The sequence below is a fragment of the Streptomyces sp. CBMA29 genome (genome assembly GCF_014596445.1).
Classification (GTDB): domain Bacteria; phylum Actinomycetota; class Actinomycetes; order Streptomycetales; family Streptomycetaceae; genus Actinacidiphila.
The window spans coordinates 1-51,552 of record NZ_MECL01000213.1 but is presented as its reverse complement, the minus strand read 5'-3'; the positions used below and the strand labels follow the sequence as shown (position 1 = coordinate 51,552).

The 51,552-nt window shown below is 71.2% G+C and carries 48 protein-coding genes and 1 pseudogene; 21 read left to right on the top strand and 28 right to left on the bottom strand.

The annotated features are described in order from the left end of the window. The 7 genes and pseudogenes from BGM09_RS28685 to BGM09_RS28655 all read right to left on the bottom strand — a co-directional run. Positions 1 to 411: P1 family peptidase (locus BGM09_RS28685; RefSeq protein ID WP_188284628.1), on the bottom strand; the 411-nt coding region annotated here is incomplete at its 3' end. A 228-nt stretch (positions 412 to 639) separates the two neighbouring features. Continuing rightward, positions 640 to 2,817 (bottom strand): glycogen debranching protein GlgX, encoded by a 2,178-nt coding sequence (gene glgX, locus BGM09_RS28680; RefSeq protein ID WP_188284627.1) that lies wholly within the window; start codon positions 2,815 to 2,817, stop codon positions 640 to 642. Between the two features lie 229 nt (positions 2,818 to 3,046). Continuing rightward, positions 3,047 to 3,538, bottom strand: a complete 492-nt coding sequence (locus BGM09_RS28675) for a DUF5709 domain-containing protein (protein WP_223187741.1) — start codon at positions 3,536 to 3,538, stop codon at positions 3,047 to 3,049. A gap of 123 nt (positions 3,539 to 3,661) precedes the next feature. Continuing rightward, entirely contained in the window at positions 3,662 to 4,702 is a 1,041-nt protein-coding gene (locus tag BGM09_RS28670) for an alpha/beta fold hydrolase (protein WP_188284626.1), read from the bottom strand. A 204-nt stretch (positions 4,703 to 4,906) separates the two neighbouring features. Continuing rightward, positions 4,907 to 5,242, bottom strand: a pseudogene (locus BGM09_RS28665) (YfcC family protein); the annotation flags it as partial. Between the two features lie 23 nt (positions 5,243 to 5,265). Next, positions 5,266 to 6,621, bottom strand: coding sequence for a M20/M25/M40 family metallo-hydrolase (locus BGM09_RS28660; protein WP_188284625.1), 1,356 nt, complete (start codon positions 6,619 to 6,621; stop codon positions 5,266 to 5,268). A gap of 267 nt (positions 6,622 to 6,888) precedes the next feature. After that, positions 6,889 to 7,179 carry a hypothetical protein gene (locus BGM09_RS28655; protein WP_188284624.1) on the bottom strand — a complete coding sequence of 97 codons (291 nt, stop codon included), beginning with the start codon at positions 7,177 to 7,179 and terminating at the stop codon, positions 6,889 to 6,891. 133 nt (positions 7,180 to 7,312) lie between these two features. Here BGM09_RS28655 and BGM09_RS28650 point away from each other — a divergent pair, with 133 nt between their 5' ends. Next, a complete protein-coding gene (locus tag BGM09_RS28650; protein WP_188284623.1) occupies positions 7,313 to 8,998 on the top strand; it encodes a glycoside hydrolase family 76 protein in 1,686 nt (561 codons plus the stop codon). A 236-nt stretch (positions 8,999 to 9,234) separates the two neighbouring features. Continuing rightward, a complete protein-coding gene (locus BGM09_RS28645; protein WP_188284622.1) occupies positions 9,235 to 10,194 on the top strand; it encodes a D-2-hydroxyacid dehydrogenase family protein in 960 nt (319 codons plus the stop codon). A gap of 22 nt (positions 10,195 to 10,216) precedes the next feature. Here BGM09_RS28645 and BGM09_RS28640 read toward each other — a convergent pair whose 3' ends face one another. Then, on the bottom strand, positions 10,217 to 10,645 hold the full coding sequence (locus BGM09_RS28640) for a nuclear transport factor 2 family protein (RefSeq protein WP_188284621.1): 429 nt from the start codon (positions 10,643 to 10,645) through the stop codon (positions 10,217 to 10,219). 336 nt (positions 10,646 to 10,981) lie between these two features. Here BGM09_RS28640 and BGM09_RS28635 point away from each other — a divergent pair, with 336 nt between their 5' ends. Further along, complete coding sequence (locus BGM09_RS28635) at positions 10,982 to 12,112, top strand: nitric oxide synthase oxygenase (protein ID WP_188284620.1); 1,131 nt, start codon at positions 10,982 to 10,984, stop codon at positions 12,110 to 12,112. Positions 12,113 to 12,119: 7 nt separating this feature from the next. Here the strand turns inward: BGM09_RS28635 and BGM09_RS28630 are convergent, their stop codons facing one another. The 6 genes from BGM09_RS28630 to BGM09_RS28605 form a co-directional block, all read right to left on the bottom strand. Continuing rightward, positions 12,120 to 12,884, bottom strand: coding sequence for a ribonuclease H (locus tag BGM09_RS28630; RefSeq protein WP_188284619.1), 765 nt, complete (start codon positions 12,882 to 12,884; stop codon positions 12,120 to 12,122). 63 nt (positions 12,885 to 12,947) lie between these two features. Further along, positions 12,948 to 13,451, bottom strand: a complete 504-nt coding sequence (locus tag BGM09_RS28625) for a GNAT family N-acetyltransferase (protein WP_188284618.1) — start codon at positions 13,449 to 13,451, stop codon at positions 12,948 to 12,950. A gap of 93 nt (positions 13,452 to 13,544) precedes the next feature. Continuing rightward, positions 13,545 to 14,141, bottom strand: a complete 597-nt coding sequence (locus BGM09_RS38060; RefSeq protein WP_223187740.1) for a hypothetical protein — start codon at positions 14,139 to 14,141, stop codon at positions 13,545 to 13,547. 123 nt (positions 14,142 to 14,264) lie between these two features. Beyond that, the gene (locus BGM09_RS28615) at positions 14,265 to 14,582 is read right to left on the bottom strand and encodes a hypothetical protein (RefSeq protein WP_188284617.1); all 318 of its coding nucleotides are present in this window, start codon (positions 14,580 to 14,582) and stop codon (positions 14,265 to 14,267) included. Positions 14,583 to 14,758: 176 nt separating this feature from the next. After that, positions 14,759 to 15,523, bottom strand: a complete 765-nt coding sequence (locus BGM09_RS28610; protein ID WP_188284616.1) for a G1 family glutamic endopeptidase — start codon at positions 15,521 to 15,523, stop codon at positions 14,759 to 14,761. Between the two features lie 323 nt (positions 15,524 to 15,846). Next, the gene (locus BGM09_RS28605; RefSeq protein WP_188284615.1) at positions 15,847 to 18,573 is read right to left on the bottom strand and encodes a ricin-type beta-trefoil lectin domain protein; all 2,727 of its coding nucleotides are present in this window, start codon (positions 18,571 to 18,573) and stop codon (positions 15,847 to 15,849) included. A gap of 407 nt (positions 18,574 to 18,980) precedes the next feature. On the opposite strand from BGM09_RS28605, the gene BGM09_RS28600 reads away from it, so the two are divergent. Then, positions 18,981 to 19,874 carry a helix-turn-helix transcriptional regulator gene (locus BGM09_RS28600; RefSeq protein ID WP_188284614.1) on the top strand — a complete coding sequence of 298 codons (894 nt, stop codon included), beginning with the start codon at positions 18,981 to 18,983 and terminating at the stop codon, positions 19,872 to 19,874. A gap of 31 nt (positions 19,875 to 19,905) precedes the next feature. On the opposite strand, the gene BGM09_RS28595 is transcribed toward BGM09_RS28600, so the two are convergent. Next, entirely contained in the window at positions 19,906 to 20,757 is an 852-nt protein-coding gene (locus tag BGM09_RS28595) for a helix-turn-helix transcriptional regulator (RefSeq protein ID WP_188284613.1), read from the bottom strand. A 174-nt stretch (positions 20,758 to 20,931) separates the two neighbouring features. Here BGM09_RS28595 and BGM09_RS28590 point away from each other — a divergent pair, with 174 nt between their 5' ends. After that, positions 20,932 to 21,684, top strand: a complete 753-nt coding sequence (locus BGM09_RS28590) for an SDR family NAD(P)-dependent oxidoreductase (protein ID WP_223187739.1) — start codon at positions 20,932 to 20,934, stop codon at positions 21,682 to 21,684. A gap of 93 nt (positions 21,685 to 21,777) precedes the next feature. Here BGM09_RS28590 and BGM09_RS28585 read toward each other — a convergent pair whose 3' ends face one another. The 6 genes from BGM09_RS28585 to BGM09_RS28560 form a co-directional block, all read right to left on the bottom strand. Beyond that, the gene (locus BGM09_RS28585; protein WP_188284611.1) at positions 21,778 to 22,119 is read right to left on the bottom strand and encodes a DUF5713 family protein; all 342 of its coding nucleotides are present in this window, start codon (positions 22,117 to 22,119) and stop codon (positions 21,778 to 21,780) included. A 193-nt stretch (positions 22,120 to 22,312) separates the two neighbouring features. Continuing rightward, on the bottom strand, positions 22,313 to 23,341 hold the full coding sequence (locus BGM09_RS28580; RefSeq protein ID WP_188284610.1) for a polysaccharide deacetylase family protein: 1,029 nt from the start codon (positions 23,339 to 23,341) through the stop codon (positions 22,313 to 22,315). 51 nt (positions 23,342 to 23,392) lie between these two features. Further along, the gene (locus tag BGM09_RS28575; protein WP_188284609.1) at positions 23,393 to 24,472 is read right to left on the bottom strand and encodes a glycoside hydrolase family 11 protein; all 1,080 of its coding nucleotides are present in this window, start codon (positions 24,470 to 24,472) and stop codon (positions 23,393 to 23,395) included. 312 nt (positions 24,473 to 24,784) lie between these two features. Beyond that, a complete protein-coding gene (locus tag BGM09_RS28570) occupies positions 24,785 to 25,846 on the bottom strand; it encodes a hypothetical protein (protein ID WP_188284608.1) in 1,062 nt (353 codons plus the stop codon). A 281-nt stretch (positions 25,847 to 26,127) separates the two neighbouring features. Continuing rightward, complete coding sequence (locus BGM09_RS28565; protein ID WP_188284607.1) at positions 26,128 to 27,810, bottom strand: lectin; 1,683 nt, start codon at positions 27,808 to 27,810, stop codon at positions 26,128 to 26,130. Between the two features lie 503 nt (positions 27,811 to 28,313). Beyond that, positions 28,314 to 28,592: a helix-turn-helix domain-containing protein gene (locus BGM09_RS28560; protein WP_188284606.1), complete on the bottom strand. Its 279-nt coding sequence runs from the start codon at positions 28,590 to 28,592 to the stop codon at positions 28,314 to 28,316. 87 nt (positions 28,593 to 28,679) lie between these two features. Between BGM09_RS28560 and map the strand changes: the two genes are divergently transcribed. From map to efeU, 10 genes are all read left to right on the top strand, one after another. Continuing rightward, a complete protein-coding gene (gene map, locus BGM09_RS28555) occupies positions 28,680 to 29,447 on the top strand; it encodes a type I methionyl aminopeptidase (RefSeq protein ID WP_188284605.1) in 768 nt (255 codons plus the stop codon). A gap of 328 nt (positions 29,448 to 29,775) precedes the next feature. Then, on the top strand, positions 29,776 to 30,537 hold the full coding sequence (locus BGM09_RS28550) for a DeoR/GlpR family DNA-binding transcription regulator (RefSeq protein ID WP_188284604.1): 762 nt from the start codon (positions 29,776 to 29,778) through the stop codon (positions 30,535 to 30,537). A 140-nt stretch (positions 30,538 to 30,677) separates the two neighbouring features. Then, positions 30,678 to 32,042 (top strand): ABC transporter substrate-binding protein, encoded by a 1,365-nt coding sequence (locus BGM09_RS28545; protein WP_188284603.1) that lies wholly within the window; start codon positions 30,678 to 30,680, stop codon positions 32,040 to 32,042. A 103-nt stretch (positions 32,043 to 32,145) separates the two neighbouring features. Beyond that, a complete protein-coding gene (locus BGM09_RS28540) occupies positions 32,146 to 33,111 on the top strand; it encodes a carbohydrate ABC transporter permease (protein WP_188284602.1) in 966 nt (321 codons plus the stop codon). Beyond that, a complete protein-coding gene (locus tag BGM09_RS28535) occupies positions 33,111 to 33,989 on the top strand; it encodes a carbohydrate ABC transporter permease (RefSeq protein WP_188284601.1) in 879 nt (292 codons plus the stop codon). The genes BGM09_RS28540 and BGM09_RS28535 overlap by 1 nt, the downstream gene beginning before the upstream one ends. After that, positions 33,986 to 34,975: a zinc-dependent alcohol dehydrogenase family protein gene (locus BGM09_RS28530; protein ID WP_188284600.1), complete on the top strand. Its 990-nt coding sequence runs from the start codon at positions 33,986 to 33,988 to the stop codon at positions 34,973 to 34,975. The genes BGM09_RS28535 and BGM09_RS28530 overlap by 4 nt, the downstream gene beginning before the upstream one ends. A 76-nt stretch (positions 34,976 to 35,051) precedes the next feature. Then, positions 35,052 to 35,585: a GNAT family N-acetyltransferase gene (locus BGM09_RS28525; protein ID WP_188284599.1), complete on the top strand. Its 534-nt coding sequence runs from the start codon at positions 35,052 to 35,054 to the stop codon at positions 35,583 to 35,585. 238 nt (positions 35,586 to 35,823) lie between these two features. After that, a complete protein-coding gene (gene efeO / locus BGM09_RS28520; protein ID WP_188284598.1) occupies positions 35,824 to 36,966 on the top strand; it encodes an iron uptake system protein EfeO in 1,143 nt (380 codons plus the stop codon). 120 nt (positions 36,967 to 37,086) lie between these two features. Then, complete coding sequence (gene efeB / locus BGM09_RS28515) at positions 37,087 to 38,499, top strand: iron uptake transporter deferrochelatase/peroxidase subunit (protein ID WP_188284597.1); 1,413 nt, start codon at positions 37,087 to 37,089, stop codon at positions 38,497 to 38,499. Between the two features lie 55 nt (positions 38,500 to 38,554). Next, positions 38,555 to 39,412, top strand: a complete 858-nt coding sequence (gene efeU, locus BGM09_RS28510) for an iron uptake transporter permease EfeU (protein ID WP_188284596.1) — start codon at positions 38,555 to 38,557, stop codon at positions 39,410 to 39,412. A 42-nt stretch (positions 39,413 to 39,454) separates the two neighbouring features. Here the strand turns inward: efeU and BGM09_RS28505 are convergent, their stop codons facing one another. Continuing rightward, on the bottom strand, positions 39,455 to 40,435 hold the full coding sequence (locus BGM09_RS28505; RefSeq protein WP_188284595.1) for an aldo/keto reductase: 981 nt from the start codon (positions 40,433 to 40,435) through the stop codon (positions 39,455 to 39,457). 131 nt (positions 40,436 to 40,566) lie between these two features. On the opposite strand from BGM09_RS28505, the gene BGM09_RS28500 reads away from it, so the two are divergent. The 4 genes from BGM09_RS28500 to BGM09_RS28485 all read left to right on the top strand — a co-directional run bounded on the left by BGM09_RS28500 (position 40,567) and on the right by BGM09_RS28485 (position 45,701). Continuing rightward, positions 40,567 to 41,604 carry an NAD(P)/FAD-dependent oxidoreductase gene (locus BGM09_RS28500; protein ID WP_188284594.1) on the top strand — a complete coding sequence of 346 codons (1,038 nt, stop codon included), beginning with the start codon at positions 40,567 to 40,569 and terminating at the stop codon, positions 41,602 to 41,604. Between the two features lie 178 nt (positions 41,605 to 41,782). Next, positions 41,783 to 42,439: an SAM-dependent methyltransferase gene (locus BGM09_RS28495; RefSeq protein WP_188284593.1), complete on the top strand. Its 657-nt coding sequence runs from the start codon at positions 41,783 to 41,785 to the stop codon at positions 42,437 to 42,439. Positions 42,440 to 42,597: 158 nt separating this feature from the next. Further along, positions 42,598 to 43,341, top strand: coding sequence for an HAD family hydrolase (locus BGM09_RS28490; RefSeq protein WP_188284592.1), 744 nt, complete (start codon positions 42,598 to 42,600; stop codon positions 43,339 to 43,341). Continuing rightward, positions 43,338 to 45,701: a glycoside hydrolase family 65 protein gene (locus BGM09_RS28485; protein WP_188284591.1), complete on the top strand. Its 2,364-nt coding sequence runs from the start codon at positions 43,338 to 43,340 to the stop codon at positions 45,699 to 45,701. The genes BGM09_RS28490 and BGM09_RS28485 overlap by 4 nt, the downstream gene beginning before the upstream one ends. Before the next feature lie 155 nt (positions 45,702 to 45,856). Here the strand turns inward: BGM09_RS28485 and BGM09_RS28480 are convergent, their stop codons facing one another. Then, positions 45,857 to 46,213: a PRC-barrel domain-containing protein gene (locus BGM09_RS28480; protein WP_188284590.1), complete on the bottom strand. Its 357-nt coding sequence runs from the start codon at positions 46,211 to 46,213 to the stop codon at positions 45,857 to 45,859. Between the two features lie 82 nt (positions 46,214 to 46,295). Further along, positions 46,296 to 47,738, bottom strand: coding sequence for an NADP-dependent phosphogluconate dehydrogenase (gndA, locus tag BGM09_RS28475; RefSeq protein ID WP_188284589.1), 1,443 nt, complete (start codon positions 47,736 to 47,738; stop codon positions 46,296 to 46,298). Between the two features lie 308 nt (positions 47,739 to 48,046). Here gndA and BGM09_RS28470 point away from each other — a divergent pair, with 308 nt between their 5' ends. Then, complete coding sequence (locus BGM09_RS28470) at positions 48,047 to 48,706, top strand: DNA polymerase ligase N-terminal domain-containing protein (RefSeq protein ID WP_223187742.1); 660 nt, start codon at positions 48,047 to 48,049, stop codon at positions 48,704 to 48,706. Between the two features lie 18 nt (positions 48,707 to 48,724). Here BGM09_RS28470 and BGM09_RS28465 read toward each other — a convergent pair whose 3' ends face one another. Together BGM09_RS28465 and BGM09_RS28460 are read right to left on the bottom strand one after the other, a co-directional pair. Further along, positions 48,725 to 49,174 carry a MarR family winged helix-turn-helix transcriptional regulator gene (locus BGM09_RS28465; RefSeq protein ID WP_188284588.1) on the bottom strand — a complete coding sequence of 150 codons (450 nt, stop codon included), beginning with the start codon at positions 49,172 to 49,174 and terminating at the stop codon, positions 48,725 to 48,727. 123 nt (positions 49,175 to 49,297) lie between these two features. Continuing rightward, on the bottom strand, positions 49,298 to 50,092 hold the full coding sequence (locus BGM09_RS28460; protein WP_188284587.1) for a GNAT family N-acetyltransferase: 795 nt from the start codon (positions 50,090 to 50,092) through the stop codon (positions 49,298 to 49,300). Between the two features lie 92 nt (positions 50,093 to 50,184). Here BGM09_RS28460 and BGM09_RS28455 point away from each other — a divergent pair, with 92 nt between their 5' ends. Next, a complete protein-coding gene (locus BGM09_RS28455) occupies positions 50,185 to 50,691 on the top strand; it encodes a GyrI-like domain-containing protein (protein WP_188284586.1) in 507 nt (168 codons plus the stop codon). A gap of 12 nt (positions 50,692 to 50,703) precedes the next feature. On the opposite strand, the gene BGM09_RS28450 is transcribed toward BGM09_RS28455, so the two are convergent. Further along, entirely contained in the window at positions 50,704 to 51,168 is a 465-nt protein-coding gene (locus BGM09_RS28450; RefSeq protein ID WP_188284585.1) for a VOC family protein, read from the bottom strand. A gap of 58 nt (positions 51,169 to 51,226) precedes the next feature. Continuing rightward, on the bottom strand, positions 51,227 to 51,552 hold a 326-nt coding region (locus BGM09_RS28445; protein WP_188284584.1), incomplete at its 5' end, for a helix-turn-helix domain-containing protein.

Sequence of the window (51,552 nt, the reverse complement as noted above, 5' to 3'; positions counted from 1 at the left end):
CGTCTCCGCTCCCGGGCGCGCCGTCCACGAGCCGCCGCGGCCGAGGTCGAACAGCGCGGCGGCGGGCACCACCGGCACCACCTGGCCGGGTCCGCCGACCCGGAAGCCCCGGCCCCGCTCCTCCAGCCAGCCGACCACGCCGCCCGCCGCGTCGAGCCCGAAGGCGCTGCCTCCGGTGAGCACCACGGCGTCGATGTACGGCACGAGATTGCGCGGGTCGAGGGCGTCGGTCTCGCGGGTGCCGGGGCCGCCGCCGCGTACGTCGACCGCGGTGACGGCGCCGCCCTCGGGGGCCAGCACCACCGTCGTCCCGGTGAGCCAGCCGTCGCCGGTCCGCTGGGCGTGCCCGACGCGCACCCCCTCGACATCGGTGAGGCCGTTGCCGGGACCCGGCCGTTCGCTGCCGCTCATGTCGGTCCTCCGTGAGGTAGCCACGATCACGCGGGCCCGCCGGCATCCGCGTACCCGCGGCCCACTCCCTCACCGTACGAGACCGCGCCCGGACGTCGGTGTGCTCCGGCGCGTGTCAGGGCGCGCCGGAGCAAGGGGTATCCCATCAGAACAGCGACGTAAACTTCAATGCTTCTTACGCAACAAGTTGACCGAAAGATGAAATCGACGGTCACCGCTTCCCCGGCGTCAGGTGCGCGCTCCTCGGCGTCTCGGCAGCCGGGACGCCTTGATGGCGCGCCGCAGGCGACCGCCCACGGGCCGCTGTACACCCATCAGCACGATCATGCCCCGGTCCTGGACCCGGATCCGGCCGCCGGCCTTCACCTCTGACTCGTCGGTGCCGTCGGCTTCGGCCGCGGTGTCCACGGCGACCTGCCACAGGCCGCCGTACTCGCGCTCCGGGATCACGAAGTCGAGCGGTTCGTAGTGGCTGTTCAGCAGGATCAGGAAGGAGGTGTCGGAGATCCGGCCGCCCTGCGGGTCGGCCTCGGTGATGGCGTCGCCGTTCAGCAGCAGGGCCACGGCGTGCGCGTCGCCGCGGTGCCAGTTCTCCTCGCACATCTCGCCGCCGTCCGGCCGGAACCACACCGCGTCCGCGACGGCCGACCCCCCGGTGTCGCCGCGGAAGAACCGGCGGCGGCGCAGCACCGGGTGCTCCGCGCGCAGCTTGATCAACCGCCGCGTGAAGTCGAACAGTTCGCGCTGCTCGGGGTCCAACGTCCAGTTCACCCAGGCGGTTTCGTTGTCCTGGCAGTAGACGTTGTTGTTGCCGCGCTGGGTGCGGCCCATCTCGTCGCCGTGCGCGATCATCGGCACGCCCTGCGAGACCAGCAGCGTCGTCAGCAGATTGCGCTGCTGTCTGGCGCGCAGCGCGAGCACACCGGGGTCGTCGGTCTCGCCCTCGGCGCCGCAGTTCCACGAACGGTTGTGGCTCTCGCCGTCGTTGCCGTCCTCGCCGTTGGCCTCATTGTGCTTGTCGTTGTACGAGACCAGGTCGCGCAGCGTGAAGCCGTCGTGGCAGGTGATGAAGTTGATCCCGGCGCGCGGGCGGCGGTTGTCGTCCTCGTAGAGGTCTGAGGAGCCGGTGAGCCGGGAGGCGAGGCCGGGCAGTGTGCCGTCCTCGCCGCGCCAGAAGTCCCTGACGGTGTCGCGGTATTCGCCGTTCCACTCGCTCCACAGGGACGGGAAGTTGCCCACCTGGTAACCGCCCTCGCCCAGGTCCCACGGCTCGGCGATCAGTTTGACCCGGCTGACCACCGGGTCCTGCTGGACCAGGTCGAAGAACGAGGAGAGCCGGTCCACCTCGTGGAACTGCCGTGCCAGCGTGGCCGCGAGGTCGAAGCGGAAGCCGTCCACGTGCATCTCGGTGACCCAGTACCGCAGGCTGTCCATGATGAGCTGGAGGACGTGCGGATGCCGCATGAGGAGGCTGTTGCCCGTGCCGGTGGTGTCGAAGTAGTGCCGCGGGTCGTCGTCCACCAGCCGGTAGTACGAGGCGTTGTCGATACCGCGGAAGGAGAGCGTCGGCCCCATGTGGTTGCCTTCGGCGGTGTGGTTGTAGACCACGTCGAGGATCACCTCGATGCCCGCCTTGTGCAGGGCCTTCACCATCTCCTTGAACTCCGTGACCTGTTGGCCGCGCACCCCGCTCGACGCGTACGCGTTGTGCGGCGCGAAGAAGCCGATGGTGTTGTAGCCCCAGTAATTCGACAGGTCCCGGTCCCGCAGATGGCCGTCCTGCGCGAACTGGTGCACCGGCATCAGCTCGATCGCCGTCACGCCCAGTTCCTTCAGGTGCTCGATGACCGCCGGGTGCCCGACTCCCGCGTAGGTGCCCCGGATCTCTTCGGGAAGGCCCGGGTGAGTCATCGTCAGACCCTTCACGTGCGCCTCGTAGATCACCGACTCGTGGTACGAGTGGCCCGGCGCGCGGTCGTCCCCCCAGTCGAAGGACGGATCGGTCACCACCGACAGCATGGCGTGGCCGAGGCTGTCCATCGTGTTCTGCTCTTCGGGCGCGTGGAAGCGGTGGCCGAACGCCGACTCGTCACCGTCGACCTGGCCGTCCACGGCCGTGGCGTACGGGTCGAGCAGCAGTTTGGCCGGATTGCAGCGATGCCCCTCGTCCGGCCGGTACGGCCCGTGCACCCGGTAGCCGTAACGCTGGCCGGGGCCGACGTCGGGCAGATACGCGTGCCGGACGAATCCGTCCACTTCGGTCAGCGTGAGGCGCTGTTCCCGGCCCGCGTCATCGACGAGGCACAGCTCGACCTTCTCCGCGACCTCTGAGAACAGGGCGAAGTTGGTGCCCGAGCCGTCGTACGTGGCTCCGAGCGGATAGGGACGACCGTTCCACTGCTGCATTCACTGACCCTCTCGACCCTGCCTGAGCGACGATCCGACATCCTCCCACTCATACCCCGTTGATCTCAGGCCATGGGTTCGCGAAGTGAACGGTCGGCGAAGGCCCGCGCGGACCGGTCGCGGGCCGTACGACAGCGACCTCCGGCGGTGGCCGGAGGTCGCAGGGCTTCAGGAGTCGGGGGCTTCAGGAGTCGGGGGGCAGGGGCCGGCGGGGTTCGGGGGCTGGGGTTCAGGCGTCGTCGCCGGGCAGGGCCTCCGGGTCGTCCAGGAGGTGCACGGCGGCCTCCTCCGCGGAGGCGGCGCCGCCGTCGATGCCGACGTCGTCGGCCACACCGTCCTGGACCGGGCTGTCCACCCACTGCTCCGGGCTGGTCAGACGGCCCGCACGCAGGTCGCCCGCCTCCGGGTCGAGCAGTTCCCCGTCGGTGTCGGAGGCGTCCCCGAGGCCGTCCCCGTCGGGGAACGGCGGGGCATCGGGGCGCTCCCTGGCCAGCCGCTGGTCCAGCGAGTCGCCGTTGTGCTGTTCCTCGGCGGTGGTGCCGTTCTGCTCGACGGCCAGGGGCCTGTCGGGCGGCGAGTACCCCTCGTCCAGGACATCCTCGACGCCCCGGTCGACCAGGGTGTCCTCGGGCTCCAGCGGGCCCGCGTCCTCCTGGATCTCGCTCCCGTCCGGCTGGTAGACGTCGTCCCCCATGCCGTCGTCCGTCATGCGGTCGGACATCGTGTCCTCTTCCTGGTCGGTCGGCGGATCCGCGATGCCGGTGGTGGCATCACGGACGGTCGCCTGCCCGTGGCGCGGCGGCGGAAACGGTGGATATCCCACCGCGGCCGCGCGGCGTACCCCTCAATCCTCGCGCGGTGCGGGCAGCGCGGCCAGCCAGTCGGTCAGCAGGCCGCTGACCTCCTCGGCGCGCTCCTGCTGGATCCAGTGCCCGCAGCCCTTGAGGATGTGCGAGGAGACCAGTCCGGGCAGTGTGCTCGGATACGCGTCGATGGCGCCGGCCATCCATGTGGTGGAGGCGTCGAGGTCGCCGCCGACGAACAGCGAGGGCTGCCGGATCGGCGCGTTGTCCCAGGGCGCGAGGTCCGCCCAGTCGCGGTCGACGTTGCGGTAGCGGTTGAGCGCCCCGGTCAGTCCGGTCCGTTCGAACTCGCCCGCGTAGAAGTCCAGGTCCCGCTCGGTCAGCCAGCCGGGCAGCCGGCCGGTGGGGAAGCGGTCGGAGAGCTTGGCTCCGGGCGGTACGAAGTGCGGGTCGCTCTCCCCCGCCGGAGGCATCGTGTCGGCCGACAGCGCCGCGTAGAAGCCCGCGAGCCAGCCGCGCACGTCCTGTTCGATCTCCGCCTCGGCCCGTCCGGGCCGCTGGAAGTAGCTGACGTAGAACTCCTCGTCGCCGCCGATCGCGCCGAACGCCTCGGTGGGCCGGGGGCCGCCGCGCGGCGCGTAGGGCACGCTGAGCAGGCCGACGGCGCTGAAGACGTCCGGCCGCAGGAGCGCCGAGTTGGCGGCGATGGGCGAGCCCCAGTCGTGGCCGACGACCGTCGCGGTCCGCTCGCCGAGGGCGCGGACGACCGCCACGTTGTCGGCGACGAGCTGGAGCATGCGGTACGCCTCGGGCTCCGCGGGCTTCGACGAGCGGCCGTAGCCGCGGACGTCGACCGCGACGGCGCGGTAGCCCGCCGCGGCGATGGCCGGGAGCTGGTGGCGCCAGGAGTACCAGGACTCGGGGAAGCCGTGCACGAGCAGGACCAGCGGTCCCGCGCCCTGCTCGACCAGGTGGATCCGGCCGCCGGGCACCTCGACCAGCCGGTGCCGCGCGTCGGGCACGGGGTCCTCGATGGCCGCGGAGTGCGGACGGGTCGGCTGTGGACGGGTGGGCTGCGCCATTGCTTCCTCCCGGAGCTTCGGGCCGCGCCAGCGCACTCGCGGCAACGGCGGTCTGACCTGCGGCGTACGTCGTACACGGGCTCGTACACGGGCCGCTGGGCACGGGACCCGGTACGCCGTGAGCCGTTGTCGCGAGTGTGCGGGCGCGGCCGGAGCGGAGGCCAATTCCGTTGCCGTTTCGGCAAAACGGCGTCCTGCCGGGCGTCAGGTGACGACGGCGCCGACGGCGACGAAGCCGCAGATCATCACGAAGAGGATGGCCAGCAGCGGCCAGATGAAGCGCAGGTACTGGTCGTAGCGGACCTTGGCCAGGGCCACACCACCGATGGTGACGGCGGTGGTCGGCACCCAGAGGTTCATCCACCCGCTGGCCGACTGCCAGGCGGTGACGACGACCGAGCGCGAGACCCCGGCGAAGTCGGCCAGCGGGGCCAGGATCGGCATGGCGAGGGTGGCGTGCCCCGAGGTGGACGGGATGAGGAAGGCCAGCGGGAGGTTGACCAGGAAGACGATGATGCCGAACACCGAGTTGGACGTGCCGGCGCCCGGCGTCGTATCGCCGCTCACCGCGCACCGCCCGCCGCGCGGAAGTCCGCCGCGTACTCCCGGAGGAAGGCCGCCTCCGCGATGACGGCGCCGCGCAGCTCGGAGAAGAGCACCCGCTCGTTGGGGGCGTGCAGATTGCACATACTGTCCTGGGCTCCAAAGAGCAACACCTCTGCCTGGGGTACGGCCTTGGCGAGGCCGTTGACCAGCGGGATGGAGCCGCCGCTGGCGGCGAACTGGGCCTCCTCGCCCCAGCCCTCGCGCAGCGCGGCGCGGGCGGCGCGGTAGGCGGGGCCGTCGGTGGCCGGTTCGAAGCCGGGGCCCGCGTCGCTGGGGGTCACGGTCAACTCGATGCCGAAGGGCCGGTGCTCGCGCAGGTGCCTGACCAGCGCGTCGGTGGCCTCCCTCGGGTCCTGCAAGGGGTGCACGCGCAGATTGAGCTTGGCGCGCGCGTACGGCACCACGGCCGACGCGGCGCCGTCCACGGTGGGGGTGTCCATGCCGATCACGGTGACGGCAGGGCCGCTCCACAGCCGCTCGCCGAGGCGGCCGGTGCCGATCAGCGGCGTGCCGTCGGGTACGGTCGCCAGCTCGCGGAACTCCTCCTCGGTGTACGAGGCCCCGTCCCACGCCTCGCGGCGCAGCCCCTCGACCGTGACGTCACCGGCCGCGTCGTGCAGCGAGGCGAGCGCCTGGATGAGGGCCAGCAGCGCGTCGGGCGCGGCGCCGCCGAATTCTCCGCTGTGCCGGGCCTCGGCGAGCGTCCGTACCTCCACCACGACCTCGGCGACTCCGCGCAGGCCGGTGGTCAGGGTGGGGGTGCCGGGCCGCAGATTGCCCATGTCGGCGATGACCATGGCGTCGCAGGCGAAGCGTTCGGGGTCGGTCGGCGGGTAGTCGTCGAAGGCGCTGCCGTACTCCTCCTGACCCTCCAGCACGATCTTGATGCCGGTCGGCGGCCGGCCGCCGTACGCGCGCAGGACGCCGAGGTGGGCCATGACGTTCGACTTGTCGTCGGCGATGCCCCGGGCCCGCAGGCCGCCTTCGATGGGGGTGGGCTCGAAGGGCGGCGACCGCCAGGCGGACTCGTCGCCGGACGGCTGGACGTCGTAGTGCCCGTAGAGCAGTACGGTCGGCGCGTCGGGGGTCGGCGGCGGGATCTCGGCGTAGATGACCGGTGCGGTGTCGGGCAGGTCGATCCGCTCGATGTGCTCGACCCCGGCGTCCCTCAGGAGATCGACCAGCAGGTCGTGCGCACGGTTCACCTCCGCGGCGGGATAGCCCGGGAAGGCGATCGAGCGAATCTCCGCGAGCCGCACCAGGTCGGCGGTGAGCTGTTCCATCAGACTGTCGACGGTGGCGGCCAGATCCATGCCGGCGTGCTCCTCATCCCGAGTTCTCTGTTGTCCGACCGCTCCGTGGTGCGGTCACGCTGTCGTGCGATCGCTCCGTGGTCCGACGCGCCCTGCCGTCCGAAATCCCCGGTGCTGTCAGGGCCGTGACGGTCCTTTCGAGCACTCTGTCGACTGTCCGGGTGACGCGCAGCCGGTAATGGGCCGAACGGGCCACGGTGGCGGCGGCGGACGGTTGCCGTGAGACGCAGGTGACCCAAGGGGTTGACTGTGCATGACAACGCTGTCTCAATGTGGAATTGCAACGTGAGAAACGGTGAAGTGCCCGTGCTTCGCGCCGAGTTGCCGTGCCGCGCGGTCGAGCGCGGCGTGACCCGTTCCGCCCGGTCCCGGACAGGGGTGTCGTGTGAGCAGACGGTGGTTGTGGCGCGTTCTTCTTCTCGCCTTGCTCGTCCTGGCCGCGCAGCCGGGCATCGCGTCGGCGTCGCCTTCGGGCGGCTCGGCGCCCACTGCGGATGCGGGGTCGTCGCACACGAGGTCGGCGTCCGCGAGGTCGTCGTCTACGGGGTCTTCGTCCACGGGGTCTCCGTCTACGGAGCCGTCGCTGGCGGCGTCATCGGACGCGCTCGCCGCGCCGAGTGACGCCACGTCCGTGTGCGCGGTCTACTGCGACACCCGCGACCCGTCGCTGGCAGGGCAGGAGACCTTCCCCGTGGCGGACAAGACCCTCAACGGACGCCGGGTCTCACTGCACGTCTCGGACGCCGACGGCATGGCCTGGGCGTCCATCGACGTGGGGCGGCTCAACGACTCGGTGTGGCTGGACCGCTCGTGGGACGGCGGCACGACCTGGGACGGGCTGCTGGGCAAAGCCTCGATCCCGTCGACCTGGACCGGCACGCGCACCTTGATGTACAACCTCTACGACCCCACCCACCACCGGCGCGCCGTGCTGCGGGCGTGCGGTGACGCGCAGGGCGTGGGCTGTACGGACTGGGCGCGGCTGAGCGTGTGTTCCGCGCGCTGCGACGGCGCCGATGTGTCCACGGGCACCGGTGACACCCGGCCGGTGGCGGACGCGACGCTCAGCGGGCGGACCATCGCGCTGCACATGGACAACTCGGGGATGGCCTGGGGCACGGTCTCCGGCGGCGCGGCGGGCGACGAGATCTGGCTCGACCGCTCGTGGGACGGCGGCGCCAGCTGGCCCGACGGTTCGTCGAAGGGCCGGACATCCGTGCCGTCCGGCGCGTCGGGCACCAGGACAGCGGAGTTCAACACCTCCGATCCGCTCGGCAGGCTCTACGGCGGCGCGGTGCGCGCCTGCGGCCGGGCCGTCGAGGGCCAGAACGGGAGCTGCACCGCGTGGGCGCGGCCGACGACGGCCCGCAGCGCGGCGGCGGCCGACGCCCTCATGTACTCCTACGACCCGAACACCGCCTATTGGCCGTCGAGTTGGTGGAATTCCGCCGTGGCGCTCAGCACGGTCATCGACTACATGCGGCAGACCGGCGACACCCGCTATCTGTGGGTGGTGGCGCGCACCTTCCAGGTGAACAAGGCCGCCTTCCCGGCCGGGGCGCGCAGTTCCGACCCGATCGACGGCGACTTCATCAGCCGGGCCACCGACGACGCCGAGTGGTGGGGCCTGGCCTGGATCGACGCCTACGACCTGACCGGCGACATCACCTATCTCCACGAGGCCGTCACGATCGCCACGTACGTCAACGGGCTGTGGGACACGAGCACGTGCGGCGGCGGAGTGTGGTGGGACCGCGAGCGGACGTACAAGAACGCGGTGACCAACGGGTTGTACGTGCGGCTGACCGCGGAGCTGCACAACCGGATCAGCGGGGACACGACCTGGCTCGGGCGGGCGACCACGTCCTGGAACTGGTTCAAGAACAGCGGTCTGATCAACGCTTCCGGGCTGGTCAACGACGGTCTGACCGGCGGCTGCGCCAACAACGGCCAGACCGTGTGGAGTTACAACCAGGGCCTGGCGATCGGGGCCGCGGTGGAGATCTGGCGGGCCACGGGCGACGGTACGGCGCTGACGAAGGCGCGCCAACTGGCCGACGCCGCGGTCTCGGCACCGTCACTGGTGACCTCGGGGCTGCTCACCGAGCAGTGCGACGCGCTGAGCGCGACCTGCGACGACAACGCCAAGCAGTTCAAGGGCGTCTTCATGCGCTACCTCCAGGACCTCAGCGGCGCTGCCGGCGGCGCCTATCGCGGCTTCGCCACCACCCAGGGCAACTCGATCTGGTCGGCGGACCGCGACTCGCTCAACCGTCTCGGCGAGCGCTGGTCGGGCCAGAGCAGCGCGGACCATCCCAATGTGCGCGACTGGCGCACGCAGGCCAGTGCGCTCAGCGCGCTGCTGGCGGCGGGCTGAGCGGCACGGGCCTCAAGGCTCCGGGCGGGGTCGCGGTCCTCTCAGGCACGGTCATCCCAGGCACGGTCATCCCAGGCACGGTCGTCCCAGATATGGTCGTCGTCCCAACTTCGCCGCGACGGTCCGCGAGACGCTGGAAGTGCCGGCCAGCGGGCTGCTGGCGCGCCGCCTGCCCGAGTAGCCTCGGGGCGCCGTCCAGGGCCTCGACCCCGCACCCTGATGGAGAGAAGACCGCGATGCGACTGCGCTGCGCCGTGCTGGACGACTACCAGGGCGTCGCCACGACGCTCGCCGACTGGTCGTCGCTGGCCCCCCAGGTCGAGGTCGTCGGCTTCCCCGAGCACGTCGCGGGCGAGGCCGAACTCGTCGCGGCGCTGGCCGACTTCGACATCGTCGTGACACTGCGCGAGCGCGTATCCTTCCCCGCCTCGGTACTGGCCGCACTCCCCCGGCTGAAGCTGCTGATCGCCTCCGGCATGCGCAATTCGGTGATCGACTACGCCGCCGCACGGGAGCACGGCGTGACCGTGTGCGGTACGGAGAGCGCCGGCACCCCGCCGGTCGAGCTGACGTGGGCGCTGCTGCTGGGGCTGGCGCGGGGCATCGTGCCGGAGAGCGCCAACCTCGCCGCGGGCGGCCCCTGGCAGACGACGGTCGGCGCCGACCTGCACGGGGCGCGGCTCGGTCTGCTCGGGCTCGGCAGGATCGGCGGGCGGGTGGCGGCCGTCGGGCTCGCCTTCGGCATGGACGTGGTGGCCTGGAGCGGGAATCTGACCGACGAGCGGGCGGCCGAGGTCGGTGCGACGCGTCTGGCCACCAAGGAGGAGCTGTTGGCCACCAGCGACTTCGTCTCCGTCCACCTCGCCCTGGGCGAGCGCAGCCGCGGCCTGATCGGCGCGGCGGAACTGGCGCTGATGAAGCCGACCGCGTATCTGGTGAACACCTCGCGCTCGGCGATCGTCGACCAGGCGGCGCTGCTCGCCGCCCTGCGCGAGGGCCGGATCGCCGGAGCGGGCGTGGACGTCTTCGACACCGAGCCGCTTCCGGCCGCCGACCCCGCGCGTTCCACGCCCCGGCTGCTGGCCACGCCGCACCTCGGCTATGTCACCGAGGCCAACTACCGTACGTACTACGGGCAGGCGGTCGAGGACATCCGGGCGTATCTGGCGGGCGCGCCCGTCCGTCGCCTCACCTGACGCCGAGGTGAAGGGGGTCGGCTCAGGCGCTCGCGCGCGGCTCCCGGCCGACACCGTTCAGCGGGATCCGCCGGGCCAGCAGCGTACGGTGGCTGATCCGCCAGCCGTCCGCGCCGCGCGTCACCCGGTCGTCGTACGTCAGACTCCCGCACGTGCCGTCGGTGTTGACGCCGAAGCCCTTGGACCGGACGCGGACGGCGCCGTCGGGCAGTTCGGTGATGACGACGTTGGTGACGTGGTGGGCGACGGGATTGCGGTCGCCGAGCGTGAGCGCCGCTTCCCGGACGGCCGCGATGCCGACCAGTGCTCCGCCGCCGTAGTCGCTCACGTCGTAGACCACGTCGGCGGTGAACAGCTCGTCCAGCCGGTCGAGTTCGCCGCCGTCGAAGAGGTGGCCGTGCAGGTGGATCAGCTCGGTGACGGCGATGCGGTCCTCGGTGGTGAGCGGCAACGGGACTCCTCTCGGGCCGGGCCCGTCCCGACCGGTCTGCCAGCGTAGTGCGCACGGGACCGCCGCCGTACGGTCCGGCGGCGGTCGGACCCGGGCGTGCCGGAGGGCAGAAGGCGACGCGGTTCGGACGGAGTCCGGCCAACTGTGATCACTGCCGACGGTCGTGTCACACCGGGGAGTGAATTCCGGGACCGTCGATCGAGGTCAGCCCTTCGTCGAACCGAGGTGCCTGTGATACTCAGAATCCTGAACAGACCGGGTCTCCGGCAGCGCGACACGGCAGGGCATGACGACGCGGGGCGCGAGACACCGCCGCCGAGGGCCCCCGTCGACGTGATGGCGGGGCGCGCGAAGCTCAGGGCGGCGCGTGAACTCGGGCGCGAGGCCGAGGAGTTCCTGCGGCTCTACCACGGCGAGGAGCCCACCGCCGGCGACCTGGACAGCAGGCTCACCGCGGTGCGCGCGGAGATCGGCGACACGGGCACGTATCACCACACCTCGGCGGAGCTGGCGTTCGGCGCGCGGGTCGCGTGGCGTAACAGCAACCGTTGTATCGGACGGCTCTATTGGCGGTCCTTGCAGGTGCGCGACCTGCGGCACGTCACCGAGGCGGAGGAGATCGCCGAGGAGTGCGCGACGCATCTGCGGATCGCCACCAACGGCGGCCGGATCAGACCGCTGATCTCGGTCTTCGCCCCCGACACCCCCGAGCGGCGCGGTCCGCGGATCTGGAACGAGCAGCTCATCCGTTACGCCGGATACCGCGCGGCCGACGGCACGGTCACCGGTGACCCGCGCACCGCGGACGTCACCGCCCTCGCGACGCGGCTCGGCTGGCCCGGCGGCCCGCACACCGCCTTCGACGTGCTCCCGCTGGTCGTCGAGGGCGTCGGCGACAAGCCCCGGCTGTTCGAACTGCCCTCAGACGCCGTCCTGCACGTGCCGCTCGACCACCCCGAACGCCCCTGGAGCTCCCAGTGGGGACTGCGCTGGCACGCGGTTCCCGCCGTCTCCGACATGTGCCTGGAGATCGGCGGCGTCTGCTACGGGGCGGCGCCCTTCAACGGCTGGTACATGGGGACGGAGATCGGCGCCCGCAATCTGGCCGACGTCGACCGCTACGACCTCCTGCCGCGCGTCGCCGACAGTCTCGGCATCGACACCGGCAGCGTCCGCTCCCTGTGGAAGGACCGCGCCCTGGTCGAACTCAACCGCGCCGTCCTGCACTCCTTCGACCGCGCCGGAGTCACCCTGGCCGACCACCACACCGAGGCGGAACGTTTCCTCCAGCACCTCGACCGTGAGCGGCGCAAGGGCCGCGAGGTCCAGGCCGACTGGGCCTGGATCGTCCCGCCCATGTCCGGCGCCACCACACCGGTCTTCCACCGCACCTACGAAGACCGCGTGCTGCGCCCCGGCTTCGTCCGCCACCCGCGCGAAGCGGCGGACGGCGCCTCGTACGCCTGATCCGGCGCTACCGCGTTCCGTCCTGGTCGCGGCACTCCGGGTGGCCCCAGCCGTCGGGGTTCTTGGCAATCGGCTCGCCCGCGGCGTAGGAGCGGCCGCAGCGGCAGCGGCCGGGGAATTTCGCGTTGAGGGTGCGCGAGGAGGTGGACTTGGTGCCGGCGGCGCCGCTCGCTGTCCCGGTCCCGCTGCCGTTGCCGGTCCCGCTGCCGGTCCCGTTACCGCTTCCGGCGGGCTTGCGCTTGGGGGCGGACGAGGCGCGGGGGGTGTCGGGGTTGCGGGGCGGCGGCGGGGAGTCGTAGCGGGTGCCCGTGGCTTGCTGGGCGACGGCCGTGTTGCTGGCCGCGCGGTCGGCGTAGTCGTTGAGCCGGTCGCCGTCGACCTGGTGGGCGGGGACGTACCTGAACTCGATGTCACGGCCGGTGAGCAGCGCGTCGATGCCCGCGACCAGTTCCTGGTTGGCTACGGGCTTGCCCGCGGCGGTCTTCCAGCCCTTGCGCTTCCAGCCGGGCAGCCAGGTGGTGACCGCCTTCATCGCGTACTGGGAGTCCATCCGGATCTCCATCGGCACGGCCGGGTCGACGGTCTCCAACAGCCGCAGCAGGGCGGTGAGTTCCGCGACGTTGTTGGTGGCCGTGCCCAGCGGGCCCGCCTCCCAGCGGTCGGGCTCCCCCGTGCCGTCGGCGATCACCCAGGCCCATGCGGCCGGTCCCGGATTCCCCTTCGATGCCCCGTCACACGCGGCGATGATGCGTTCTGCCATGCCAGAGATCATGCCAGCCCGCGGGCGGGCGTACGGCCCCGGCCCGAGGAGGCGCCCGGCCGGGGCGAGGCGGGGCTACGGCTCGGGCGAGTGGTCCGGCAGGGCGATCCACTCCTTCCACGACAGGTCGCGGCCGATGTGGCGCGGGCGCTCGAAGGGCCAGTCCTCCGCGATCCAGCGCGGTACCAGGGCGTCCAGCGCCCGTTCCAGGCCGGTGCCCACCCGGTCGTCCACCACCCACCACGAGATCTCGGCGTCGGCGCCCGCCTTCTGCGGCGGGTCGATGTAGACACAGCCGAGCAGGGCGGTGTTCGCGTCGTCGAAGAGCGCGTAGTTGAAGGACTCGTGCGCGGCGATCTCGGTCTCGTGCCGTTCGAGGTCGGCGAGGTCGGCCTCGTACGTCATGTCGGCGGGCGGCCAGCCCCAGGCCGGGCCGAAGATCGACCAGAGACGGTCGCGCGAGCCCATCACCGCGGGGTAGTCGAGAGCGGTGTCGGATCCGGCGATCGGGCGCAGATGGTGGCCGCCGGGCAGGGGGACGCGGACGGGGTGGACGAAGTCAGCGGGCAGCCAGGTCATACGGCGGAGGCTAACGCGGCGGACCGTCGCACCGCCCCGGATTTACCGCTGACGCGGCGCGGCGGCGGACGGCCCTCACGAACCCGTGGACGTTCAGTGACCGCCCTTCGGCTGCTGGCAGCCGGCGCCGTCGGGGTAGCCGGCGAAGGCGTCGATCTCGGTGACGGCCGTGTTCAGCGCGCCCTTGAGGCAGATCGGGGTGTGGTCGACGACGAAGCCCACGTAGGTGGAGCCGTAGGCCGAGACGCTGATCGAGTCGGGGGCATAGCCGAGGGCGACGAGGCCGGCGCGGACGTGGTCGGCGCTCAAGTCGCCCTTCTCGCGCAGGGGTTCGAGGGCCGCGGTCACGCGGCGGACCTCGGTCAGGCCGTCGCAGCGGCGCTGTCCGTGCAGCGGCAGGGGCGCCATGAAGCCGTGGTTCTCGGCGTAGTGCCCGTTCTCGGGGTTCTCCGTGACGGCCGGGGCCATGGGCGTCGGCGACGGGGTCTCGCCGGGGCAGAGCGCGTCGGTCGGCGAGGCCGAGGCGGAGGCGGAGGTCGCGGCCACTGCGGGCCGCCCGGACGGCGCCTCGGCCCCCGTGCTGTCCACGGTCCGCGTGCCGCAGCCGGCCAGCGCGAGCGCCGCCACGACGGTCAGCGACGGCGGGAGGACAAGGGCGGCTCTGCGGCCTCGGGCTCGGACTCGGGTCATGCCCACGATCATGCCCGCCGGGCGGTGGCGGGCGGGTGCGTTCCCGTACTCAGATCCGCGGGCGTGCGGTCAGCGGCGGCGGATCGTCGTCAGGGACCGGCCCGCCGCGCCCCGCGGGCCCGTTCACTCCGCGTCGATGCCGGTGATGACCGGGTCGCCGAGCCGGGCGGTCTCCTCGGTGAAGCCCGCGACGCCGAGCGCCTCGTTGACGAGGTCGCGCGCGGCCCCCTCGGCGGCGGGCGGATTGTCGGCGTCGACCGCGACGCGCACGCTGAAGGCGCTGGAGTCGCCGTACATCGTCAGGATGTCCAGCTCCTCGTCCTCGCCGAAGTCGGTGCTCTGCGGGTCGACGGGGCGCAGGGCCCGTACGAGCGTCGAGCGGGCCTCGGCGGTCGGCGCGTCGAGGAATGTGCCGGGGACGGTCACAACATAGGTGGTCATGAGGGTTACGTCTGCCCGTTCCGCCGCCCGCCATCCCACCCGCGAGGTGCCCGGCCCGCCGACGTGCGGCGTGTCGGGCACCTCGCGGTACGGCTGACGTGGGTACGTCATCCGGACGGAGGAGCCGTGCGGGGTGCCGGATTCCGTACGGCGCGGGCGTCCGCGCGGCACTGGTCCTAGCTGTGGTTCCAGGTGACGCTGAAGGCGTTGCCGCCGGAGAGCGCGGAGGTGGTCGCCTTGGTGGTGCTGCCGGAGGCCATGTTGATCTTGTCGGGGCCGTAGTTGCCGATCGCCTGGCCGTTCGCGGTGGCGTTGGTGAAGGACGCGGTGCTGAAGTGCGCGAGCGGCAGGACACCGGTGGAGCTGGACGGTGCCTCGGCGATGATCTCGGCGGAGGCCAGGGAGGCGCCCTGGAGCGTCTTCGTGGTGGTCTTCGTCCAGTTCTTGGTCGTGTCGCTGAGGGTGAGCGTGAACGAGCCGCTGCCGTTGGTGGAGACCGTCGAGGTGAAGTGGTCGCCGGGGCTCACCGCGTTGGAGTAGTTCACGGGATAGGCCGGGTACATCTCGTACCACGAGGAGTACACGGCGCGACCGCCGGAGCAGTCCGCCTCGGTGCCAGTTTGCTCCACGGAGTTGCTGCCGTCGCCGTCCAGACCTATCCAGAACGAGGAGTACGTGGTGGCGCTGGTGCAGGTCACCGACGGCTGGACCCAGCTCGCGGAGACGCTGGTGAAGGTGGAGCCGGTGGCCGCGTAACCGGCCCAGTTGGAACTGGTGCTGTGCACGATGCGGCTGTTCGGGCCGATCAGGCGGTGGCTGCCCATGGGGGTGAGGCGGACCGATGAGTCGGCCGAGGCGACCGCGGACGGCGCGGTCGCGAGGGCGGACAGGACTGCTGCGGCCACGGCGGATACGGCGGTGATGCGCGTTGTTGCCGACATGCTGCTCCTTCTCGCGGGTCTCGCGGTACAGGTGTCACCGGCGCGACCGGAGGGGTGTGTGGCCCCTGAGGGGTGCGTGGCACCAGTGGTGCTTGACAGTGTGCTGACAAGCACGGCGAGTAGGTGCAGGCGGAATCAAACGATCGGCAAAACTCACGCCAAGTCGCCTTGCGGGCACGTCCAGTTGATCTCCGCGGCGCTCGAACAGGGGCAAGAAGGGGCCGTCCCGGCGTCTGGGTGTCAGACGCCGGGACGGCCTCACGCGCGGCGGACCGGCCGGAACCGGCCTTGGGCATCGGGGCTTCGGGGCATCAGGGCATCGGTCAGTCGCGCGCCCACTTCTGATTGCCGCCGTTGTTGCAGGTCCAGATGTCCAGCGGCGTGCTGTTGGCCGTACCCGTGCCGACGGCGTCCAGGCAGGTGCCGGAGGCCACGTTGACGACCGTGCCGTCGGAGCGGACCCGCCATTGCTGGGCGGCGCTGCCGTCGCACGCGTTGATCTCCAGGCCGGTGCCGTCCGCGGTGGCGTGGCCGATGGCGCCCAGGCACTTGGTGTCGTAGACGGTCAACTGGTTGGTGGCGGTGGACGTCCAGGTCTGCTGATTGCCGCGGTTGCAGTCCCACAGCGCGGGTTTCGTGCCGTCGGCCTGACTGGCGGCGGGCACGTCCACGCAGCGGCCGGAGTCCTGGCCGGTGAGGGAGGCCGCGACGGCGCCGCGGTCCCACTTCTGGTTGGCGCCGTTGTTGCAGGTCCACAGCTCGAGCGGGGTGCTGTTCGCGGTTCCCGCACCGGTCACGTCGAGGCACTTGCCGGAGCCGACGTTGACGACGCTGCCGTCCGCGGTGACGTTCCACTGCTGACCGGTCCCGCCGGTGCAGTCGGAGATGTCGACGGCCGTGCCGTCCGCGGTGCCGCCGCCCGCCGCGTCCAGGCACTTGGTGCCGTAGACCATGAGCTGCTTGGCGGGGGTGGCGGTCCAGGTCTGGTTGGTGTCCCCGTTGCAGTCCCACAGGGTGACCACGGTGCCGTTGGTCTGGCTGCGGGCGGGCACGTCGGCGCAGATCCCGGAGTGCCGGTCCTTGAGGAAGCCGCTGACGTTGCCCGCGGCCTTCGGGGTGATCGAGAGGTTGTCGAACTGGTCGGTCTGGTAGCCGACGACACCGAAGCCGACCTGGCCGCTGGTGTACGAGCTGTCGTTGACGGTGCCCAGGGTGGCGCCGTCGAGGGTCGCGGTGATCTGGTCGCCGGAGAAGCCGATCGTCACGGTGTGCCAGGTGTTGAGGGCGAGCGCGGCGTGACTGCCGGACGTCAGCGTGCTGAGGTTGCCCGCGCTGGTGCTCTTGGCGATCGACCAGGCTCCGGTGTTGGAGATCCGCAACTGGTAGGCGGCCTGGTGGCTCTGGGGCCGCGACTGGGTACCCGCCCGGCCCAACAGGGTCACGGTGCCCGCCTGTTGGAGGTTGACGTCGACCCCGGCCGTGTAGTTCGACCAGGTCGTGTCGCCGACGAGGGTGAACGCGTCGGAGTCCTCCTGCCATTCGATCGGCTTGACCGGCGCCACCTGCTGCACGCACTGCCCCGACCGTCCGCCGGCGCAGGGCCGCGCCTCGAAGGAGCCCTGCATGTCGGAGAGATACCGGGCCTCGGTGTTGGTGGCGACGGCGTCGAAGGTGTCGGAGTACGGCAGCGGCAACGCGTGCGCCGCAGGGCCGGTGGCGGCGCCCTTGCCCTGGCCGGTGGTCGTGGTGACCGTGTAGACGTAACCGGGTTGCAGGGTCAGGGAGTACGAGCCGCCCGACGGGGTGATGTCCTGCGTGTGGACGAAGGAGGTGGCCGCGCTCGGCGCGTTCACCTGGGTGGCCCAGACGTGCACGGCGCCGGTGGACAGACCGCCCTGGACGTGGAAGTTCGCGGTCTGCGCGGCGGTGGCGGTCGTGGTCTCCAGCACGGTGGAGTAGTCGGAGGTGGTGTTCGACTTGATCGTCACATAGGTGCCGTTGGACTCGGCGCCGCCGAGGTAGCCGGAGGCGGAGTCGATGAACTTCCAGCCGGGCTGGGTGAACTGGGTGACCTGGGCGGTCGCCCACGTGCTGGCGCCGATGGTGTAGTTCCCCGACCAGGGCGAGTTGGCGGTGGCCAGGCCGACGGTGTTGTACGGCAGATTGGGGTAGATCGCGGCGAGCAGCGGCCAGTTGAAGTAGCTGACCATCTTGGCGTCGGTGTAGCCGCGGGTGATGGCCCTGATCAGGGCGGGGGCTCCGGTGTTCATGTCCTGCGAGCCGTTCTCGCTGTCCCACAGCGGCTTGCCGTTGCTCTGCGCGGCGGCGGTGCTGCTGCACGTGTCGGCGCTGCCGCCGTCGCCGCCCGCGCAGGAGTAGTGCGTGCCGATGATCGAGACGGCGTTGTTGAACGCGGCGTTGTTCGCCATGTCGTCGGCCACGCCCCAGCCGCTGTCGTCGGCGACGAGTCGCACACCGGAGTATCCGGCGGAGTTCAGCGCCGCACGCAGTTGGACGTACCAGTTGGCGTCGTGCCCGCGTTCGTTCCAGCCGCCGAGGTACGTGATCGTCAGCCCGTGCTGTTTGGCGCAGCCGAGCCAGGAGATCAGGTAGTTGATCGTGTCGGTGGACCAGAAGCCGCCGTTGATCCAGCCGGGCGCGGCCCAGGCGAGGCCGTAGAGACCGATGTTCGGATTGCGAGCCTTGGCCTGTTCCGCGAGCCAGAATTCGTATCCGGCGTCGCAGTTGATCTGGCCCTTGACGTGTTCGATCGACGGTTCCGAGCCGTCGGTGGAGTTGGCGTCGCCGCCGATCTCCAGTTTCAGCAGTTGCAGGTTCGCGCCGTAGCCGGGCTTGAACAGGTAGTCGAGGATCTGCGCCTGCTGCGCGGCCGGGTAGTCCGTCAGCAGCCGGGAGTTGCCGCCTCCGCCGCTGATGGCGCCGATGCCGTCGAAGGTCCGGCCGCCCTGTGTCCCGTCCACCGTGATCGTGGTGGTGGCCGCGTTCGCCGGGGCGACGCCGACGGTCAGCAGTGCGATGAGCAGCCCCATGACCCACAACGGGGCAAATCTCCATGTTCGTAACATGACTGAACCCTTCACCGTGGGGGGATGGCGTTCAGTGTGTTGTCATGTTCACTTCTTGGTCAATATGGCGAACGAAGAAAACAGAAACAAACGTCGACAGTCGTCGTCAGCGGGCCGCGCTCGTCGCACCGCGCCCGGAGTGGATCAGCGGCGGGCGGGAGCGGCGAAGACCGGAGGGACGAAGGCGGGAGCGGTGAAGACGGGAGCGGCGCAGGCGCGCGGCGCGGTCGGCCGGGCACGGACAAGGGCCTTCGGCGCGATCATATTCCTCACGGGAATACGGAAAGAGAGCACCGGCACACGGGAAGAGAATATCCGGGGAGGAATCTCTCCCCCTCACGCGGCGGGCCGTCGGTGCGACAATGGCTGGCATGACGGGCGACGCGCACATGAATGAGCTGGGCGAGTTCCTCAAGGCCAGGCGGGCCGAGCTCGGCCCGCGCGCCGTGGGGCTGCCGGACCCCGGTACACCGCGGCGGGTGCCCGGACTGCGCCGGGAGGAAGTGGCGCAGCTCGCCGCGATCAGCACCGACTACTACACCCGGCTGGAGCAGGGCCGTATCCATGCCTCGGTGTCCGTGCTGGGCGCCCTGGCCTGGGTGCTGCGGCTGGACGACGACCAGCGCGACTACCTGTTCGGGCTGGCCGGGAAGACACCCGCGCGACCGCGCCGCCGCACCCGGCAGAAAGTCCAGCCGCAATTGCGAAGGCTTCTGGACGACCTCGGTGCGACACCCGCCGTTGTCATGGGCCGTCGTATGGATGTCATCGCGTGGAATTCGCTCGCCGCTGCGCTCATCACCGATTTCTCGGCCATCCCGGAAAAGCACCGGAATTACGTGCGGATCATCTTCACCGATCCGTCGATGAAATCGCTCTACGCGGACTGGGAGAAAGTGGCGCGCACCTGCGTGTCGCAGCTGCGGATGGAGGCCGCCAAGTACCCCGACGACCCGGGGCTCGTCGAACTGGTCGGTGAACTGTCCGTGCAGGACGAGCAGTTCCGCCAGTGGTGGGCCACCCATCAGGTCGCCACGCTCAGCGTGGGCACCAAGGCCCTGCGCCATCCCGTCGCAGGGGACCTCAGTCTGGACTGGGACACCCTGACCGCGAGTACCGACCCCGACCAGCAGCTCATCGTCTGGACAGCGGAGCCGGGCAGCCGAACCCACGAGGGCCTGCGCTTCCTCGCCTCGTGGGCCGCCTCCCACTTCCAGGCCGGTGACACCCCCGAACCGGCCGCTGAGGAACACCCGCTCGGATGACCGCCCGGCCCGCACGCGGCCGGGCGGTGGCTCAGCCGGTCACGTCCATGCGCTGGGTGCCGATCACCGACAGCAGCCGCAGCGCCTCCTCGGACGGCGAGCCGGGCGTCGCGGTGTAGATCACGACCTGCTGGTCCCGGTCGGTGATGTCCAGGACGTCGCAGTTGACGGTGACCGGCCCGACCAGCGGGTGCTGAAACGTCTTACGGAGGGTGGGCTCGCTGCGCACGTCGTGGGAGGCCCACAGCTCCCGGAATTCCGCGCTCCCGGCCCGCAGCTCGGCCACCAGCTCCGTCACCTCGGGGTCGTCGGGGTAGCGGGCTGCGACGGTACGCAGGCGCTGGGCGGCGTTACGCGCGAAACGGTCCACGTCAGACACCCCGTACAGCCGCTGCCCCTGCCGGTGCGGTCCGAGGAAGGCGCGGCGGACGAAGTTGCGGTCGCGACGCGGCAGGGCGGAGAAATCCTCCATGAGGGCAGCCGCCAGGTCGTTCCAGGCGATGACCTCACCGGTCGCGGACATCACGGTCGCCGCCGCCTGCGGCAGGCGGTCCAGCAGGTCGAGAATGCTCTGGCGCACCTCGCGTGAGGGTCCGGCGGGCGGTCCCGGCGGGGCGCCCGCGAGGTGGTGGAGGTGGTCGCGCTCGACGTCCGTCAGCCGCAGGGCACGCGCCAGTCCGGCCAGGACCTCGCGGGACGGGCGGGGGCCGCGGGCCTGTTCCAGCCGCGTGTAGTACTCGGTCGAGATGAAGGCGAGCTGGGCCGCCTCCTCGCGGCGCAGCCCCGGTGTGCGGCGCCGGGTCCCGGCGGGCAGCCCCACCTCGGCAGGGGTGATCCGCTCGCGTCTGCTGCGCAGGAAGTCGGCCAGTTCTCGTCTGTCCACCTCTCCAGTGTGCTCGTGTGCCGCCGGGCGCAGCCAGGTACAGCCGGTGCCTGGTTGCGCCCGGCGGTCCGGCGCACGCTCGATGCCATGAACACCACACCCACCACCGACACCACGACGACCGCCACCGCCACCGCCACCACCGCGACCGGCACCGCCACCACCACCGCCGGAATGCTGGCGGGCAAGGTCGCCTTCATCACCGGCGCGGGTCGCGGCATCGGCGCCGCCGCGGCCCTGCTCTTCGCCCGCGAGGGCGCCCGCGTCATGCTCGCGGCCCGTACGGAGGCGCAGCTCAAGGCCGTGACCGAGCAGGTCCGGGCTGCGGGCGGCACCGCCGACCACGTGGTGTGCGACCTGGCCGACGCGGCGAGCGTACGCGCGGCGGTCGACCGTACGGTGGAGCGGTTCGGCCGCCTCGACGTCGCCTTCAACAACGGCGCCACGAACGCGTCGCCCGGCCCGCTGGACCAGGTACCGGAAGCCGACTTCGACCGCCTCTACGCCGTGAACCTCCGGGGTCCGTGGCTCGCGATGGCCGCCGAGGTCGCCGCGATCCGGGCCACCGCGGGGACCGGCGCCATCGTCAACAACTCCAGCGTCGGCAGCCTGCGGGGCAACCCCGAACTGCCCGCCTACGGCGCGATGAAGCGGGCGGTCAACAGCCTCACCGAGTCGGCCGCCGTCACGTACGGTCCCGAGGGCATCCGCGTCAACGCCATCGCTCCGGGCGGCACCCTGACCGAGATGATCCACGCCTGGGCGGCGGAGTCCCCCGGCCTGCTCGACCGGATCACGGCGCACACCCCGCTGCGCCGGGCCGCCGACCCCGCCGAGATCGCGGAGGCCGCCGCCTGGCTGCTCAGTGACCGCGCGTCCTACGTGACGGGCACCGTCCTACGGGTGGACGGCGGCGCGGCGGCCTGAACCGCGCCGCCCGCAGGCGTCACCGGCTGGCGTCACCGGCTGGCGTCACCGGCTGGCGTCACCGGCCGGCGGCGGGCGCCGCCACTCGCGCCGTCACCACTCGCGGGCGGCGATCAGCTCCTCGGCGTCCGCGTCCTCGAAGCCGTAGGACGTCGCCACGAACCAGATGTCCCCGCCTATCTCCTCCCGTGCGACGGTCTCGATCTCGCTGCCCGCGGCGTCGAACTCCGCCTCCAGCGCGTTGAACCGCTCCGTCGCGACGGCCGTCAGCGCGTACAGCGCCTTCAGGTCCGCGGGCCGCTCCGCCTCGATCCGCTCGCACAGGTCCAGCAGGATCGCCTTCCCCTTGTCGAGGACGTGGTCGGGAAAGTACTCGTCCTCGTACAGCACCTCCAGGAACGCCCGTGCCTTGACCTGCTGGTTGGTGATCGTCATGGCGACGCCCGCCCCTTCTGCCCTGGATCAGCCCCGCATCCAGTGTGGAATGTCCGACGTCCCCGATCCTGCACCACACCACTGACAACGCCGGTGGCGCGACGGCCGACGGCCGCCGCGCCCCGGTGGCGTGAGCCCGTGTTTCAGCGCGGTCAAGCGCCGCTCGGCTCAGGCCGATTCAGGCCACCTCAGGTCAGCTCGGACTGCACGAGACCGTCGGCCAGGTCCAGGCGCCGTTGGTCTGGATCGTCACGCCCCAGTTGTTGCCGTTGCCGTTGGGCTTGGCGGTCAGGACCTGGGCACTGGGATACGTGGCGTTGATGTTCCACGTCGCGATGATCTTCTCCGGCGCCGGAACGTTCATCGTCACCGTCCACGCACTCGACCCGGACACCGCCACGTTCAGGTTGTAACGGTCGCTCCACTGCTGGCCGGCGGAGAGGGTCGCGGTGCAACTGCCCCCGCCACCGCCCCCGGTGGTGCCTCCCGTGGTGCCGCCGGTGCCGCCGCCGCTCGTACCGCCGCTGTCGGGGGCGACGGCGCGGCCGGTCTGCGGCGAGATCATGCCCGCGCACAGGCCGCGGCTCGCCAGGCCCTGCGCGATCCGCGGGATCGCGGCGAGCGTGTTGGCGGGCCACTCGTGCATGAGGATGATCTGGCCGTTGGTGAGCCGGGCGTTGGCCTGCACGATCGCGTCGGTGCTCGCGCCGTTCCAGTCCTGCGAGTCGACGTCCCAGATGATCTGGGTCAGACCGTACTTGGCCTCGACCGACTGCAAGGTGGCGTTGGTCTCGCCGTACGGCGGACGGAACAGTTTCGGTGTGCCGCCGCCCGCCGCGGCGATGGCCTGCTGGGTCCTGGAGACCTCCGAGTCGATCTGCGCCTGGCTCTCCTGGATCAGGTGGGGGTGGGTGTAGCTGTGGTTGCCGACCCACATCCCCGCGTTGATCTCGGCCTGGACCTGGGACGGATAGGACGCGGCGAACTGGCCCTCGTTGAACATCGTGGCCCGCAGGCCGTTCTGCCGGAGGGCATTGAGGACGCTCGGGGTGTGGTCGTTGGACGGGCCGTCGTCGAAGGTGAGTCCGACGTACCCGTTGCAGGTGGCGGCGTGCGACGGGGTGGCGTCGACGGTGAAGGTGACGACGCTCGCCACCGCAGTGGCGGCGACGGCAAGTCCCGTGATCAGGGAACGTAACGACATGTGCGGTCTGGTTCGCATGTGGGGGGCCTCCTTGTGGTGGCGTTGCGAACTCGGTGGGGGGGTACGGCGTCAGTTCGGACTGCACGAGACCGTCGGCCAGGTCCAGGCGCCGTTGGTCTGGATCGTCACGCCCCAGTTGTTGCCGTTGCCGTTGGGCTTGGCGGTCAGGACCTGGGCACTGGGATACGTGGCGTTGATGTTCCACGTCGCGATGATCTTCTCCGGCGCCGGAACGTTCATCGTCACCGTCCACGAACTGGAGCCCGAGACCGAGACGTTGAGGTTGTAGCGGTCACTCCACTGGTCGCCGGCGGACAGCGCGGCCGTGCAACTGCCCCCGCCTCCCGTAGAGCCCCCGGTGGTGGACCCGCCGGTGGTCGAACCGCCCGTGGTCGAACCTCCGGTGGTGCCGCCGGTGCTTCCCAGCGTGATGTTGGAGTTGCCGCTGCTCTGGTAGCCCTCGGTGGCGAGGATCATGTAGTTGAAGCTGCCGAGGCTCATCCCGTGGCTGGCCCACGCGTCGAAGTGGTTGCCCGTGGTGATGGTGCCGCCGGTCCGCTTCGACTGCCGGACGCTCCAGTACTGGTTGAAGGTCCGGGTGCCCTCGATCGACGGGGCGTTGACCCGTGTCGTCTCGTAGATGTCGTACGTGCCGCCGTCGCTGGTGACCGTGCCCTTGTAAGTGCCGGTCGGCCGGTAGGTGCCGTAGTTGTCGACGACGTAGTACTCGACCAGCGGATTCGTCGTCCACCCGTACAGCGACAGGTAGGCGTTGCCCGAGGGGTTGAAGCTGCCCGAGTAGGCGACGCTCTGGCGTCCGCCGGTGGCCCAGCCCTTACCGGCGACGAAGTTGCCGGCATTGCTCCATGAGGTGCTGTAGTTGCCGCCGGAGCCCAGGTTCATGGAGACGGATCCGCCGCCGTCGGTCCAGAACGAGTAGTAGTAGCCGTTGTTGGTGCCGGTCTGGTTCGACGTGATGATCGTGTCGGCGTTCGCGGTGCCGGGCAGGATGAGCGCGGCCACGCCGACCAGCGCTATCGCGCAGGCGCCGCTGATGAGCAGCCGAAAACGGCTGAGCAGCCCTGACGGGCGCCGTCTGCGGCTCGTGTCGTGTGCGGGTGCGGGTGCGGGTGCGGGTGCGTCGTTCATGTGCGTGCTTCCTCCTCGTCTCGTGAGGACCGTCTGCCGCGACAGTGTTGAGCGGAGCACGTCACGTGTCAACACTTTCGGCACCGATTACGAAAGCTTCGCTACCGGCCAGGACTGCTATGGCAGTCATTCACGCAGGCAGACGCGCATCAATGGCCGGCGAGATGAGTTGACCCATAAAACCGCTCGCCCGCAAGATCACATTCAAGGGGATTGAAATTCCGAATGTTTCGGAATGTCTTCCGAGTGCGTGCGCGAGGTCTACGACCGGCAGGCGGCGGTCGCCGTCACCGCGGCTCGCTCGCCTCCGCCTCACACCAGCGAGCGCGCCAACGACCTTCCCCACATGCCCATATGGCCGAACGCCTCGGGGTGCCACATCCCCACTCCGAGTACGGGCACCACCAGCAGGATCGCCAGGACGAGTGAGGTCTCCCCCAGGGTGGACAGCTCATAGCGCTCCACGAGGGTGCCGAGCACCATCAGGCCGACGAAGACGACGACGCACAGGGCGAGCAGGTCGCCGATCGCGTACCAGGTCACGGCCTCGGCGCCCGGGTGCTCCCAGCGGGCGTACGTGAAGCTGGTGCCGGCCAGTATGGCCGCGAGCAGCAGGCCGCAGCCGGTCAGGACGGTGCACCAGGTCGTCCAGACCGGGGCCGGCGGCTTCCGGTCCTCCGGCGGGTCCGCCTCGTCCGTCTCCCGGTCGTCGTCCGAGTAGCGGTCCGCGTGGCCATCCGCCGCAGTCGGCGCCGCGGCCGACTCGGTCACAGCGTCGGCGGTGTCGTCGGTGTCGTCGGTGTCGGCGGCCGGGCCCGGTTCGGGGCCGGGCTCCACGAGTACGCGTACGGCGGCGGCCCGCGCGTCGTACGCGTCGAGTTGTTCGTCGGCGCTCTCCAGCGCGAGGTCGAATTCCCGCAGCCGGGCGATCGCGGCGCCCACCCGGGAGCCCTCGTCGGCGCCGGAGCCGGGACCGTCTTCCACGACCGGGGTGCGGGACGGGACAGGCCGGTGTCGGGCCCGGCCCCGCTCCACGGCCGACCGCCGGACGCCGATGGCCAACTCCTCCGCCGCCTCACGCTCCCTGCGGGCTCTGGCCAGCAGGGACTCCGCGGCGACCAACCGGTCCTGGTGGTCGGCCAGTTCGCCGCGCCGCGGCGAGGCGTCCATGCCGGCCGCCTCATTCGCCCGGCGCTCCAGGACCGCGCACCACGCCTGGAGGTCGGCGACGAGTCCCATCAGCGTCTGGACGACCGCGCCGATGACCGAGAGCGCTTCCCGTACGAGCAACTGGCTCTTGTGCTCCTCGTCGGTCCCCGCGCCCGGTCGCGGTTCCAACTCCGGCACCGCTCCGGCAGGATCCCCCTGCGACATCGACCCGCCCCTGTCCTCGACCGGCTCTTCGGCGCCGCCGCGCCCCCGCGTCGGCAGTCCCCGACGTCCATCAGATCACCTGCTCCGGCGATCGGCCACCCTGTTTCGCGCGCCGCGCCGGGAGGGATTCCCCATGGGACGGCCGGACTCCGCCGCCGCAGCGGGCGGAATCGGAACGTCCGCCCGCGCGGGCCGCCAGTGCCCGGACACGGCGGCGCGCCTCCCTGCCCGGGGATGGCGGTGCCGGGGCAGAAAGGCGCCAGGTGCGGCAGTCGCCGCCGCTAACCGGTGATCAGGTCGAACCTCTCCCAGGCGCCGATGGCGGCCCGGTCGGCGACCAGCGGCGCGGCGCCCGCGTTCTCGGCGGTCACGTACTGATGGGTGGCCTGTGCGCGGAGGCTGACGCTGCCGTCGGAGTTGCGGAGGAGGGTGAAGGTCTGGGCGGCGCCGACGGTCGCGGAGTCGGCGATGAGATCGCCGGAACCGGCGCTGACGTAGCGGTTGTTGGCGTGGGCGCGCAGCGCGATGTCGCCGCCGCCCGCGTCGGTCATGTCGAACTGCTCCCAGACGCCGATAGCGGTCCTGTTGGCGATGAGGGCCGCGGCTCCGGCGTTCTCGGCGGTCACGTAGTGGTTGTTCACGCGGGCGCGCAGGCTGATCACGGTGCCGGTGCCGCCGCCCGGTGTGGTGGTCGTCGGCTGGGTGGGGCGGGTCGCGGTGAGGGCGATCTGGCCCTTGAGCATTTTGCCGCCGTCGCCGGTCAGGCGCAGGTAGTAGTCCGAGGAGCAGGCCGTGCCGTCCTCGTCCAGTGCCAGGAAGCCGGAGTTGGTGGGCGTCCACGCCTGGGACTCGGCGGTCTTGGCGATCTGGTTGCCCTCGTTGTACTCGTCGAACATCGAGATGTAGATGCCCTGCACCCCGGCCCGGCACATGTTGTAGAACTGCCGCCACATGAAGTCGCCGTGCGCGCGCTGGCGGAGTGTGACGGCGCCGGGCAGGACGCACGGCTGGTAGTCGATGCCGTGGGCGGCGCATTCGGCCAGGTCGGGGACGGTCGCCACGTTGTAGAAGTTGTCGGCGTCCGGGACGTTGCCGATCCGGCCGACCATCCACGGCGAGATCATGTGGAACGCGTGGTAGACGTCGCTGAATCCGGCGCGGGAGTCGCGGTCGCCGGTCCGCCACCAGGTGGGTACGCCGCCGATGACGTAACAGCCTTGGGCCTTGAACCAGTTGACGACGTCCAGGCAGGGCGCGGGCGCCCAGGGGCGTTTGTCGTCGTTGAAGCCGAAGCCCCAGATGCAGACGACCGGCTTGCCGTTCTGGGTGGCGTAGGCGGACGAGGCCGTGTGGGCCCTCATCTTGTCAGTCCAGTCGGTCTTGATCTCGGACTGCATGTTCGTCCAGTCGGTGACGTCGTACATGATGTAGAACTTCCGGCCGTGCGACTCCGCCGCGCTGCGCACCTTGGCGGCCATCGCGTCGCGCGTCGGGCCTTCCCCGCCGGTGGGGTTGAAGCGCTGGAGCGCCGCGGTGTCGATGGTGTTCTGCTGCATCCACTGGAAGTGGGTGTCGACCGTCTGCTGGTCGTAGGACGAGAAGAGCGTCGCGGGCTGGCCGTTGCCGAGATTCGCGTAGGCGGTCTGGTACGTCTTGGTGTAGTCGCGCATGTCGGGCCAGGCGACGATGCCGGTGTTCGACGGCGACGGGGGCTGGCTGGAGTTGGGGCTCCAGTGCCACCAGGCGTTGATCGGGGCGCCGTCGCCGACGCAGGCGAACCAGCCCTGATAGCCGACTGTGACCTTCCCGACCACGTCTCCCGGGCCGCTCGCGGCGGGGGCGGCGGACGGGGACGGGGAGACGGCGGACGCCGAGGCGGTTCTGGCCAGACCCAGGGCGCCGAGGGCGGCGGCGGACGTACCGGCCGCGGTGACGCTCACGAACGTGCGACGTGACACTGCCATGGATGACTCCGAACGGCGACGCGCGGCGGGACCGCCGGGCGTATCGGTGGACTGAGTGTGGGGGTTCATGCTGTTCGGCCTGTTCAACAGATGAACTCAGTGTTCCGTGGTGCGCCGCGTGGGGCGTGCGCGGCCCGCCCGGTGAATTCCGCTCGAATTACGTTGGTTTTTGGTGGGGTCCGGCGCGCACAGTCCCTTGACACGCACCGGCACGCCGATCTTTCGTGCACCAGCGGTATCGGACGCGCGTCGATTCAACTGCTGAATCCAATGACGCGTCAAGGGTCCAGACCTGATTGCCGGTTCATTCGGAATTCTCCCGAATAGCCTCCAGGAAAGGCGCGTTGAACGTCCGAATCGGGCACCAAAGGTCGGAGGGGATGATTCAGATAGTGTCAGGCATCGTCAAATATCTCGGCTGACAATCGGCCCCTGCGTACGGCCGGACGCGCGTCCCCGTATGGCGCCGGTCGTGCCGCCCGCCCAGGGCGCGGCCCGCGCCCTCACGCCGACAGTGCCCGCGGCTCCTCCCCGATCCGCTCCGGGGCGCAGGCCGTGGCCAGCACGTCCAGGGACAGGCCGAGCGCCGCCGCCAGGGCGACCACGGTGAAGAAGGCCGGGGTCGGGGCCCGGCCGGTCTCGATCTTGCGCAGGGTCTCCGCGGAGACTCCGGCGGCCGCCGCCACGTCCACCATGCTGCGGTCACCGCGGGCGTCGCGGAGCAGTGCGCCGAAGCGTTCGCCGCGGGCGCGCTCCTCGGGGGTCAGGGGTGTTCTCACCATGCCCGTGATACTAATACCGGTATAAGTATTGGGCGAGGCCGCGGCCGGAAGGAGTCCGGCCGCCCGCACAACGAGGAGTCACAGCACATGGTGGAGATCAAGACCGACGCGGCGCTCGACGCGATGCGCGAGGCGGGGCGCGTCGTGGCGCGGGCGCTCGCCGCCGCACGGGAGGCGGCGGCCGTCGGCGTATCGCTTCGGGACCTGGACGCGGCGGCCCACGCCGTCCTGGACAAGGCGGGCGCCACGTCCCCCTTCCTCGGCTACCAGCCGTCCTTCGCCCCCTCCCCCTTCCCCGCGGTGATCTGCGCGTCGGTGAACGACGCGCTCGTGCACGGCATCCCCACCGACTACCGGCTGCGCGATGGCGACCTGGTGAGCATCGACTGCGGCGCGGTGCTCGACGGCTGGGCGGGCGACGCCGCGGTCAGCTTCATCGTGGGCACGCCCCGGCCCGAGGACGTGGAGCTGATCGCCGCCACCCAGCGCGCCCTGGACGCGGGCATCGCGGCGGCCGTCGTCGGCCACCGGCTCGGCGACATCTCGCACGCGGTCGGCGCGGTGGCGCGTACGGCGCGCTGCGGCATGCCCACCGACTTCGGCGGCCACGGGATCGGCCGCCAGATGCACGAGGACCCGCATGTGCCCAACCGCGGGCGGCCCGGACGAGGCTTCCCGCTCCGCCACGGGCTCGTCCTCGCGATCGAGCCGATGCTGATGTCCGGCGGGCGCGACGAATACCGTACGGACCCGGACGGCTGGACGCTGCGCACGGTCGACGGCAGCCGCGCCGCGCACATCGAGCACACCGTCGCGATCACCGAGCAGGGCCCGCGCGTCCTCACGCTCGTCTGATCCGCCCCCGGGCGCCGCCGCCCGCCCGCGGTCCACCCGTTGCCCGCCCGCCGTCCACACGTCCGGAGTACGCCACGTGCCCCGCGGGCCGCCCGTTGCCTGCCCGTCGTCCGAAACGGGCACTTCCACGGGCCGTATGGCCAACCACCACACCACCTGATCGCCAGCACCGCTTCTGAACTGGCACTCCTGCCGACCGGTCCGGGCAACACCGGGCAGTTTGTTGTCCGTTATGGGCCGGTCCCTGTCAAAGTGGCGTTGGTATAACTCTTCCACGGGCAAAACCGGGCACGCCTTGCCCGGACCGGCGAAGAGACAGGTGGTGACCGTGAGAGCACAAGAACGCCAACATCGGATCCTCGCGCTCGCACGCCACCAGGGTCAGGTCGAGGTCACCGTGATGGCGGCCGATCTCAAGGTGGCGCCGGAGACCATCCGCCGCGATCTGGGCGTGCTGGAGAGCCGCGGTCTGGTCCGCAGGACGTACGGCGGCGCCTATCCCGTCGAGGGCGCGGGGTTCGAGACCGACCTCGCCCAGCGGGTGACGCTGCATGTCGCCGACAAGCGACGGATCGCCGCCGAGGCCGTCAAGCTGCTCGGCGAGGCGGAGACCGTCTTCGTGGACGAGGGCTACACCCCTCAACTGCTCGCCGCACTGTTGCCCAGCGACCGGCCGCTGACGGTGGTCACCGCGTCGTTGACCACCGCGGCGGCCGTCGCGGACTCCGCCAACACCACTGTGCTGCTGCTCGGTGGCCGTGTCCGGGCCCGGACGCTGGCCACCGTCGGCTCCTGGGCCTGCGACATGCTCGCGGGCTTCGTCATCGACCTGGCCTTCGTCGGATCGAACGGCATCTCCCGCGAACTCGGCCTGACCACACCGGATCCCGTGGTCGCCGACGTCAAGGCCAAGGCGCTGGAGGTCTCCCGGCGCCGGATCTTCATGGGCCACCACAGCAAGTTCGGCGCGAGCAGCTTCTGCCGCTTCGCCCAGGTCGGCGACTTCGAGGCGATCGTCACCGACACCGGTCTGTCCAGCGCCGAGGCGCACCGCTACGCACTTCTGGGACCCCGCGTCTTCAGAGTCTGACCCGCGGGCCCGCCCCGCGCCGCTCCCCCCGCTCCCCTCCCCCCACCTCCCCGGTACGCCGATCCGGGCTACCCCCTGCCCTCCCGCACCACGACTCCCGCTCCACCCACCCTCATCCCCGGTCATGAAAGGGACGAATCATGACACCGAGAACGAGAAGCCTTCCCCGCCTTCTGCCCCCGCTCGCCCTCGCCGTCTGCGGCACCCTGCTCGCGGCCTGTTCCGGCGCCGGCGGCTCCGGCGGAAGCTCCGGCGGCCACTCCATCAACGTACTGATGGTCAACAACCCGCAGATGGAAGACCTTCAGAAGCTCACCGCCGCCAACTTCACCAAGTCCACCGGTATCAAGGTCAATTTCACGGTGCTGCCCGAGAACGACGTCCGGGACAAGATCACCCAGGACTTCTCCAGCCAGGCGGGCCAGTACGACGTCGCGACCATCAGCAACTACGAGGCGCCGATCTACGCCAAGAACGGCTGGCTCGCCCCGCTCACCGCGCACACCAAGTCCGACACGGCCTTCGCGCAGAGCGACATCCTGCCCGCTCTCCAGCAGTCGCTGACGTACAAGGGCGACATCTACGCCGAGCCCTTCTACGGCGAGTCGTCGTTCCTGATGTACCGCAAGGACGTCTTCGCGGCGAAGAACCTGACGATGCCCGCCAACCCGACCTGGGCGCAGGTCGCGGACCTCGCCGCGAAGGCCGACGGCGCGCAGTCCGGCATGAAGGGCATCTGCCTGCGCGGCCAGCCCGGTTGGGGCGAGGTCATCGCCCCGCTGACCACCGTGGTCAACACCATGGGCGGCACCTGGTTCGACAAGGACTGGAAGGCCCAGGTCGACAGCCCCGCCTTCACCAAGGCGACGCAGTTCTACGTGGACCTGGTGCGCGCCCACGGTGAAGCCGGCGCCCCGCAGGCCGGGTTCACCGAGTGCCTCAACGACCTGGAGCAGGGCAAGGTCGCCATGTGGTACGACGCGACGTCGGCGGCCGGTTCGCTGGAGGCCAAGGACTCCCCCGTGGCAGGCAAGCTCGGCTACGCGCCCGCTCCGGTCGACCAGACCAAGAGCTCCGGCTGGCTCTACACCTGGGCCTGGGGCCTGCAGAAGGCCAGCAAGCACCAGGACGACGCCTGGAAGTTCATCTCGTGGGCGTCGGGCAAGGGCTACGAGGAGCTGGTCGGCAAGCAACTGGGCTGGTCGCGGGTCCCGGCCGGCAAGCGCACCTCCACGTACAAGAATCCGGACTACGTCGCCTCCGCCTCCGCGTTCGCCAAGGCCACCGAGACCGCGCTCGAGGCGGCCAACCCGTCGAACCCGGGCATCCAGCCGCGGCCCGCGCCCGGCATCCAGTTCGTCGGCATCCCCGAGTTCACCGATCTGGGCACCCAGGTCTCGCAGCAGATCAGCTCCGCCATCGCGGGCCAGACCAGTGTGAAGAGCGCCTTGTCCGCGAGCCAGAAGCTCGCTGAGAAGGTCGCCGACAAGTACGCGGGCAACTGACCGCGACCGCCCCACCCGACGGTTCCCGGCCGCCCCCGGCCCCCCGCACGACGGGGCCGGGCGGCGGGCCCGGGGCGCGAAGCGGAGAGAGACGACTGACACCATGAGCACCCCATCCCTCACCAGACGCATCCGCGCGCCGCAGACCGGGCAACAGCCGGCGCCGCCCACCGCGCGCCGGTCCCCCGGCGCCTGGGTCCGGCGGGCCCCGCTGCTGCCGGCCCTGGTCTTCATGATCGTGGTCACCCAACTGCCGTTCGTCGGCACCCTGGTGATCTCGTTCATGCGGTGGAACGCCCTCGACCCCGGTGACCGTGGTTTCGCCGGCCTCCAGAACTACAAGGAGGAGTTCACCGACCCGCAACTGCGCCACGCCCTGACCACCACGGTCGTACTGACCGTCTCCGTGGTCCTGGTCAGCCTGCTGCTCGGCCTCGGCCTCGCGCTGCTGCTCGACCGGAAGTTCCTCGGCCGGGGCCTCGTGCGCACCATGCTCATCACCCCGTTCCTGGTGGTACCGGTGGCGTCCGCGCTGCTGTGGAAGCACGCGCTGTACAACGCGTCGTACGGCCTGATCAACGGCTCGCTCAACTGGCTGTGGAAGCTGTTCGGCAGCGACAACGCACCGCAGCCGGACTGGCTGTCCACCCACCCGCTGCTGGCCGTCGAGGCGTCGCTGGTGTGGCAGTGGACACCGTTCATGATGCTGATCCTGCTCGCCGGGCTCCAGAGCCGGCCGATGGACATCGCCGAGGCGGCCCGGGTGGACGGCGCGGGAACCTGGCAGATCTTCCGCTATCTGACCTTCCCGTACCTGCGCCGCTATCTCGAACTGGCGGCCCTGCTCGGATCGGTGTACGTGGTCCAGAACTTCGACGCCGTGTTCACCATCACCTCCGGCGGTCTCGGCACCGCCAACCTCCCCTACACCGTCTACACGACCTTCTACCAGGCGCACGACTACGGGCAGGCGTCCGCCGCGGGCGTCATCGTGGTCATCCTGTCGATCATCGTGGCCACCTTCGCGCTGCGCACCGTTTCGTCGCTGTTCCGAGAGGAGACCCGGTGATGGCTACCGTCTCCGTGACCACCGCCCGCCGCCGTACGCCACCCGCAGCCCGCAAGGAGCGGCGCAACCGCTCACTGCTCGGCCTGCTGGCCTGGCTGTGCGGGATCGTCTTCTTCCTGCCCTTCGCGTGGATGGTACTCACCTCCTTCCACAGCGAGCAGGACGCGGCGACCAACCCGCCGAAGCTCGGGGCGTCGCTGACGCTCCACGGCTACCGGGAGTTCTTCGGCTCCGGCACGGGCGTCAGCCCGTGGCCGCCGCTGGTCAACTCCCTGACAGCGGCGGCGGTTTCCACCGCCCTCGTCCTGGTGCTGTCCTTCCCCGCGGCCTACGCGCTGTCGATCAAGCCGGTGCGCAAGTGGACCGACGTGATGTTCTTCTTCCTGTCGACCAAGATGCTGCCCGCCGTCGCGGGCCTGCTGCCGGTCTATCTGATCGCGAAGAACGCGGGTCTGCTGGACAACATCTGGCTGCTGATCCTGCTCTACACCTCGATGAACCTGCCGATCGCGGTGTGGATGATGCGCTCGTTCCTGGCCGAGGTCCCGGTGGAGATCCTGGAGGCCGCCTCGATCGACGGCGCGGGCCTGCCGACCATCCTGGTACGGATCATCGCCCCGGTCGTCACACCGGGGATCGCCGCGACCGCGCTGATCTCGTTCATCTTCAGTTGGAACGAACTGCTCTTCGCGCGGGTGCTGACCGGTGTGGTGGCCGGCACCGCGCCGGTGTTCCTCACCGGATTCGTCACCAGCCAGGGCCTGTTCCTCGCCAAGGTGTGCGCCGCCGCCGTCTGTATCTCCCTGCCGGTACTGGCCGCCGGATTCGCCGCCCAGGACAAACTCGTCCAGGGCCTCTCTCTTGGAGCCGTCAAGTGAAAGCAGCCGTCATCAGCTCCCCCGGTGTCGTCGGCATCGAGACCGTCGACGACCCGGCGCCCGGCCCCCGGGACGTCGTGGTCCAGGTCGCGGCCTGCGGTCTGTGCGGCACCGATCTGCACATCCTCCAGGGCGAGTTCGCCCCGACCCTGCCGATCGTGCCGGGGCACGAGTTCGCCGGTGAGATCGTCGCCGTGGGCTCCGAGGTCCGCGAACTGGCCGTGGGCGACCAGGTGGCGGTGGACCCGTCGCTGTACTGCCACGAGTGCCACTACTGCCGGATCGGGCGGAGCAATCTGTGCGAGCGGTGGGCCGCGATCGGCGTGACCGTCCCCGGCGGCGCCGCCGAATTCGCCGTCGCCCCGGTCGCCAACTGCGTCAAACTCCCCGAGCACATACGGACGGTGGACGCGGCGCTGATCGAACCGCTGTCCTGCGCGGTGCGCGGCTACGACATCCTGCGCAGCCAACTGGCCAGCCACGTACTGATCTACGGCTCCGGCACCATGGGCCTGATGATGCTGGAGCTTGCCAAGCGGACCGGCGCCGCGACCGTCGACGTCGTCGACATCAACGAGGAGCGGCTGACCACGGCCACGGCGCTGGGCTGCTCGCAGGTGGCGACCAACGCGGACGAGATCGCCCGTCCGCGCGGCTGGGACGTCGTGATCGACGCGACCGGCAACGCGCAGGCCATCCAGGACGCGCTGGACCGGGTCGGCAAGGGCGGCACCTTCCTCCAGTTCGGCGTGGCCGACTACGCCGCGCGCGCGACGATCGAGCCGTACCGCATCTACAACCAGGAGATCACGATCACCGGCTCGATGGCCGTCCTGCACAGCTACGAGCGGGCCGCCGAGCTGTTCGCGGGCGGGGTGCTCGACCCGGAGGTCTTCATCAGCGACCGGCTGCCGCTGGTCGACTACGCGTCGGCGCTCGAGCGGTTCAAGGCCGGCAAGGGCCGGAAGATCCAGGTGGTGCCCTGAGCCCTCGGGGCGCCGCGGCCGTGTCCACCGGATAGGCCGATTGTGACCCGGCGGCGGACTTCGACAGGATGGGGCCATGACCGAGATCCGCACGCCCCGCCTGGTCCTGCGCCGCTGGCGCGAGGACGACATCGCGCCGATGGCCGAGATCAACGCCGACCCGGAGGTCATGCGCTACATCGGCGACGGGCTGCCCCGTGACCTGGAGCAGACCGCGGAGTCCATCGAGCGGTGGGAGGAGGAGTGGGACGACGAGGGCTTCGGCCTCTTCGCCGTCGAACTCCTCGCCTCGGGCGAACTGGCCGGGTTCACGGGGCTGTCCGTGCCCGCGTTCCTGCCCGAGGTGCTGCCCGCGGTGGAGGTCGGCTGGCGGCTCGGCCGCCAGTTCTGGGGGCAGGGTTACGCGTCGGAGGCCGCTCACGCCACCTTGGAGTTCGCCCTCCAGGACCGGGGCCTGGACCGCGTGATCAGCATCGCGCAGATCGGCAACGACGCCTCCGAGAACGTGATGCGCAAGCTCGGCATGGTGCCGGACCGCACGACGACGCACCCCGTGTCCGGCCGCCCGCTGCGGGTGCACGCGATCGACCTGACCGAATACCGGGCCTGAGCCGCCCAGGGCCGGGCCCGGGACGGCCGGCGGCTCGGCCGGTCGGTCGGGACGGTCACGGCGGGTCGGCGGGTCGGCGGGTCGGCGGGTCGGCGGGTCGGGAAGCGACGCTGGTCACATGGACACGTCACAGGCTTTTCACTAAGGTTTGCCTTGCCTAAGGCAAACCGTGTGGTTTTCCCTGCCTGCGCACCCGTCGTCGTCTTCGCCCCTTTCCCGCCCGTGGAGTTGTTGACCCATGCCTGCCGTGCCCAGAGCCTCCGCCGTCGCCCTGCTCTCCCTGGTCGTCCTCGGCACGGCCGCCGTCACCGGCTGCGCGAAGAAGAACGACGCCTCCTCCGACGGCGCGATACGGGTGGACGCGGCCGACAGCTCCTGCAAGGTCTCGCGCACGGAGTTCCCCGCCGGTTCCGTCAGCCTGGACGTGCACAACAAGGGCTCCAAGGTCACCGAGGTCTACGTCTACGCGCCGGGCGACCGCATCGTCACCGAGCGGGAGAACATCGGCCCCGGCACCAGCGCCACCATCACCGCCCAGATCAAGGCGGGCACGTACGAGGTGGCCTGCAAGCCGGGCATGAAGGGCGACGGCATCCGGCAGAAGATCACCGTGACCGGCGCCAACGCGCCCAAGCCCGGTGACCCGCGGCTCGACGAGGCCGTCGCCTCGTACCGCAAGTACGCGCAGGAGCAGGCCGACCTGACGATCCCGCTGGTGCAGAAGTTCGCCGACGCGGTCAAGGCCGGTGACGTGGCCGCGGCCAAGGCCGCCTTCGCCCCGTCGCGGGTCGGCTGGGAGAGCACGGAGCCGGTCGCCGAGAGCTTCGGTGACATCGACCCGAAGACCGACACCCGCGAGGACGGTCTGGAGGACGGCCAGAAGTGGACCGGCTGGCACCGGCTGGAGAAGACGCTGTGGGCCGACGGCAAGCTGACGCCCGAGGACAGCACCCTCGCCGACGAACTGGTGGCCGACCTCAAGGACTGGCAGAAGCGGGTCGGCACCGCCGACATCACGCCGACCAGCATGGCCAACGGCGCCAAGGAGCTGCTGGACGAGGTCGCCACCGGCAAGGTCACCGGTGAGGAGGACCGCTACAGCCACACCGACCTGTCGGACTTCAACGCGAACGTGGCGGGCGCGCGCAAGGCGTACGAGCTGCTGAAGCCGGTCGCCGCCGAGAAGGAGCCGGCGCTGTCCAAGACGCTGGACACCGAATTCGCCGACATCCAGACGCTGCTGGACAAGTACCGGCAGGGCGACGGCTTCGTGTCGTACGACAAGGTCACCGAGAAGGAGCGCAAGACGTTCTCCGACGCGGTCAACTCGCTCGCCGAGCCGCTGTCCAAGCTCGCCGCGGCCGTCGCACCCGCCAAGTAACCCTCGGCGTCCGGCTGACCGGACGCCGAGACCGCAGCTCCCCGAGCCGTGGCACTCCCGCACAGGGAGGGTCACGGCTGCGGTGCGCACGACGCAGAACCGATGGAAGGGCCACCGCTGATGGACGAAGCAGCCGGTACCGGCGGCACCGAGTCCGCCCCCGCAGACCCCGAGGGTGCCGAGCCCGCCACGACCGCCCCACAGGGCACGACCGCGGACACCGACACCGACACGAGCACGGGCACGGGCACGGCCGCGGCCGCGGCCGCGGACGACCGTACCCACCGGGCGCTCAGCCGCCGCGCGGTCATGGGCTGGGCCGGTGCCGGACTCGCCCTCGGCGCGGCGGGCGGCGGCTCGGTCGCCGCGGCGGTGACCAGCGGTACGAACGGCGGCTCCGCGTCCTCCGACGGCTCCGTGCCCTTCTACGGCGAGCACCAGGCGGGCATCGCCACCCCCGTCCAGGACCGGCTGCACTTCGCGGCGTTCGACGTCCTCACCGACGACAAGGCGGAACTGGCCGCGCTGCTCAAGGAGTGGACGAGCGCCGCCGCCGCGATGACGGCGGGACGCGAGGTCGGCACGGGCGCGGTGGACGGGCTGGCCGAGGCGCCGCCGGACGACACCGGTGAGGCGCTGGGCCTGCCCGCCTCCCGGCTGACCCTCACGGTCGGCTTCGGCCCGAGCCTGTTCGAGCAGGTCGCGGAGGACGGCACGCGCACCGACCGGTTCGGCCTGCGCGCCCGCCGCCCGGCGGCGCTGATCGACCTGCCGCACTTCCCCGGCGACAATCTCGACCCGGCCCGCGGCGGCGGCGACCTCTGCGTCCAGGCGTGCGCGGACGACCCGCAGGTCGCGGTGCACGCGATCCGCAATCTGGCCAGGATCGGCATGGGCAAGGTGTCGGTGCGCTGGTCGCAGCTCGGCTTCGGCAAGACGTCCTCGACGACGCCGGACGCGCAGACCCCGCGCAATCTGATGGGCTTCAAGGACGGCACGCACAATGTGTCGGGCACCGACACACCGACCCTGGACGGCCATGTGTGGGCGGGCCCGGGGGACGGTCCCGACTGGATGACCGGCGGCTCGTACCTGGTCGCGCGCCGGATCCGCATGCACATCGAGACCTGGGACCGCGAGGGCCTCCAGGCGCAGGAGGACGTGTTCGGCCGCACCAAGGGCGAGGGCGCGCCGTACGGCAAGCCGCGCGAGCGCGACACGCCCGACCTCGGGCTGATGCCGAAGGACGCGCACGTACGCCTGGCCCATCCGGACAGCAACGCCGGGCTGATGATCCTGCGCCGCGGCTTCTCCTTCACCGACGGCTCGGACGGTCTGGGACGGCTGGACGCGGGGCTGTTCTTCCTCGCGTACCAGCGCGACACGCGTAAGGCGTTCGTCCCGTTGCAGCGGCGGCTCGCCGCGAGCGACGCGCTCAACGAGTACATCCAGCACGTCGGTTCCGCGCACTTCGCCTGCCCGCCCGGCGTCCGAAAATCCGGCGAATGGTGGGGGCAGTCCCTGCTCGGCTGACGCCCCCCATCCCCCCGACCAGCGTCCCACCCGTCCCGGCCCCTGGAGTACCGCCGTGTTCGCCAACTATCTGATCGGCCTGCGAGAGGGCCTGGAAGCCAGCCTGATCGTCTGCATCCTGATCGCCTACCTGGTCAAGTCGGAGCGGCGCGAGAGCCTGCCGCCGGTCTGGACCGGCATCGGCGCCGCCGTGCTGCTGAGCTTCGGCTTCGGCGCGCTGCTCCAGTTCGGTTCGTCGGAGCTGACCTTCAAGGCCCAGGAGGCGCTGGGCGGTTCGCTGTCGATCATCGCGGTCGCGCTGGTCACCTGGATGGTGTTCTGGATGCGCCGCACCGCGCGGCATCTGAAGGCCGAACTCCAGGGCAAGCTGGACGCCGCTCTCGCGATGGGCACCACCGCGCTGGTCGTCACGGCCTTCCTGTCGGTCGGCCGCGAGGGCCTGGAGACGGCGCTGTTCGTGTGGACTGCCGTGCAGTCGAGCGACGACGGCGTACGTCCGCTGGTCGGCGCGATGCTCGGTCTGGTCACCGCAGTGATCCTGGGCTGGCTGTTCTACCGGGGCGCGGTGCGGATCAATCTGGCGAAGTTCTTCACCTGGACCGGTGCCATGCTGGTCGTGGTCGCGGCCGGTGTGCTCGCGTACGGTCTGCACGACCTCCAGGAGGCGGGCTGGATCGGCGGTCTGAACAGCCTGGCCTTCGACATCAGCTCCACGATCCCGCCGGACAGCTGGTACGGCACCCTGCTGAAGGGCGTCTTCAACTTCCAGCCGGACCCGACGGTGCTCCAGCTCTGCGCCTGGGGCGTCTACCTCGTACCCACGCTGTACTTCTTCTTCCGCCGCTCCGGCGGTCGGCCGGCCCCGGCCGCGCGGGTCTCCCCCGAGCCGTCGGAGCCGGAGGCCGCGCGCTGATCTCAAGCCCCGGCCACGGGACCCGCGCACGGTCGGCGGACGTCACCGGTGGCCGCGGATCGCGTGCGGGACGTAGGGCGCTTCGAGACGGGCGATCTCGTCGTCGGTGAGGGTCACCTCGACCGCGCCGACGGCGTCGTCCACGTGGGCGAGCTTGGTGGCGCCGACGATGGGCGCGGTCACGGCCGGTCGGCTGAGCAGCCAGGCGAGCGCGATCCGGGCCATGGGCAGGCCGCGTTCGTCCGCGACGGCGCGGACGGCGTCGACCACGTCGAAGTCGGCCTCGGTGTACAGCTTGTCGGCGTAGGCGTCACTCCCGGCGCGTACGGTCCTGCGCTCGCCGTCCCTGCCGCGTGATCCGGCGAGCAGGCCGCGGGCGAGCGGGCTCCAGGGGATGGCGCCGACGCCCTGGTCCCGGCAGAGCGGGAGCATCTCCCGCTCCTCCTCGCGGTAGACGAGGTTGTAGTGGTTCTGCATCGACACGAAGCGCGGCTGCCCCGCCGCCTTCGCCGTGTACTGGGCGGTGGCGAACTGGTACGCGAACATGCTGGACGCGCCGATGTAGCGGGCCTTGCCGGAGCGGACGACGTCGGCGAGCGCCTCCATCGTCTCCTCGACGGGGGTCTCGTAGTCCCAGCGGTGGATCTGGTAGAGGTCCACGTGGTCGGTGCCGAGCCGGCGCAGTGAGGCGTCGATGCCCGCCAGGATGTGCTTGCGGGACAGCCCTCCGTCGTTGGGGCCAGGTCCCATGGGCAGGCAGACCTTGGTGGCGAGCACGTAGTCGTCGCGGTGGGCGAAAAGCTTGCTCAGCAGCCGTCCGGTGATCTCCTCGCTGCGGCCGAGCGAGTACATGTCGGCGGTGTCGAAGAACGTCACACCGCCCTCGACGGCCCGCCGGACCAGGGGCTGCGACGCTTCCTCGTCGAGCATCCACGCCCGGTTGCCCGGGTCGCCGTAGCTCATCATCCCCAGGGCGATCCGTGACACCTTCAGGCCCGTCGTGCCCAGCCGGGTGTACTCCATACCGTCTCCTCGCGTCGTGGTCTCCTTGTCCACGGGTACCCCGGCTGAGACGGATCAATATTGCTGTTCCGGCAACAATGTTTGCCACCGCACGTCAGGTGTCCGATGCTCCGTGCTCGGAGGTGGTCACCATGACCGACAAGGTGAGCGGGAACGGAAACGGGCAGGCGGCGGCGCGTACGGAGGCGGCCGGGGAGCGGCGCTTCGACGTCGTGGTGGTCGGTGGCGGGGCGGCCGGACTGAGCGCGGCCCTGACGCTGGGCCGGGCGCGCCGCTCGGTGCTGGTGATCGACGCGGGCGAGCCGCGCAACGCGCCCGCGGACGGTATCCACAACTACCTGGGCCGCGAGGGCGCGAAGCCCGCGGAGTTGCTGGCCACCGGCCGGGAGGAGGTGGCCCGCTACGGCGGTGAGACCACCGGGGGCAGGGCCGTCTCGGCCGCGCGGCTCGACGGCGGCGGCTTCCGTGTCGGGCTGGACGACGGCTCAGCGGTCCGCGCCGAGCGGCTGCTGCTGGCGACCGGACTGGTGGACGGGCTGCCCGAGGTGCGGGGGCTGGCCGAGCGGTGGGGGCGCGAGGTGCTGCACTGCCCGTACTGCCACGGCTGGGAGGTGCGCGGCCAGGCGATCGGCGTGCTGGGCACCGGCCCGCTCGCGGTGCACCAGGCGCTGATGTGGCGGCAGTGGAGCGAGGACGTCACCCTCTTCGTGCACACCGCGCCCGAGCCGGACGAGGAGCAGTACGAGCGGCTGGCCGCCCGCGGGATCGCCGTGGTCGAGGGCGAGGTGGCCGCCGTGGAGGTGACCGACGACCGGCTGACCGGTATGGCTCTGGCCGGTGGCCGGGTGATCCCCTGCCAGGCGCTGGTGGTGCCCACCCGCCTGGACGCCAGGACGGATCTGCTGGCGGACCTCGGCCTGACCACGGTCGAGCAGGAGATCGGCGGGGTGCCGATCGGCACCCGGGTCGACGCCGATCCGACGGGCGCCACCGCGGTGCCGGGCGTCTGGGTCGCGGGCAATGTGACCGCGCCTGTCGAGATCCTGATCGGCGGCGCCACGGCGGGCGTCAGGGCCGCCGCGGCGATCAACGCGGACCTGACCGAGCAGGAGACGCTGGCCGCGGTGGCCGCGCGCCGCGCTTCCGCGGGCGCCGCGACGACCGCGTAGGGCGCGCGGCACCCGCCGGTACGAGAACGGCACCGACCGGTACGGGATCGGCGCGCCGACGCCGCCGCGCGGACGACCACGACACGCCCATGAGGGCACGCTCAAGAAGCTCAGGAAGATCACAAAGCTCACGAAGATCCTGAAAGTCACAAGGCTCACGAAGCGAAAGGACAGGCCGATGACCGACGACACTCCGGCGACCGAGGAACTCCAGGGCGAGGAGTTCTGGAACGCCCGCTACGCCGGGAGCGAGCGGATCTGGAGCGGCGATCCCAATACGGTCCTGGTCCGCGAGGTGGCCGGGCTGCCACCCGGCCGGGCGCTCGACCTGGGCTGCGGCGAGGGCGGCGACGCGATCTGGCTCGCCGGGCAGGGCTGGCGGGTCACCGCCACCGACATCTCGGGGGTCGCGCTCGACCGGGCGGCGCGGCACGCCGAGCAGGCGGGCGTCGGCGACCGGGTCGACTGGCAGCGGCACGACCTCGGCGCGTCCTTCCCCGAGGGCGCGTTCGACCTCGTCTCCGCCCAATTCCTGCACACCCTGGGCGAGATGCCGCGCGAGGAGATCCTGCGGGCCGCGGCGGCGGCCGTCGCGCCCGGCGGCGTCCTGCTCGTCGTCGGCCACTCGGGCTTCCCCGCCTGGGAGAAGAACCCGCACCCCGAGGTGCATCTGCCCTCGCCGCAGGAGGTGCTGGCCTGCCTCGAACTGCCCGACGGCGCGTGGGAGGTGCTGCTCTGCGCGGATCACGAGCGGATCCAGAACGACCCCGACGGGCGCCCGACCACGCGGACCGACAACGCCGTGAAGGTCCGCAGGCTCCCCGTGTCCGGCTGACCCGACACGCCGGGCGGCACACGGGCCCGGCGCACGACACGCGCGACGCGGGCGGGGTCGCGGACCTCGCGCCTCCCGCCCGCGCGGCGTTCGGCGACACGGGGGGTCTTCACCCCCTGGTCGGCATGGTGTCAGGTATCAGTGGGAACCTGTGCGGCATGACGGAGATCGGACTGCCCCATGGCGTACGAGCGTGCCTCTTCGACCTGGACGGCGTGCTGACGCCGACCGCGCTGGTGCACGCGGCCGCGTGGAAGGAGACCTTCGACGACTTCCTGCGGGACAGGGACGGCGACGGTTTCCGCCCCTTCGACGCGAAGGCGGACTACGACGAGTACGTGGACGGCCGTCCACGCGCCGACGGCGTGCGCACCTTCCTCCAGGCCCGCGGCATCGAACTGCCCGAGGGCGACGACGGCGACCCACCGGACCGGCAGACCGTGAACGGCCTCGGCAACCGCAAGAACGACGTCGTGCTGGAGAAGATCCGCACCGAGGGCGTACGCCCCTACCCCGGCTCGGTGCGCTATCTGGAGGCGGTTCGGGCGGCGGGCCTGCGGACGGCGGTGGTGTCGTCCAGCGCGAACTGCCGTGACGTGCTGGTCTCCGCGGGCATCGAGCACCTGCTGGACGTACGGGTGGACGGTGTTGTCGCCAAGGAGCGGCATCTGCCGGGCAAGCCGCATCCGGACACCTTCCTGGCCGCGGCCGAGGAGCTGGGCTTTGACGCGGCCCGCGCGGCGGTCTTCGAGGACGCGCTGGTCGGCATGGACGCCGGGCGCTCCGGGCACTTCGGCTTCGTCGTCGGCGTGGACCGGGTCGGACAGACCGAGGCGCTGCGCCGGCACGGCGCCGACACCGTCGTGAAGGACCTCGCCGACCTGATCGGAGTGACCGCGTGATCACCGACCCCGCCTATGAGGTCGCCCCCTGGAGCCTGCGCGAGTCCGAGCTGAATCTGGACGTGCTGCCGCAGAGCGAATCCGTCTTCGCCGTCTCCAACGGCCACATCGGCTGGCGCGGCAATCTCGACGAGGGCGAGCCGAACGGCCTGCCAGGCTCGTATCTCAACGGGCTGCACGAGACACACCCGCTGCCGTACGCCGAAGCGGCCTACGGCGACCCGGAGTCCGGGCAGACCGTCATCAACGTCACCAACGGAAAGATCATCCGGCTGCTGGTGGACGACGAGCCGTTCGATCTGCGGTACGGCACGATCCGTTCGCACGAGCGGGAACTGGACCTGCGGGCCGGGGTGTTGCGCCGGGTGTGCGAGTGGGTCTCCCCCGCGGGCCGCGCGGTGCGGGTGCGTTCGACGCGCATGGTGTCCTTCACACAGCGCGCGGTGGCCGCCGTCGCGTACGAGGTGGAGCCGCTCGACGGCAGCCTGCGCGTGGTCGTGCAGTCGGAACTGGTGGCCAACGAGGAGGTGCCGCGCAGCGAGGGTGACCCGCGGCGGGCCGCCGCGCTGGAGAACCCGCTGGTGCCGGAGGAGAACTTCGCGTCCGGCACCCGGCTGCGGCTGGTGCACTCCACGGCCCGCAGCGGGCTGCGGCTGGCCGCCGCCGCGGACCACCGCGTGGACGGCCCCGAGGCGACCACGAAGGTCTCCTCGGAGTCGGACGACCACGTCAGCAGGCTCACCATCACCTCCGTACTGGAGTCCGGGCAGCGGTTGCGGCTGGAGAAATTCGTCGCGTACGGCTGGTCGGCGACCCGCTCGCTGCCCGCGCTGCGCGACCAGGCGGACGCGGCGCTGGTCGGCGCCCGCGACACCGGGTGGGAGGGCCTGCTGGAGCAGCAGCGCGCCTATCTGGACGACTTCTGGGACCGGGCGGACGTGGAGGTCGACGGCGACACCGAGATCCAGCAGGCGGTGCGCTTCGGGCTCTTCCACGTCCTGCAGGCCGGTGCGCGGGCCGAGGAGCGGGCGATCCCCGCCAAGGGCCTGACCGGCTCGGGCTACGACGGCCACACCTTCTGGGACGCCGAGACCGCTGTGCTGCCGGTGCTGACCTTCACCGCGCCGCGCGCGACCTCGGAGGTGCTGCGCTGGCGCCACAACACCTTGCCGGCGGCGCAGGAGCGCGCCCATCAACTGGGCCTGGCCGGTGCCGCGTTCCCGTGGCGGACGATCAACGGCGCCGAGGCGTCCGGGTACTGGCCCGCGGGCACGGCGGCTTTCCACATCAACGCCGACATCGCCGACGCGGTGGTGCGCTATGTGACGACCACGGGCGACCGGGACTTCGAGGAGAAGATCGGGCTCGAACTCCTCGCGGAGACCGCCCGGTTGTGGCGGTCCCTGGGTCATCACGACCACGCGGGGGCCTTCCACATCGACGGCGTGACCGGGCCCGACGAGTACAGCGCGATCAGCGACGACAACGCGTACACCAACCTGATGGCGCAGGCGAATCTCGTCGCGGCGGCGGACGCCGCCGAGCGCCATCCGCGCCGGGCAACCGAGTTGGGCGTCACCGACGAGGAGACCGCGGCCTGGCGGGACGCGGCGGCGGCGATGACGCTGCCGTACAACGACGAGCTGGGGGTCCACGAGCAGTCGAAGGGCTTCACCCAGCACCAGGTGTGGAATTTCGCCGAGACCGATCCGGCGCACTATCCGCTGCTGCTCAACTACGCCTACTTCGACCTGTACCGCAAGCAGGTGGTCAAGCAGGCCGACCTGGTGCTGGCGATGTTCCTGCGCGGCGACGCCTTCGAACACGCCCAGAAAGTACGGAACTTCGCGTACTACGAGCCGTTGACCGTCCGCGACTCGTCGCTGTCGGCGTACTGCCAGTCCATCATCGCCGCCGAGGTCGGCCATCTCCAACTGGCCTACGACTACCTCGGCGAGTCGGCGCTGATCGACCTCGGCGACCTGGAGAACAACTCACGTGACGGCCTGCACATCGCGGCGCTCGCCGGTACGTGGACGGCGCTGGTGTCGGGGCTCGGCGGGATGCGGCTCTTCGACGGCGACCCGATCCGCTTCGCGCCCCGGCTGCCCGACGCGCTCAGCCGGATCGCCTTCCGGCTGGCCTTCCGCGGGCGCCGGCTGCGCGTCGAGGTCACCAGGAGCAAGGCCACCTACACCCTCGCGGAGGGCGAGCCGATCGAGGTCCTGCACTACGAGAAGTCCTTCATGCTGACCGGAGAGCACCCGGTCAGCCGCGACCTGCCGGAGATCGAGCACCGCCCGCAGCCCTCGCAGCCCCCGGGCCGGGCGCCGCGCCGCCGCAACCAGCGGCCCGGCTAGGGCGTGCCCCGCGGGAACTCCCGCGGGAACACGGTGGGGTCCGGCCGCTGGGCAGCGGCCGGACCCCACTCGGTTGTTCTCTCACGGGCGGTGGTGCGTGGTGCGGGAACGGGTATGCCCGTCAGTGCTCGCGCGCTGTCACCGATCGCGCTGTGTCAGCGTCGGGCGAGCAGGCGCACGCCGTCGCCGGCCGGCTTGTACGGCAAGGCGTAGTGCTGGAAGATCGCCTCCTCGTCCTCGACGGGCAGGACGTCGTCCGTGCCGATCGAGGGGGCCGACTTCACCAGTGCCTTGTCGTACGGGACCTTCACCCATCCGGGGCCCACGATCACGTCCGTGACGGGCACGAAGGTGAGCCGGTGCCTGGTGGGCAGGCCGATCTGGACCGTGACCATCAGCGGCTCGTCCGTGCCGGTGTCCACGTACACCGCTTCGAGGGAGCCGATCTTGTGTCCCTCCGAGTCGACCACATCGTGGTCGCGCCATTCGCGGAGATCAGCGGGCTTGATCATGACGAGTCCTCCTGGTGACGTGCTGTACCCGTTCACTTTCCTTGTGCCCCGGTCCACGCGCCACACGCACGTGGCAGTCGGGTCAATCCGTGCTCACCTCCGACCGGTCGCCGCCCCACAGCGTGTGGAAAGAGCCCTCGCGGTCGGTGCGCCGGTAGGTGTGCGCGCCGAAGAAGTCGCGCTGACCCTGCGTGAGCGCCGCGGGCAGCCGCTCGGCGCGCAGCGCGTCGTAGTACGCCAGCGCCGCGGAGAAACCGGGCGTGGGGACGCCGTGGCCCACCGCGGTCGCCACGACGGACCGCCAGTCGTCCTGCGCCGCGCCGATCTCCTCGGCGAACTGCTTGTCGGACAGCAGGCTCGGCAGGTCGGGACGGCTGTCGAACGCCTCCTTGATCCGGTCGAGGAACGCGGCCCTGATGATGCAGCCGCCGCGCCAGATCGACGCGACCGCGCCCAGGTCGATGTCCCAGTCGTAGGTCTGGCTGCCCGCCTGGATCTGGTGGAAGCCCTGGGTGTACGAGACGATCTTGGACGCGTACAGCGCCTGCTCCACCCGGTCGGCGAAGGCGGCGGCCTCGGCCTCGCCGAGTACCGGTCCCGAAGGGCCCGGCAGGTCGCGGGAGGCGGCCCGCAGCTCGCCGTGGCCCGACAGGGAGCGGGCGAAGACCGCCTCGGCGATGCCGGAGACGGGCACGCCCAGGTCGAGGGCGATCTGTACGGTCCAGCGGCCGGTGCCCTTCTGCTCCGCCTGGTCGGCGACGATGTCCACGAACGGCTTGCCGGTGGCCGCGTCGGTGTGCGCGAGCACCTGCGCGGTGATCTCGATCAGATACGAGTCCAGGCGCCCGGTGTTCCAGGTCGTGAAGGTCTGGGCGATCCGCTCGGGCGGGTAACCGGCGACCTCGCGCAGCAGGTGGTACGCCTCGGCGATGAGCTGCATGTCGGCGTACTCGATGCCGTTGTGCACCATCTTCACGAAGTGGCCGGCGCCGTCGGGGCCGATGTGCGTCGTGCAGGGCGTGCCGTCCTCGGCCTTGGCGGCGATCCGCTCCAGCAGCGGGCCGAGCGACTCGTAGGACTCGGCGGACCCGCCGGGCATGATCGACGGGCCGTTGAGCGCGCCCTCCTCGCCGCCGGAGATGCCGGTGCCGACGAAGTGGATGCCCTGCTCGCGCAGTTCCCGCTCGCGGCGGCGGGTGTCGGCGAAGTGCGCGTTGCCGCCGTCGATGATCACGTCGCCGGACTCCAGCAGCGGCGCGAACTCCTGGATCACCGCGTCGGTGGCCTCCCCGGCCTTGACCATGATGACCAGCCGCCGCGGCCGTTCCAGGGCCGCGACGAACTCCTGCGCGGTCTGCGCGGCGATGAAGGAGCCCTCGTCGCCGAACTGCTCCACCAGGGCGTTCGTCTTGGCGGTGGTGCGGTTGTGCAAGGCCACGGTGAAGCCGTGGCGGGCGAAGTTCCGGGCGAGATTGCTGCCCATCACTGCCAGCCCGGTGACGCCGATGTCCGCCGATCCGCTCATGCGATGTCTCCACACTTGTTGGTGTGCGTCTGCGTACGTCTTCCTGCCGTGCAACGGTGGCCGGGGCCGTGCGCTTCCCGTGGCCCCACTGTCGAGCCTGCCTCTTCCTGCGGCCCGCAGCCACCCGTGCGGACCGCTCCGGCCGGGCCGGGTCGCTCCGGCTGCCCGATGATGGCAGGAGCGGGCCATGGAGAGGAGCCGTCGTGGCGGACGCGAAGAACACCGACGCGAACAGTGGCGCGAACAGCGACGCGAAGACGGGCTCGGGCTCGGGCGACGACAACGGCGCGGGCCAGGAGCGGGACCGGCTGGCGAAGTACCGCGGCATGCGGCGCTTCGACCGCACCGACGAGCCCGAGGGCGGTGCGGCGGCCCCCGGCGACGACCCGTCCTTCGTCGTGCAGATCCATGACGCGACCCGGATGCACTTCGACTTCCGGCTGGAGGTCGACGGGGTGCTGAAGTCCTGGGCGGTGCCGAGAGGGCCGTCCACCGACCCGCGCGACAAACGGCTCGCGGTGCCCATCGAGGACCACCCGCTGGAGTACCGGGAGTACGAGGGCGTGATCCCCGGCGGCCAGTACGGCGCGGGGCCCGTCATCGTCTGGGACCACGGCACCTACCACCCGCTGACGGACGGCGGCCCCGAGGCGTTCGCGCGGGCCCTGGAGCGCGGTCACGCCTCCTTCGAACTGCGCGGTACGAAGCTGCTCGGCGCGTACGCGCTGACCCGTATCCACCAGGCCGCCGACGGCGGTCAGGGGGACGCGGCGGACCCGGCGTGGCTGCTGGTCAAGAAGAAGGACGCGCACAGCACGCCGGGCCGCAGGACCACTCCGGATCCGCGCAGGGCCCACTCGGTCCTGACCGGCCGCACCCTCGCGGCGGTCGAGCGCGAGGAGCCGCCGGAAGGGCCCTCCGGACCGGGGGCCGCCGAATCAGGGGCCGCCGGATCAGGGCCCGCGTGAGGACGGCCGCCGCGCGGGCTACGGCTGGGTGAGGCGTTCCATCAGGGCCAGCGCCTCGATGACCGTCTCGCGCTCTTGTGGCGTGTAGCGGTCCTGGAAGGCGCGGGCCAGCCACTCCTCGCGGGCCACGCGGTTGCCCTGGACCCGCTCGCGGCCCGCCGCGGTGAGCACGATCAACTGCCTGCGGCCGTCGCGGGGATCGGGGTGGCGCTCGATGAACCCGTGCTGTTCGAGCGCCCCGAGCGCGACGGCCATCGACTGCGGGCGGACCCCCTCCGCGGCGGCCAGCGCGCTGGCGGTGGACTCCTCGCCCTTGCCCAGCCTGCTGAGCACCGAGGTCTGGGAGGGGGTCAGGTCCTGTGTGTCGGCGATCTCCCGCAGCCTGCGCAGCAGACGACTGACCGTCACCCGCAGGTCGTGGGCCGCTTGGACCGCGGTCTGCGAGATGTCCTCGGTGCTCTCTTCCATACCCCTACCGTAAAGAGACCGGCGGCCGGGCGCGGCACGGGAGTCCGTACCGCGGGGAAGTTCTGGCTCTCAGGACCGGGATCTCAGGCCGGGATCTCAGGCCGGGATCTCAGGGTCGGGCTCTCAGGGCCGGGCCGGGGGCGACCAGATGTACGGCGTCGTGGTCGTCACCGCGTGGAAGCCGAGGCGTCGCAGGATCGGCGCGCTGTCGTCCGAGGCGTCGACCTGGAGGTAGCGGATGCCCCGGGCGGCGGCGATACGGGCGCGGGCGGCGACCAGCGCGCGGTAGATGCCCCGGCCGCGCCACGCCTCCAGTGTCGAGCCGCCCCACAGCCCGGCGAAGTCGGTGCCGGTCCTGACCACCAGCCAGGCCGCCGAGACGACCAGACCTTCGGCCTCCGCGACCAGCACGACGACCTCGGTGGGCGCGGCGGCGATCCGGCCGGTCAGGTCGTCGGCCAGCCACCCCCAGTCCTGGCCCCACACGGCCGACTCCATGGCGGCGATCCGCCGCAGGTCGGCGTCCGCGGTGACCTCGCGCAGGACGACGCCGTCCGGCAGTACGGGGCCCGCCGTCATCTCCGCGGCCCGCCCGATCACGACGGTTTCGCGCTCCTCGGGCACGAAGCCGGCCGCGAGCAGCCGCTCGGGCAGGTCGGCGGGCCGGTCGTGCGCGCGCGTCTTCCACTCCACGGTCTCGCCGCGCGCCGCGAAGAAGTCGCGCTGGCGCGCGATCAGCCGGTCGAGCTCCGCGCCCTCCACCCCGAGGTCGGGCGGTGTGCTCACGAAGCCGCGGTACTGCCCGCTGAGCCGCAGGACCGGTCCGTCCCGCTCGCATCTGACCCCGGCGGAGAGGTTCGGCGGTGCGCCGCGCATCTGCTCGTCATAGGCCGCGAGCAGGCCGTCACTGTTCGTCATACGAGCCAACGCTACGAAGGCCCGCAAGTGGTTTTCGCGGGTCCCGTACCGCGCCGCGATGAGTTTGCGGTCCGCGGCCGGTCTACCGGGGCATGACCACTACCGGATACGTACCGCCCCGGATCGTCGACCGCGCCGCTCGCCCTTACGCGGCCGTCCGGGCCCTTGTCACCCTGGAATCGGTCGACACCATCGCCCACCGCGTCCCCGAAGTCGTCGGGCGGCTGTCCGCGCTCGGCGTGGAGTCCGCCGGGCCGCCCTTCCTCAAGTACAACGTCATCGACATGGCGGGGCAGCTCGAGATCGAGGCGGGCGTGCCCGTCGCAGGGGCGGTGGTGCACGACGGCGACCTTTTCTCCGGCGTGCTGCCCGCGGGCCGCTTCGTGACGTACACGCACCTCGGCAGCCCCGCCGGGCTCGTCGGCGCCACGGCGCTGCTGCTCGACTGGGCGTTGGCGGCGGGGCTGCGCTGGGACATGAGACCGACTGCCGAGGGCGACCGGTGGGGCTGCCGGATGGAGAGCTACCGCACCGATCCGCGTTCGCAGCCCGACACCACGAAGTGGGAGACGGACCTGGAGTTCAGACTGGCCGACTGAGGCCGCGCGGGCCTATCGCGGCTCGCCCGGATAGGTGCCGAAGTACCAGTGATTGCCCTCGATGTCGCGGGCCGCGAAGTCGCGGGAGCCGTAGTCCGTCTCGAACAGCTCGGTGGTGATCTCGGCGCCCGCGGCCTTGGCGCGCGTGTGCAGCGCGTCGGGGTCGGCGGTGACGACGTAGGCGCCGAAGGAGCCGGGGGGCCGCTCGGCCCAGGTGCCGTCGGGGTCCTCGCGGACCGAGCCGAGCATGATGCCGCCGCCTTCCGGCCAGGCCAGTTCGGCGTGCGCGACGGTGTCGCCCTCCCCGTAGACCGCGGTCTCCTCGAAACCGAACGCGTCCACGAGGAAGCGGATCAGCGCGCGGGCGTCGCGGGCGCGCAGGGTGGGCCAGACCTGGGGTGGCGGTGCGGTTCTCGCTCGCGCGCGGCCGCCGTCGCTCGCGCCCCGCTCCGGGTTGTCGCCAGTGCTCTCGATCATGGGGATCGGACCTCCTCGGTGCTGCCGATGTGCTGCCGCTGTGCTGTCGCGTCCAGCCTCACCCGGGCGGGTGGTGCCCGGATTGGATGTTTCGGCGCTCCTCGGCCAGCCACAGTGTCGGCGGGCAGCCCGCCAGGGCCCGGAATTCGCGGTCCATGTGCGCCTGGTCGAAGTAGCCGCGGTCAACGGCGATCCTGGCCAGCCGCCCCTCGGCGGCGCCGTACGAGGCCAGGCCGCGGCGGGTGCGGTCGAAGCGGATCACCCGTGCGGCGGCCTTCGGGCTGAGCCCCACCTCCGCCGCGAAGCGGTCCCGCAGCCGCCGCTCGCTCCAGCCGACGTCGGCCGCCAGCCGCGCGACGCCGATCGTGCCGCCGGTGGCCGCGA

Coding starts and splice junctions, on each gene's coding strand:
- BGM09_RS28465 (WP_188284588.1), bottom strand. CDS start 49,174: ATGGAAGAGAGCACCGAGGACATCTCGCAGACCGCGGTCCAAGCGGCC.
- BGM09_RS28495 (WP_188284593.1), top strand. CDS start 41,783: ATGACCGACGACACTCCGGCGACCGAGGAACTCCAGGGCGAGGAGTTC.
- BGM09_RS28670 (WP_188284626.1), bottom strand. CDS start 4,702: ATGGCGCAGCCCACCCGTCCACAGCCGACCCGTCCGCACTCCGCGGCC.
- map (WP_188284605.1), top strand. CDS start 28,680: ATGGTGGAGATCAAGACCGACGCGGCGCTCGACGCGATGCGCGAGGCG.
- BGM09_RS28560 (WP_188284606.1), bottom strand. CDS start 28,592: ATGGTGAGAACACCCCTGACCCCCGAGGAGCGCGCCCGCGGCGAACGC.
- BGM09_RS28450 (WP_188284585.1), bottom strand. CDS start 51,168: ATGATCGAGAGCACTGGCGACAACCCGGAGCGGGGCGCGAGCGACGGC.
- BGM09_RS28570 (WP_188284608.1), bottom strand. CDS start 25,846: ATGTCGCAGGGGGATCCTGCCGGAGCGGTGCCGGAGTTGGAACCGCGA.
- BGM09_RS28585 (WP_188284611.1), bottom strand. CDS start 22,119: ATGACGATCACCAACCAGCAGGTCAAGGCACGGGCGTTCCTGGAGGTG.
- BGM09_RS28525 (WP_188284599.1), top strand. CDS start 35,052: ATGACCGAGATCCGCACGCCCCGCCTGGTCCTGCGCCGCTGGCGCGAG.
- efeB (WP_188284597.1), top strand. CDS start 37,087: ATGGACGAAGCAGCCGGTACCGGCGGCACCGAGTCCGCCCCCGCAGAC.
- BGM09_RS28500 (WP_188284594.1), top strand. CDS start 40,567: ATGACCGACAAGGTGAGCGGGAACGGAAACGGGCAGGCGGCGGCGCGT.
- BGM09_RS28535 (WP_188284601.1), top strand. CDS start 33,111: ATGGCTACCGTCTCCGTGACCACCGCCCGCCGCCGTACGCCACCCGCA.
- BGM09_RS28540 (WP_188284602.1), top strand. CDS start 32,146: ATGAGCACCCCATCCCTCACCAGACGCATCCGCGCGCCGCAGACCGGG.
- BGM09_RS28625 (WP_188284618.1), bottom strand. CDS start 13,451: ATGACCTGGCTGCCCGCTGACTTCGTCCACCCCGTCCGCGTCCCCCTG.
- BGM09_RS28645 (WP_188284622.1), top strand. CDS start 9,235: ATGCGACTGCGCTGCGCCGTGCTGGACGACTACCAGGGCGTCGCCACG.
- BGM09_RS28660 (WP_188284625.1), bottom strand. CDS start 6,621: ATGGATCTGGCCGCCACCGTCGACAGTCTGATGGAACAGCTCACCGCC.
- BGM09_RS28490 (WP_188284592.1), top strand. CDS start 42,598: ATGACGGAGATCGGACTGCCCCATGGCGTACGAGCGTGCCTCTTCGAC.
- glgX (WP_188284627.1), bottom strand. CDS start 2,817: ATGCAGCAGTGGAACGGTCGTCCCTATCCGCTCGGAGCCACGTACGAC.
- BGM09_RS28480 (WP_188284590.1), bottom strand. CDS start 46,213: ATGATCAAGCCCGCTGATCTCCGCGAATGGCGCGACCACGATGTGGTC.
- BGM09_RS28505 (WP_188284595.1), bottom strand. CDS start 40,435: ATGGAGTACACCCGGCTGGGCACGACGGGCCTGAAGGTGTCACGGATC.
- BGM09_RS28630 (WP_188284619.1), bottom strand. CDS start 12,884: ATGATCTCTGGCATGGCAGAACGCATCATCGCCGCGTGTGACGGGGCA.
- BGM09_RS28635 (WP_188284620.1), top strand. CDS start 10,982: ATGGCGGGGCGCGCGAAGCTCAGGGCGGCGCGTGAACTCGGGCGCGAG.
- BGM09_RS28605 (WP_188284615.1), bottom strand. CDS start 18,573: ATGGGGCTGCTCATCGCACTGCTGACCGTCGGCGTCGCCCCGGCGAAC.
- BGM09_RS38060 (WP_223187740.1), bottom strand. CDS start 14,141: ATGACCCGAGTCCGAGCCCGAGGCCGCAGAGCCGCCCTTGTCCTCCCG.
- gndA (WP_188284589.1), bottom strand. CDS start 47,738: ATGAGCGGATCGGCGGACATCGGCGTCACCGGGCTGGCAGTGATGGGC.
- efeO (WP_188284598.1), top strand. CDS start 35,824: ATGCCTGCCGTGCCCAGAGCCTCCGCCGTCGCCCTGCTCTCCCTGGTC.
- BGM09_RS28575 (WP_188284609.1), bottom strand. CDS start 24,472: ATGAACGACGCACCCGCACCCGCACCCGCACCCGCACACGACACGAGC.
- BGM09_RS28590 (WP_223187739.1), top strand. CDS start 20,932: ATGCTGGCGGGCAAGGTCGCCTTCATCACCGGCGCGGGTCGCGGCATC.
- BGM09_RS28460 (WP_188284587.1), bottom strand. CDS start 50,092: ATGACGAACAGTGACGGCCTGCTCGCGGCCTATGACGAGCAGATGCGC.
- BGM09_RS28455 (WP_188284586.1), top strand. CDS start 50,185: ATGACCACTACCGGATACGTACCGCCCCGGATCGTCGACCGCGCCGCT.
- BGM09_RS28675 (WP_223187741.1), bottom strand. CDS start 3,538: ATGTCCGACCGCATGACGGACGACGGCATGGGGGACGACGTCTACCAG.
- BGM09_RS28580 (WP_188284610.1), bottom strand. CDS start 23,341: ATGCGAACCAGACCGCACATGTCGTTACGTTCCCTGATCACGGGACTT.
- BGM09_RS28610 (WP_188284616.1), bottom strand. CDS start 15,523: ATGTCGGCAACAACGCGCATCACCGCCGTATCCGCCGTGGCCGCAGCA.
- BGM09_RS28600 (WP_188284614.1), top strand. CDS start 18,981: ATGACGGGCGACGCGCACATGAATGAGCTGGGCGAGTTCCTCAAGGCC.
- BGM09_RS28545 (WP_188284603.1), top strand. CDS start 30,678: ATGACACCGAGAACGAGAAGCCTTCCCCGCCTTCTGCCCCCGCTCGCC.
- BGM09_RS28615 (WP_188284617.1), bottom strand. CDS start 14,582: ATGACCACCTATGTTGTGACCGTCCCCGGCACATTCCTCGACGCGCCG.
- BGM09_RS28565 (WP_188284607.1), bottom strand. CDS start 27,810: ATGGCAGTGTCACGTCGCACGTTCGTGAGCGTCACCGCGGCCGGTACG.